44 protein-coding genes (1 of these 44 running past the window's edge) are annotated in these 57,671 nt (G+C 45.0%); 37 read left to right on the top strand and 7 right to left on the bottom strand.

The features are described 5' to 3' along the window. The 3 genes in view from EC604_RS07055 to EC604_RS07045 are tightly spaced (at most 38 nt apart) and all read left to right on the top strand, a layout consistent with a single transcriptional unit that may run on beyond the window. Window positions 1-1,484: the 3' portion of an extracellular solute-binding protein gene (locus EC604_RS07055; RefSeq protein ID WP_123063483.1), read on the top strand. The gene continues 208 nt to the left of window position 1, outside the view; 1,484 of the gene's 1,692 nt are visible here — the last part of the coding sequence; its start codon lies off the left edge, out of view; its stop codon occupies window positions 1,482-1,484. Between the two features lie 38 nt (window positions 1,485-1,522). After that, a complete protein-coding gene (locus tag EC604_RS07050) occupies window positions 1,523-3,289 on the top strand; it encodes a sensor histidine kinase (RefSeq protein ID WP_345789256.1) in 1,767 nt (588 codons plus the stop codon). Next, window positions 3,264-4,901 (top strand): response regulator, encoded by a 1,638-nt coding sequence (locus EC604_RS07045; RefSeq protein WP_123063482.1) that lies wholly within the window; start codon window positions 3,264-3,266, stop codon window positions 4,899-4,901. The genes EC604_RS07050 and EC604_RS07045 overlap by 26 nt, the downstream gene beginning before the upstream one ends. Window positions 4,902-5,064: 163 nt before the next feature. Here EC604_RS07045 and EC604_RS07040 read toward each other — a convergent pair whose 3' ends face one another. Further along, complete coding sequence (locus tag EC604_RS07040) at window positions 5,065-5,829, bottom strand: helix-turn-helix domain-containing protein (RefSeq protein WP_123063481.1); 765 nt, start codon at window positions 5,827-5,829, stop codon at window positions 5,065-5,067. Between the two features lie 274 nt (window positions 5,830-6,103). Here EC604_RS07040 and EC604_RS07035 point away from each other — a divergent pair, with 274 nt between their 5' ends. From EC604_RS07035 to EC604_RS06970, 15 genes are all read left to right on the top strand, one after another. After that, on the top strand, window positions 6,104-7,459 hold the full coding sequence (locus EC604_RS07035) for an extracellular solute-binding protein (protein WP_123063480.1): 1,356 nt from the start codon (window positions 6,104-6,106) through the stop codon (window positions 7,457-7,459). A gap of 102 nt (window positions 7,460-7,561) precedes the next feature. Continuing rightward, window positions 7,562-10,459, top strand: coding sequence for an extracellular solute-binding protein (locus tag EC604_RS07030; protein ID WP_123063479.1), 2,898 nt, complete (start codon window positions 7,562-7,564; stop codon window positions 10,457-10,459). Window positions 10,460-10,517: 58 nt separating this feature from the next. Beyond that, complete coding sequence (locus EC604_RS07025) at window positions 10,518-11,435, top strand: carbohydrate ABC transporter permease (RefSeq protein WP_240036723.1); 918 nt, start codon at window positions 10,518-10,520, stop codon at window positions 11,433-11,435. Continuing rightward, a complete protein-coding gene (locus tag EC604_RS07020; RefSeq protein WP_430538748.1) occupies window positions 11,432-12,313 on the top strand; it encodes a carbohydrate ABC transporter permease in 882 nt (293 codons plus the stop codon). The genes EC604_RS07025 and EC604_RS07020 overlap by 4 nt, the downstream gene beginning before the upstream one ends. A gap of 66 nt (window positions 12,314-12,379) precedes the next feature. Next, window positions 12,380-13,804 carry a hypothetical protein gene (locus EC604_RS07015; RefSeq protein WP_123063786.1) on the top strand — a complete coding sequence of 475 codons (1,425 nt, stop codon included), beginning with the start codon at window positions 12,380-12,382 and terminating at the stop codon, window positions 13,802-13,804. Further along, the gene (locus EC604_RS07010) at window positions 13,788-14,423 is read left to right on the top strand and encodes a YIP1 family protein (protein ID WP_123063476.1); all 636 of its coding nucleotides are present in this window, start codon (window positions 13,788-13,790) and stop codon (window positions 14,421-14,423) included. Before EC604_RS07015 ends, EC604_RS07010 begins: the two co-directional genes overlap by 17 nt. Window positions 14,424-14,439: 16 nt before the next feature. After that, window positions 14,440-17,010, top strand: a complete 2,571-nt coding sequence (locus tag EC604_RS07005) for a DUF5696 domain-containing protein (protein ID WP_123063475.1) — start codon at window positions 14,440-14,442, stop codon at window positions 17,008-17,010. A gap of 53 nt (window positions 17,011-17,063) precedes the next feature. Beyond that, window positions 17,064-17,909 (top strand): carbohydrate ABC transporter permease, encoded by an 846-nt coding sequence (locus EC604_RS07000; RefSeq protein WP_123063474.1) that lies wholly within the window; start codon window positions 17,064-17,066, stop codon window positions 17,907-17,909. 17 nt (window positions 17,910-17,926) lie between these two features. Then, on the top strand, window positions 17,927-18,874 hold the full coding sequence (locus EC604_RS06995; RefSeq protein ID WP_123063473.1) for a carbohydrate ABC transporter permease: 948 nt from the start codon (window positions 17,927-17,929) through the stop codon (window positions 18,872-18,874). A 69-nt stretch (window positions 18,875-18,943) separates the two neighbouring features. Beyond that, the gene (locus tag EC604_RS29845; protein ID WP_161556876.1) at window positions 18,944-19,093 is read left to right on the top strand and encodes a hypothetical protein; all 150 of its coding nucleotides are present in this window, start codon (window positions 18,944-18,946) and stop codon (window positions 19,091-19,093) included. A gap of 91 nt (window positions 19,094-19,184) precedes the next feature. Further along, on the top strand, window positions 19,185-20,897 hold the full coding sequence (locus EC604_RS06990; RefSeq protein ID WP_123063472.1) for an RICIN domain-containing protein: 1,713 nt from the start codon (window positions 19,185-19,187) through the stop codon (window positions 20,895-20,897). A gap of 319 nt (window positions 20,898-21,216) precedes the next feature. Beyond that, window positions 21,217-23,532 carry a helix-turn-helix domain-containing protein gene (locus EC604_RS06985; protein ID WP_123063471.1) on the top strand — a complete coding sequence of 772 codons (2,316 nt, stop codon included), beginning with the start codon at window positions 21,217-21,219 and terminating at the stop codon, window positions 23,530-23,532. Between the two features lie 289 nt (window positions 23,533-23,821). Next, window positions 23,822-24,676 carry an ABC transporter permease gene (locus EC604_RS06980; protein ID WP_123063785.1) on the top strand — a complete coding sequence of 285 codons (855 nt, stop codon included), beginning with the start codon at window positions 23,822-23,824 and terminating at the stop codon, window positions 24,674-24,676. Between the two features lie 27 nt (window positions 24,677-24,703). Then, entirely contained in the window at window positions 24,704-25,630 is a 927-nt protein-coding gene (locus tag EC604_RS06975; RefSeq protein WP_123063470.1) for a carbohydrate ABC transporter permease, read from the top strand. Window positions 25,631-25,665: 35 nt separating this feature from the next. Then, window positions 25,666-27,306 carry an ABC transporter substrate-binding protein gene (locus tag EC604_RS06970; protein WP_123063469.1) on the top strand — a complete coding sequence of 547 codons (1,641 nt, stop codon included), beginning with the start codon at window positions 25,666-25,668 and terminating at the stop codon, window positions 27,304-27,306. 126 nt (window positions 27,307-27,432) lie between these two features. Here the strand turns inward: EC604_RS06970 and EC604_RS06965 are convergent, their stop codons facing one another. Then, the gene (locus tag EC604_RS06965; protein ID WP_123063468.1) at window positions 27,433-28,575 is read right to left on the bottom strand and encodes a glycosyl hydrolase family 8; all 1,143 of its coding nucleotides are present in this window, start codon (window positions 28,573-28,575) and stop codon (window positions 27,433-27,435) included. Between the two features lie 291 nt (window positions 28,576-28,866). Between EC604_RS06965 and EC604_RS06960 the strand changes: the two genes are divergently transcribed. The 7 genes from EC604_RS06960 to EC604_RS06930 all read left to right on the top strand — a co-directional run bounded on the left by EC604_RS06960 (window position 28,867) and on the right by EC604_RS06930 (window position 36,155). Further along, window positions 28,867-30,150, top strand: coding sequence for an SGNH/GDSL hydrolase family protein (locus EC604_RS06960; protein WP_123063467.1), 1,284 nt, complete (start codon window positions 28,867-28,869; stop codon window positions 30,148-30,150). Between the two features lie 55 nt (window positions 30,151-30,205). Then, window positions 30,206-30,973, top strand: a complete 768-nt coding sequence (locus EC604_RS06955; RefSeq protein WP_123063466.1) for an alpha/beta hydrolase — start codon at window positions 30,206-30,208, stop codon at window positions 30,971-30,973. A 37-nt stretch (window positions 30,974-31,010) separates the two neighbouring features. Next, window positions 31,011-31,643: a glycoside hydrolase family 11 protein gene (locus tag EC604_RS06950; RefSeq protein ID WP_123063465.1), complete on the top strand. Its 633-nt coding sequence runs from the start codon at window positions 31,011-31,013 to the stop codon at window positions 31,641-31,643. A 94-nt stretch (window positions 31,644-31,737) separates the two neighbouring features. Further along, a complete protein-coding gene (locus EC604_RS06945) occupies window positions 31,738-32,580 on the top strand; it encodes a formylglycine-generating enzyme family protein (RefSeq protein ID WP_123063464.1) in 843 nt (280 codons plus the stop codon). 251 nt (window positions 32,581-32,831) lie between these two features. After that, window positions 32,832-33,545, top strand: a complete 714-nt coding sequence (gene bglS / locus EC604_RS06940) for a beta-glucanase (RefSeq protein WP_123063463.1) — start codon at window positions 32,832-32,834, stop codon at window positions 33,543-33,545. A gap of 174 nt (window positions 33,546-33,719) precedes the next feature. Beyond that, window positions 33,720-34,298: a hypothetical protein gene (locus EC604_RS06935; protein WP_240036697.1), complete on the top strand. Its 579-nt coding sequence runs from the start codon at window positions 33,720-33,722 to the stop codon at window positions 34,296-34,298. 219 nt (window positions 34,299-34,517) lie between these two features. Then, window positions 34,518-36,155: an extracellular solute-binding protein gene (locus EC604_RS06930; RefSeq protein WP_429350826.1), complete on the top strand. Its 1,638-nt coding sequence runs from the start codon at window positions 34,518-34,520 to the stop codon at window positions 36,153-36,155. Window positions 36,156-36,274: 119 nt separating this feature from the next. On the opposite strand, the gene EC604_RS06925 is transcribed toward EC604_RS06930, so the two are convergent. After that, entirely contained in the window at window positions 36,275-37,915 is a 1,641-nt protein-coding gene (locus EC604_RS06925; protein WP_123063461.1) for a response regulator, read from the bottom strand. Window positions 37,916-37,924: 9 nt separating this feature from the next. After that, window positions 37,925-39,634, bottom strand: a complete 1,710-nt coding sequence (locus tag EC604_RS06920; protein ID WP_123063460.1) for a sensor histidine kinase — start codon at window positions 39,632-39,634, stop codon at window positions 37,925-37,927. Window positions 39,635-39,779: 145 nt separating this feature from the next. Here EC604_RS06920 and EC604_RS06915 point away from each other — a divergent pair, with 145 nt between their 5' ends. The 9 genes from EC604_RS06915 (at window position 39,780) to EC604_RS06875 (ending at window position 50,529) form a co-directional block, all read left to right on the top strand. Then, on the top strand, window positions 39,780-40,730 hold the full coding sequence (locus EC604_RS06915; RefSeq protein WP_373323151.1) for an ABC transporter permease: 951 nt from the start codon (window positions 39,780-39,782) through the stop codon (window positions 40,728-40,730). An 18-nt stretch (window positions 40,731-40,748) separates the two neighbouring features. Then, entirely contained in the window at window positions 40,749-41,627 is an 879-nt protein-coding gene (locus EC604_RS06910; protein WP_123063459.1) for a carbohydrate ABC transporter permease, read from the top strand. A gap of 42 nt (window positions 41,628-41,669) precedes the next feature. After that, window positions 41,670-46,139 carry a carbohydrate binding domain-containing protein gene (locus tag EC604_RS06905; protein ID WP_123063458.1) on the top strand — a complete coding sequence of 1,490 codons (4,470 nt, stop codon included), beginning with the start codon at window positions 41,670-41,672 and terminating at the stop codon, window positions 46,137-46,139. 354 nt (window positions 46,140-46,493) lie between these two features. Continuing rightward, a complete protein-coding gene (locus EC604_RS06900; protein ID WP_123063457.1) occupies window positions 46,494-46,868 on the top strand; it encodes a response regulator transcription factor in 375 nt (124 codons plus the stop codon). Then, complete coding sequence (locus EC604_RS06895; protein WP_123063456.1) at window positions 46,858-47,484, top strand: chemotaxis protein CheC; 627 nt, start codon at window positions 46,858-46,860, stop codon at window positions 47,482-47,484. The genes EC604_RS06900 and EC604_RS06895 overlap by 11 nt, the downstream gene beginning before the upstream one ends. A 2-nt stretch (window positions 47,485-47,486) precedes the next feature. After that, the gene (locus tag EC604_RS06890) at window positions 47,487-48,461 is read left to right on the top strand and encodes a sensor domain-containing diguanylate cyclase (RefSeq protein WP_123063455.1); all 975 of its coding nucleotides are present in this window, start codon (window positions 47,487-47,489) and stop codon (window positions 48,459-48,461) included. A gap of 216 nt (window positions 48,462-48,677) precedes the next feature. Next, the gene (locus tag EC604_RS06885) at window positions 48,678-49,112 is read left to right on the top strand and encodes a DUF3237 family protein (protein ID WP_240036696.1); all 435 of its coding nucleotides are present in this window, start codon (window positions 48,678-48,680) and stop codon (window positions 49,110-49,112) included. A gap of 417 nt (window positions 49,113-49,529) precedes the next feature. Next, window positions 49,530-50,144 (top strand): TetR/AcrR family transcriptional regulator, encoded by a 615-nt coding sequence (locus EC604_RS06880; RefSeq protein ID WP_123063454.1) that lies wholly within the window; start codon window positions 49,530-49,532, stop codon window positions 50,142-50,144. 37 nt (window positions 50,145-50,181) lie between these two features. Then, window positions 50,182-50,529, top strand: a complete 348-nt coding sequence (locus EC604_RS06875; protein WP_123063453.1) for a DUF4260 domain-containing protein — start codon at window positions 50,182-50,184, stop codon at window positions 50,527-50,529. A 163-nt stretch (window positions 50,530-50,692) separates the two neighbouring features. On the opposite strand, the gene EC604_RS06870 is transcribed toward EC604_RS06875, so the two are convergent. The 3 genes from EC604_RS06870 to EC604_RS06860 form a co-directional block, all read right to left on the bottom strand. Continuing rightward, the gene (locus tag EC604_RS06870; protein ID WP_123063452.1) at window positions 50,693-51,460 is read right to left on the bottom strand and encodes a sulfite exporter TauE/SafE family protein; all 768 of its coding nucleotides are present in this window, start codon (window positions 51,458-51,460) and stop codon (window positions 50,693-50,695) included. A 419-nt stretch (window positions 51,461-51,879) separates the two neighbouring features. After that, window positions 51,880-52,449, bottom strand: a complete 570-nt coding sequence (locus EC604_RS06865) for a GerMN domain-containing protein (RefSeq protein WP_123063451.1) — start codon at window positions 52,447-52,449, stop codon at window positions 51,880-51,882. 41 nt (window positions 52,450-52,490) lie between these two features. Continuing rightward, entirely contained in the window at window positions 52,491-53,918 is a 1,428-nt protein-coding gene (locus EC604_RS06860; protein WP_123063450.1) for an N-acetylmuramoyl-L-alanine amidase family protein, read from the bottom strand. 460 nt (window positions 53,919-54,378) lie between these two features. On the opposite strand from EC604_RS06860, the gene codB reads away from it, so the two are divergent. The 3 genes from codB to EC604_RS06845 form a co-directional block, all read left to right on the top strand. Then, the gene (codB, locus tag EC604_RS06855) at window positions 54,379-55,656 is read left to right on the top strand and encodes a cytosine permease (protein WP_123063449.1); all 1,278 of its coding nucleotides are present in this window, start codon (window positions 54,379-54,381) and stop codon (window positions 55,654-55,656) included. Beyond that, window positions 55,625-56,899 carry a cytosine deaminase gene (locus tag EC604_RS06850; protein ID WP_123063448.1) on the top strand — a complete coding sequence of 425 codons (1,275 nt, stop codon included), beginning with the start codon at window positions 55,625-55,627 and terminating at the stop codon, window positions 56,897-56,899. The genes codB and EC604_RS06850 overlap by 32 nt, the downstream gene beginning before the upstream one ends. Before the next feature lie 442 nt (window positions 56,900-57,341). Next, window positions 57,342-57,671, top strand: a 330-nt coding sequence (locus EC604_RS06845) for a polysaccharide deacetylase family protein (RefSeq protein ID WP_151458058.1), incomplete at its 3' end; no start/stop codon positions are given.

The following is a 57,671-nucleotide window of genomic DNA, read 5'->3' as shown; positions in this document are numbered from 1 at the left end:
AACTACCCGGTGAGACACTGGTCGATAACCGCTGGACTCGTTTGTACGAACAGGAGCTTGGCATTCAGATTCGGTATGACTGGATTGCAACAGGAGATGTTTACAATCAAAAGTTAGGGGTTTCCCTTGCTGCCGGGCGTTTCCCGGATGTTGTTAGAGTTAACCCATATCAGCTAAGGCAACTTAGCAATGCCAATTTAATAGAAGATTTGACGGAAGTATACCGTGACTTCGCCACGCCACTTACCAAAAATATTTTGGAAGCCGAAGGGAAAGGCGCATTTGATGCAGCTACGATTAACGGTAAGCTTATGGCAATCCCCGAATCTTCTTCTTCCATTGAAACGGCACAGTACTTGTGGATCAGAACAGATTGGCTGGATAAATTGGGTCTGCCAGCACCTGAAACGCTGGAAGACGTGCTGAAAATATCGGAAGCGTTTACATTTCGTGATCCTGATGGCAATGGAGAACAAGATACCTATGGTCTTGCATTGACGAGTTATCTCTGGGACCCGGTTATGGGCGTTTCGGGATTTATGGCCGGTTACGGTGCTTTTCCGAACATTTGGATTAAAGATTCAGAGGGCGGTTTGGCCTATGGAGGCATACAGCCAGAAGTGCGTAAGGCGCTGAAAGTATTACAGACCATGTACCTTGAGGGTCAGCTGGATCCTGACTTTGCTTACAAAAATGGAAGCAAGGAATATCGTCTGATTCAACAGGGGAAAATTGGCATGCTATACGGTGAGCAGTGGACTCCGTTCGTTGTCCAGTCTACTCGTGAAGAAGATCCGGAAGCAGAATGGCAGGCATTTCCACTTGTGGCCGAGGCAGGTCGAAATAATATTGTGCCGCTTCGTTCCAATACAGGGAATTACTTTGCCGTGAGAAAAGGCTTTGCTCATCCTGAAGTTGTCGTTAAACTAATGAATTTGCATCTGGACAAAAACTGGGGACAGAATGCGGAATATGAAACGTACTATAATGACGACTCACGTGCTGTGTGGATGCTGTCTCCGGTAACTCCTTTTCCGGGAACTAAAAATTTAGATGCATATCGAGATATTCGGGATGCACGTAATACAGGTGACTTCTCTGTACTGGAGAACGAAGCGCTTGCTATTCACAAACGAATTGCTGCGTATGAATCAGAAGGCTTGAAGAGCGGATGGGGATGGAAACAAACCTATGGGCCAAAAGGTGCGTTTAGCATCGCAGATGAATACGAGAGAAATGGACAGCTTCTTTATGATCAATTCACAGGTGGAATTACGGAAACGATGGTAGACCGGCAGATTATTCTTCGGGATCTGCAACTCGAAGTATTTATGAATATTATTTATGGATCACCTATTGAAGAATTCGATCAATTTGTAGAAGATTGGCTGGAGCTGGGCGGAAAAGAGATTACATCGGAGGTGAACGCATGGTATAGAACTGATGCCGCCAGGGATCACCAGGCGTTCGCTTTATCTTATTAAGGCAGGTGTCTTTGATCTGAAATCAGGAGGGGAATTCGTTGTTCAAAATACCGGCACAGTCGTGGTTTAACAGTATATTTGCGCGGCTGATTATGACCTACCTGGTTTTTGTCATACCTTTGATTCTTCTGGGCGTGTATTTGTACCACTGGAGCTATGATACGGCAAGTCAGGAAATTTCTTTCTCGACAGAGAGGCGGTTAAGTCAATACGCAACCGAACTGAACCGGGAGATTGAGTGGATGGAGTTGCAGCAGTTTGACATTGCAGAGGACCGCAAGCTGAATCGGCTGGCGATCCTCTGGAACAATATGGACCAAATTGAAAAACGGGAAATACTAAATTATTTGTCCGAACGGCTAGCCTCTTTCAAAAACAGCAGTGTTTATATCAAGAACGTTTATGTACATATTCCTACAGTCCACAAGAGTATCTCTGCAGTGCAGGGCATTGATGAATTTAATAATACCTCATACGATTATTTCAGTTCATTCACGCACGAAGAAAGCATTCGATTCGCAGTCAAAGACGATACCCTAAATCTGAGTGCTGTCCGTTTAACAGGCAAAATGGGAGACTCGCCGCTGTTTGTTGTTCAGGTGGAACTGGATAATGTTGCGTTTCAGAATGAATTATCTCAACTTAATCTATACCCTGAAAGTGCTTCCCTTCTTATTGAAGACAAAACAGGTTTTGCTATTTTAGACCGGGAAGAGCGCGAGATCATTCTTGCCAATTACCGTGAATATAGTCAAAAGAACTCACTGGAGAGCTTTCGCGTAAATGTAGAGGATACAGCGTACCATGTGAACCAACATCATATGGAACCTCTTGGTTTATCCATTGCCACATATTTGCCTGAGAAAATGGTCACCAAACCCTTGAGCAAATTTTATAAATGGGCATGGATTTTTGCCATCACATCGTTTATTGCCATTTCAGCTTATCTCTACTCTACGTACAAACTGATTCACATTCCTTTATTATTGCTGGTCAAAAGATTTAAAAAGATGGAGGGCGGAGTACTGGATATCCCGATCGTACACCATCGCAAAGACGAGTTCGGATTCCTATATGGCCGCTTCAACCATATGATTGAGAATCTGCAGTTACTGATTGACCGCGATTTCAAAAAAACGATGATGATGCAGCGAGCTGAATTAAAGCAACTCCAGTCTCAGATTAATCCACACTTTTTGTACAACAGTTTCTTCATTCTGAACTCGCTTGCAAGAACAGGAGAAACGGATCGTATCGAACAATTTACGAATATGCTTGGAGAATATTTTCGTTTTATTACTCGTAATGGAACAGATCATGTGCCGCTGAAGGAAGAAGTACATCATTCCCGAATTTATACGGATATCCAGCAACTGCGATTCTCCAGACGAATCAAGGTTGAATTCGGGGAAGTTCCGCTGGAAATGCAACAGATTCAGGTTCCCAGACTCGTAATACAGCCGATTATTGAAAATGCCTATGAGCATAGCCTTGAAAAAAATACGACCGAAGGTCTTTTGCGTATCCAATTTCATATAGAGACATCCTGTGCGGAGATTACGGTGGAAGATAACGGGCATGATCTCCAGACAGAAGATATAGAGAAGCTGCAACATCTCCTGCATAGTGAGGCTATGACAGATGACATAACGGGATTAATGAATATCCACAGGCGATTGGTTCTGACATTTGGCGAAGGAAGCGGATTATTTCTGTCACGAAGTGAGCTGCAAGGTTTGAAAGTTGTTATCCGAATCCAGTGGAAAGAGGGGGACATGAATGTATCGACTTCTGATTGTAGATGACGAGGAAATCATTACGGATAGTTTGTATGAAACATTTGCGAGACACATGCCGGATCGGCTGGATGTATGCAAAGCATATTCTGCTGCAGAAGCACTCTCTTGGATGCGGCGTTCCAGAATTGATATTGTGTTGACGGATATTCGTATGCCGGGCATGAGCGGGCTTGAGCTGACGGAAGAGATTCAAAGCCGCTGGCCGCAGTGCCGTGTTATTTTCCTGACGGGACACAGTGATTTTGAATATGCCTACAAAGCCTTTCAGATGAACAACGTACGGTACCTGCTTAAGACAGAAGGGTACGACAAAGTGATGCATATGGTGGAGCAGGTTATGGAAGAGATCAGGGAAAGTTATGATATGCATAATCTTCTGAAACAACAAAGCGAGATTACATCCCGGCTAACCGCATTGAGGCAGGATGAATACATCCGAAAGCTTCTTCAGGAAGGTTCAACTGCTGCTTCTTCGGTTGAAATTCAGGCCGAACTACTGGAGAGGGAGATTCATTTAAAAGCTGATTCTCCCGTGTTTCTGGTACTTGCACGATTGAATAAGCAAAATGAACCAGCAGAAGTTGAACAAGGGTGTGCTCAATCTTCTATTCGGATTATTGGAACATCGTTGATGAGTGAGTATATGGAATGTGCCAGTGCTACGGATCATTATGGTGATACGGTATGGCTCCTTCAACCTAAAGATGGGCAACGAGATGCAGAACAGCATTTCGCCAGATACATGGAAGGAACGTTAGAGCTTGTACAGGAGTCGTGTCTAGCTTCACTTGGCGTGTCGATTGCATGTACACTTAGTGGGCGGGGGTGTGAATGGTTCCAAATTCCACAGCAATACGAGCGTCTACGCTTGTTACAGTGGATGAAAGTTGGGGATGGGATGTCGATGGTTCTGACAGACAATTACAAGGAGCCTCAAGCGGGTACTCCGAAGGAATCACTGAGGATATCAAGCAGGGTAGAGGCAATGAATGGTTTTCTGGAGACAGGGCGTTTTCAATCCTTTTATGATATCTTCGAAGAACTTGTGGGAGAACTCCTTCAACAGGATATGACGATGGAGCGGGCGATGGAGACATATTATCATCTGGCATTGACCATTTACGCTGCATTTAATCGCTGGGGGCTCAAGCAGAAAACCTCGGATCAGCGAAGTTTTCTGCATTTGGATCATTTTCCAAGCATGAAAGATGCCGTTCAATATCTCTATCTAGCAGCCGATGAGCTGGTCAACTTCAAACGTTCAAACGAAGAGGAACGTGCGAATATGGTCGTACAGAGTTTGTGTAATTATATCAAGAGTAATCTGGAAAAAGATCTTACGTTAGTACGACTGGCAGAACTGCATCACTTTAATCCTTCGTATCTATCCAGATTTTTCAAACAGGAGATGGGCATTAATTTATCCGAATTTATTGATGATAGCCGAATTCGAAAGGCCAAGGAGCTGCTCATGAACCATGAGCTTATGGTGCGGGAAGTTGCACTTCAGGTCGGTTATGAATCTGCACATTCGTTTACTAGGCTGTTTAAAAAACAGACGGGCATGACACCTCAAGAGTATCGCGAAACTTTACTGACTCGTTCGGCTGATCGGTAAGTAATAAGAACGTAATAAAGCACGCAGGAGTAGCAACTCCTGCGTGCTTTTCATTAGATAGATTTTTCTATATATGCAGACACTGTCGGCAAAATTAAGATAATCCAGGATAAAATGGAGGATACGCTCCGTATCCACTCGGTTGCGTATATCAATCGTTGGATTAAGCCGTATGAGCCTTTTGCCTGCGATAGGCATTAGGACTTGACCCGGCGTAAGCTTTAAATTTTTTATAAAACCAATCAATATCCCGATATCCAACCTCCAAAGCAATTTCGTAAATTCGCAGGTCAGTGGACAGGAGAAGCTGTTTGGCTTTTTTCATTCGTTCCTGTAGCATGTAGTCATTAAATGAAACATTTTCCTCCATTTTGAACTTTTGACCTAGATAGGCACAATTGAAATGCATCATATCCGCGATCTTTTTCAACGTGATCTCTTCTTTCAGATGATCTCTTACGTAAGCTTTCACGATCCGAATCACATGATTGGAATCCATCGCTTTGCCGTTAAGCTGAATGGTGGGCTTGAGGCCAGGTTTTTTTTTCATAGGAACAGGCCCAAGTTTATTCAGAAGCCCGTATAAACTGTGTACAAGCGCGGAAGCACTAAAAGGTGAGGGTAAATAATCATTTACCTGATAAGTTAATGCTTTGCGAACCAGTCTGAATTGATCCCTTCCACCAAGCAGTAGGATAGGGATATCGTTTGTTTTTCGAATGTGGTGACACAACCATAATCCAGCCGTATCGAAATGCTCTGTATGCACAACGACAACACTGAAATCCCGGTCAGACAATGCGGCAAGAGCAGCGTTTGAAGAGGAAACTGAATCTGTAATTGTAAATGGGAGTTTGTTGTCTTTAAGAAGCAGTTCAAGCTCTCTACACAAGCGGCGGCTATAATCAACAAGTAAAACACTGTACATAAAGCATGACCTCACCTTCTCCTGATATTCCGATCGAATGTTTAACTGAAATAAGGCTTAATTTCATTATGGGAAGAAAAGAAAGCGCATACAATGTGCATTATTTTGCAGAGAGTGCATTTCTTTACCAATTGCAGGTGAAATACTCTAAATCACTCCTCAAATGAACCTGATCTATAATCTGACCGGGTAAACACCTGTATTTAAGCAGGTTGTTTGCGCTTACATTTGGACGATAAACTTTGGTAGCACACGACAATCAGGGGGGAAGACAATGAAGAAAAACAAGTTTATGCTACTGAGTCTATTGTTTGCGGTCATGTTGATGATCAACGCTTGTAGTTCTGCACCTTCTGCTGAGCCGGCACCTGAAAAACCGGCACCGCAGGAGGAGCAAGCACCAGCCGAAACAGAGCCGAAAAATGAAAATTCTACACCGGAGATGGATTTTGACATGGGTGGTAGAACGATCAAGGTTGTGGCATGGTGGGATATGCAAATTACAGATAACAATCCGGACAATATCAAACGACTCGAGAACCTCGAAGCTTTGAAGAAAAAACACAATTTTAATATCGAATACGTATCCATCGATTTTGGTGAATATCAGGAGAAAGTTGTAGCTTCCTTGATGGCAGGCGAGCCGCTTGGCGACTTTGTCAGACTCGGTAAAAACTACGCGATTCCGGCACTGACCAAACAAGATCTGTTGTGGCCGGTAGATGATTATATTAAGAACGACCAGGTATTCAATCAAAAAACAACCAAGGAATATATGCAATATGAAGGTAAAGGTTACGGATTTACGGAAGATAAGTCTTCGTTTATCAACGGTATTTTCTACAACCGTACTCTGATGCAAGAGCTTGGTATGAAGCCGCTGCAGGAATATGTTGATGCGGACGAATGGAATTGGGATAACTTCCTGGCTGTAGCCAAGCAAGCCAACAAAGACCGGAATAATGACGGCAAGCTGGATACGTGGGGCCTAGCTCAAACAGGGTTGCTTGAACCAATCCTGTATTCCAACGAAGCTTCACTGACGAAAGAGGATAAACAGAACCTCGAAGATCCAAAAACAAAAGAAGCGCTTAATTTCTTGAATAAATTGGCTACAGAGAAAGTGGGCAGACCAACAGAAGGCGGTGACTGGACTGAACCAGCTACCTTCTTCCGTCAAGGAAATACACTCATGTATTCTGGAGCAATGTACGAGATTGAAGGCATCAAAACAGATATGCCTGACTATGATATCGGCTTCCTGCCGTACCCGAAAGGACCTAGCGCTTCTGCATACCACTCCGGTGAATCTCGTTATCAAGCGATCACCATCCCTAAAGCGGTAGAAAATCCGGAGCAACTGATGTATATCTGGGAAAAAATCAATGAGATTGATTCCATCTATGATTATCCGGAACAATCCACGCTCGAAAGACATCTGACCGATGAAGCAGATATTAACAATGCCAGAGAAGTGGCAGCTGGCATGCTTGTTCTCGACCATAACACGTTTCCGTCCCTTCCATATTGGGATTTTGATGGAGAACTGAAAGAAGGCGTATCCGTATCTACGTTGATTCAGAAATACAAGGCTCCTTTCCAAGCCGCAATTGATGAGGTATACAAATAAGCACTGCTAAATACGGGCAGAACGCGCGAGTAAGAAGTGCGGTCTGTCCTAGTCAATCATTCTTTTGCTGATACGCTTACAGGAAAGGGGATACATGCAAACATGCGGTCACGTAAGAAAAAGGTACTGATTCTGGCACTTGTTCTGGCTTTGGTGTTCTCGATCATCGTGATCTATCCATCCAAGAATCAGAGCCCCGGGACAGTACATGCACTTGAGGATTTTGATGCTGTAGCGGGTACCAGGGATTCACGAAGTTATGAACATTATCAGGAAACGTATGCGAGCACTGCCAAACCCGATACTACCGTAAGAATTCAAGGTGAAGCATATACTGAGGCGGATAACGGAGAGTTCAAGGTGGTGCAAGGATATGAAGGGCTGGATGGCAGTGCTGTCATTACACCCGAATCCGGAACCATTCGATGGGATGTTCCCGTTCAAGTGAGTGGTTTATATCAGGTTCGCATTCACTATTATCCTGTCGAAGGCAAAAGCTCCGGAATCGAGCGCAAGCTGGAGATAAACGGGGAAGTTCCCTTTCGGGAAGCAGATGTACTTCTGTTCGACAGGGTATGGGGCAATCGCGAAGATCACGTCCGTCAAGATGATCGGGGCAACGATCTCAGACCAAGACAGGTGGAGAAGCCGGAATGGCAGCTCGCTTCGTTTCGAGACAGTGCCGGATATTTTGAAGAACCGTTTCAGTTTTATTTTGAAAAAGGCAAACAGCAATTAGCTTTGACTTCTCTTAGAGAGAGTATGGCGATTGATTACATCGAACTGTATCAGGAAGAGGCCATTCCTACGTATGCCGAAATTCAGAAGACGTATGATTCGTTAGGTTTAAAGGCAGCCAGTCCCACCATGCTAAAAGTGCAAGGCGAAGAAGCGATCACCAAATCTTCACCTACACTTGCACCCATCTCGGATCGATCCAGTCCATCTCTTGAACCCTACGACGTATCCAAAATTCGGATCAATGCGATCGGAGGCGTGAACTGGAAACTTCCGGGGGAATGGGTCGAATGGGAGATAGATGTACCTGAGGATGGTTTGTACCAGATAGCGTTAAAAGTGAAGCAGGATCAGCTTCGGGGCATCTATGCCACGCGGAGTCTTACCATTAACGGCAAAGTTCCGTTTGAAGAGATGAAGCGAATTCGCTTCAACTACAGTCCGTCCTGGCAGACACAAGTGCTCGGAAATGGGGGAGAAGAACCCTATCAGTTTCATCTGGAGAAGGGAAAACACCGCTTACGGATGACTGTCACACTCGGCGATATAGCCCCGTTACTACGAACCGTGGAATCAAGCGTACTTGAGTTGAATGAGATGTACCGCAAAATTTTGATGATTACCTCCAACAAACCGGATCCACTACGGGATTATCAGCTGGAGAAACGCATTCCAGAGATGACAGAGGTTTTTGAAAAGCAAGCGGAGATCCTCACCTCTGTCGCTGCGTATCTCGAAAAGGCAACCGGGGAACAGAGTGATAAAGTAGCCATTCTGAATGCCATGGTAGTACAGCTCAAGGATATGGCGGCAAGGCCAGAAACCGTTCCGAAACGGTTGGATACGTTCAAAATTAACGTCGGCGGTCTGGGCACGTGGATTCTGACCGTACGTGAGCAGCCGATTACAATGGATTATCTAGTTGTCGCTCCTCCAGGACAAGAAATGCCAAAGGCCGAAGCTTCTGCGTTCCAACAGGTGAAGCATGAACTTGGTGCTTATGTCGCTTCCTACACGGAAGACTATGACAGCATCGGTAACGTGGAGAAAAAGAAGGACTCGATCACCGTATGGATCACCACCGGACGGGATCAGGCTCAAGTTCTTAAGGGCATGATTGACGATACGTTTACACCGGATACCGATGTGTCTGTTCAACTACGGCTTGTGCCGCCGAATATTTTGTTGCCCGCAACGCTCTCCGGAGAAGGTCCTGATGTGGCGATGCAGATGGGTGAAGATATTCCTGTGAACTATGCGATGAGAAATGCGGCAGCGGATCTGAGCAAGTTTCCGGATTTTAAAGAGGTGGCCAGCAGATTCCGGGCAAGCGGAATAACACCTTATGAGTATGACGGTGGAGTATATGCACTCCCGGAGCAACAGCATTTTCCAATGCTGTTTTACCGCAAGGATATTTTGAATGAATTAGGTTTGGAGCCACCAAAAACTTGGCAGGACGTGTATAATGCGATCGCTGTATTGCAGAAGCACAATATGGAGTTCTATCTGCCGATTGAAGATACGCTGAACAATGCCAACATGGTTCCTAACGCAACTTTTGCGATGCTGTTGTATCAAAATGACGGGAATTTCTACACTGAAGACGGGAAAAAGAGTGCACTCGATTCGGAAATTTCGATGGAAGCATTCAAACGCTGGACGCAATTTTATACGAATTACAAGTTCCCACTGAAAGCCGATTTCCCGAACCGTTTCCGTACAGGAGAAATGCCGATCGGTATCGCCGACTACACGACCTATAACATGCTGACGGTATTAGCACCGGAAATCCGTAACCTGTGGGACTTCACGATTGTGCCTGGCACGCAGCTTCCGGATGGTTCTATAAGGCATGAGGTAGCTAGCGCGAGCAGTGCGGTCATGATGCTCGAAAATGCCAGCAACAAAGAAGCGGCATGGAAATTCATGAAGTGGTGGACGGATGAGTCAACCCAGATTGAGTATGGACGAGAAATGGAAGGACTGATGGGAGCGGCTGCTCGTTATCCTACAGCGAACATTGAAGCATTAGAGCAATTACCTTGGCCGGTGAAAGATTACCAGAACCTGGAGAAGCAATGGGAGTGGGTGCAAGGAATCCCACAGATGCCAGGAGGTTATTTTACAGGCCGACATCTGGATAACGCCTTCCGCAAAGTGGTTAACGCGAATGAAAATCCACGTGAGGCTTTATCAGACTATGTACTTTATATTGACGATGAGATTGAACTGAAACGTAAGGAATTTAATCTGAAATAAAAGAAAGGGAGGGTAACGGTTGGAAGTAAAAACATCCAAGACAGCCGCCGCTCCTGTCATGCATACACGCCAGGTCGGCTGGTGGTTCTTATTGAAAAGGAATCTGTATCTCAGCAGGCATTATTACGTCTTAATGGCACCGTTTATGCTGATCTTTTTCATGTTTACGGTCATTCCGGTCGGCATATCGCTCGGTCTTAGCTTTTTCCACTTTAACATGCTGGAACTGCCTCGTTTTGTCGGGTGGCAGAACTATTCGCGGTTGTTCCTGAACGACGACGTATTCCTGATCGCACTTAAAAACACGTTACTGTTTGCTGTAATCACGGGCCCAGTCAGTTACATCGCCTGTTTTTTGTTTGCTTGGATCATCAATGAGCTGTCTCCTAAAGTCAGGGCGGTTATGACACTGGTTTTCTATGCACCATCGATCTCAGGTAATGTATTTTTCATCTGGCTGATCATCTTCTCTGGTGACAGCTACGGTTACATGAACGGTTTTCTTATGCGCCTTGGCGTGATTCTGGAGCCGATTCAGTGGCTTGCCAATGAGAAATATGTACTCGGCATCGTGATTCTGGTACAGCTCTGGCTTAGTCTCGGAACCAGCTTTCTGGCCTTTATAGCAGGTTTGCAGACGATTGATCGCTCACTGGTGGAAGCCGGAACAGTGGACGGCATCAAAAACCGCTGGCAGGAGCTCTGGTACATCACATTGCCATCCATGAGACCTCAGTTGATGTTTGGGGCAGTCATGCAGATTACAGCTTCGTTCGCAGTAGCCGAAATCTCGATTGCACTGGCAGGTTTCCCAAGTGTTAACTATGCAGCGCATACCGTGGTCACCCATTTGATGGACTTTGGTACGATTCGCTTTGAGATGGGATACGCTTCAGCGATCGCAACCGTCCTGTTTGGACTGATGCTTGGAACGAACATTTTCACGCAAAAAATGCTGAGAAAGATAGGTGAATGACGATGACCAGCAAAGTACGTGCGATCTTCGGCATGCCGAAGAGACTTAACCGGTCATTTACCGTCAGTTTCATGTTGTTTGCGTTGCTGGCCGTGTTCGGATCATTCATGGTGCTTCCGCTGATTTATGCCGTCAACAATGCCTTTAAGCCGCTGGATGAACTTTTTATCTTCCCGCCGCGCTTCTGGGTGAACAATCCGACGACAGAAAATTTCGCAGATTTGATTAATCTGATGGGCAATTCATGGGTACCCTTATCTCGATATATTGCCAATACACTTCTTATTACATTAGTGGGCACGGCCGGGCACATCCTGCTTGCATCTGCAGCAGCGTACCCCTTGGCGAAATATCGTTTTCCGGGATCCAAAATATTGTTCACCATTGTCATTTTGTCATTGATGTTCTCGCCGCACGTTACCGCAATTCCGAACTACATGGTGATGTCCTGGCTTGGTTGGATCAACACACACGCTTCCATCATTGTGCCTTCTCTGGCGTTCTCACTCGGGCTGTTCCTGATGAAACAGTTCATGGAACAGATTCCTGATGCGTTGCTGGAAGCAGCGAAGATTGATGGTGCGAATGAATATCGGATTTTTTGGAGCATTGTAATGCCTAACGTGAAGCCTGCATGGCTTACACTTATGATTTTGCAGTTCCCTGCTCTGTGGGGAACAGACGGTGGAAGTTTTATCTACAGTGAAAATCTCAAAACGCTTCATTATGCACTCAGTCAGATCGTACAGGGCGGGATTGTAAGAGCGGGAGTAGGTGCAGCGGTAGCGTTGCTTCTCATGATTGTACCGATCACGCTGTTTGTTATCTCTCAGAGCAGTGTTATGCAGACGATGGCTACTTCGGGCATGAAAGAATAGAAAGGAGGCAGCAAAGTGCAACATAGCACGCGAAAAAGCACATGGAAACAACGCAAATGGGTCATCATGGGCATGGTCTGCCTCCTGCTGTTCAGTTCAGCAGCACTGCCTGTGAGCGCAGACGGTGAGCCAGATGCCTACCATTATTCCTATTACGGAGATACCGTTCCAGCTCCGGCTGCTTACGAAGCCACAACGATTATTACAGGCAAGAAACTGAATATAACACCTTTCAAGGAACCAAGTGATATGCATGTCACCACAGATGAGCATGTCTATGTGCTTGATTCGGGCAATGGAAGAATTGTAGAGATGGATCGCAACTTCAAGCTAGTACGGACGATTGAGTCGTTCAAAAACGATGGCAAAGAAGATAAATTTAAAAATCCGCAAGGATTGTTTGTAACGGAAAAAGGAGATTTATTGATAGCTGATTCGGATAATCAGCGGGTTGTGCATTTAAATAACAAGGGAGAGCTCGTGAAGATTGTATCTGAACCGAAGTCGGACTTGTTAAATGAGAACTTTCAATTTAAACCTATTCGGATTGTGATGGATCAAGGGGAGCGCATTTACGTGATGGCTGCAGGTGTATTTGACGGATTCATGGAATTCAGCGCCGATGGCGAGTTCTCCTCCTTTATTGGTGCGAATCGGGTTCAGGTTGATCCGGTCGAATATCTTTGGAAACGATTCGCAACTCGCGAGCAACGCAGTCAGATGGTCATGTTTACTCCAACCGAGTTCACCAATCTGGATATGGACAAAGAAGGATTCATCTACGCAACCAGCGGTGATCGTGGCAAAGATCCGATCAAGAAATTAAATGCTCAAGGAACAGACATTTTACGGAGAGAAGGATATTCAGCACCTCAAGGTGATCTAAGGTATACCACAGAAGCTGGACCATCCCGACTGATTGATGTCGATGTAGGTGACAGCGATATGTACTCTGTACTCGATTCAAACAGGGGCCGTATTTTCACCTACAATGGCGACGGTTATCTGCTCCATATTTTTGGTGGCATCGGGAACCGGTTGGGCATGTTTAATACGCCTGTTGCGCTGGAGCGAGCGGGAGACCGGATGCTTGTACTGGATAAAGCGCTTGGTGAAATTACAGTATTCCAAACCACAGAGTATGGACGCACACTGCATGATGCCGTGCGCAGTTATTACAACGGAGAAGAAGATCGGTCCTCGGAACTGTTTGCGAAGGCTGCCGAGATGAATGCCAATCTGGAATATGCCTATGCAGGTATTGGTAAAGCGCTGCTTCGCCAGAAAGAATATGCCGAGTCGGCACAATACTTCAAACAGAGCATGGAGCGTCAAGGGTATTCCAAAGCTTTTCTTCTCTATCGTAAAGAACTGATGCGTGAGCACTTTTCATGGGTGATGTCCGGTATATTCCTGGCTGTAGCTGCGTTCGTCACCGTCGCCATCGTTCGCAGACAGAAAAGGAGGACAACGAATGCAGGCATCAAGTAAACAATTGTACCAGTACCCGCTGCATCTCATTTTTCATCCCTTTGACGGGTATTGGGAATTGAAATATGAGCGGAATCAAAAAACGACACTGCTAATCTCTTTGATGATTATGGTGTTACTGGTATTTACCAAAATTTTGCAAGCCCAATACAGTGGCTTTCTGATTAATTTTAACAATCCCAAGTATCTGAACAGCCTGCTTGAGACGGTGTACGTTGTTATTCCCGTGTTGTTCTGGTGTGTAGCCAACTGGTCGCTAACTACATTGATGGACGGCGAAGGCAAGTTCTCTGAAATTTTCATGTCTACGTGTTTTGCCCTGGTTCCGATGTTTCTGGTGCATTTCCCGTGGATCTGGCTAAGTCTGGCTATTTCTGCACAGGAAACGGCATTTTATTACTTTTCTAACGCGATTGCGGTTTGCTGGACCGTGTACCTGCTGTTTGTAGGCAACATGACCGTGCATCAGTACACACCAGCCAAAACGATTCTAACGATGCTGCTCACGCTTGTAGCTATGGCATTTATGGCATTTCTATGCTTGTTGTTCTTTAGCCTTGTGCAGCAGATTGTCTCTTTTGTCTACACGATCTATCAGGAATTAGTGCTTCGGGGTTAGGAAGGAGGAAATCACAATGAAATATGCCGCAGCCAAAAAAATAACCGGAATACTGCTAGTGAGCAGTTTACTTCTAAGCGGTTGTCAGTTCTCGCCCTCAACGGCGGCTCGCGAGACGGCAGCAGATGTTAGTCAAGTGGAGACTCCTTCCCTGCCTCCCGGAGAAAAACTGAAATCTGCTTTTAGTGATACACGCATTCCCGGCATGATCGGTGTCGCCCGAAACAATGCTTTGCAGCTGTTAATCAACGAGGAGACTGCCGAAATTGCTGTAATCCATAGCAAAAGCGGACAAATCTGGCGGAGCAATCCGGAAGAACGCGAGAAGGATGGCATTGCAGCCGGGATTAACAAGGACCTTCTGTCCTCTCAATCCAGACTCAGCTTTTTTAACAGCTCAGGCCAGAGCAGTATGGTGAATTCCTACACGGACAGTGTTAGGCATAAACAAGTGAGCTATGAAGCATTGCCAAATGGGGTGCGCGTGAACTATCAATTCGGCAACACGGAGCGATCCATTGAAGATCTTCCAGTGAAGATCAGCAAGGAACGTTTCGAACAATACGTGCTGGCGAAGCTGGATAAATCCGGTGAACGGGCTTTGAAAGTTGGATATGCGGAAGATAAAGATGAAGGTGTTTACAATCGGATTGACAAGGCTATGCAAGGTTTGCAACTGACCCGTGCACTGAAAGCTTTTGAAGACGCCGGATACACAGAAGAAGACCTTGCCAAAGATCATGCCGAGTATGGCATTGAGCAGGAACGAAGCGGTCCACGTCTTTTCATGCTCACGATGGAGTATGAACTGGACGGAGAGCAACTGAAAGTACGAGTGCCAGCTTCCGGTATTCATTTTCCAGAAGAGTATCCAATTAACACCCTGTCTGTGCTGGAGTATTTCGGAGCTGGTGGGTCCAAGGAGGATGGATCGATTCTCGTACCAGACGGTTCAGGAGCACTCATCTACTTTAACAATGGTAAATTGCAGTACCCATCCTACCAGCAGGATATTTACGGTCCGGATTTAACGATGAAGCTGCGAGAAGCCAGTTCCAATGAAAGTAAAGCGAGATTGCCTGTTTTTGGCGTGATTCGTCCCGAAGGCGCTTTCCTGGGCATCATCGAAGAAGGGGACGCGGTGGCGGTGGTGAATGCGGATATCAGTGGTAAGCTGAACAGCTACAATAACGTATATCCCAGCTTTTATGTCGTGAACAAAAGTGATATTACACTTCAGTCCAGCGACATGGTGCGCACATTGCCGAAGTTTCAGAATAAACCAACATCCTCTGACTTCGTGGTTCGGTACGCTTTTGTAGGTGCGGAGCAGGCTTCATATTCTGGTCTGGCCTCACTGTACCGGGAGTACCTGGTGCAAACTGGAGGACTTCCTGAAATAAAATCGTCTGAGGAGCAGTCTAAGATCCCGTTTTATCTCAAGCTTTTTGGAGGAATGACAACGAGACAGCATATGCTCGGCATACCGTATAATTCCACGGAGGCTCTGACGACTTTCGATGAGGGAAAAGAGATTCTTTCGAAGCTGATGGAAAAAAACGTGTCGAACATTCAAGTACGTTATGCCGGATGGTTCAATGACGGATTGCACCACCGATTGCCGGATTCCATTAAGGTGGATGGAGTAATCGGGGGGAAAAAAGGAATGAAAGAGTTCGGTTCGTTTACAAGTGAAGCGGGAATCGGGTTTTATCCGGACGTAGCGATACTGAACGTACAATCGAAGAAAGGATTCAGTCCATCGAGTGAGGCTTCCCGGTCTTTAACACAGGAACCAGCAGTCCTCTATCCAATGGATCTCGCTTTGGAGCGACGAGCAAAAGATTTATCTGCTTCCTATGTCCTCTCACCGAATGGGATTGACGATGTAACAACAGATATGCTCAAGGAGATAAAACCGCTTGAGGTAGAAGGCATTTCTCTGAAAGATATGGCTGAGCAGTTGAACAGCGATATGAATCCGAAGAAATTGCTTGATCGTACGCAGGCACTGGATACGGTTCGAAAAGCTTTTGATCAGATTAAGCAACAAACAGGCTCCATCGTGGCTGAAGGCGGGAACGCATACGCACTGCCTTATGTTACAGGCCTTACAGATGCTCCAATGAACAGTAGTCGGTTCAAACTGGAGGACGAAGAAGTTCCATTCTTCCAGCTGGTCGTGCACGGCAGTATTCCTTATACCGGTTCTCCATACAATCTGTCCACGTATACCGATGCAAGACAGTATGTGCTGAAGCTGATTGAATATGGAGCTAGCCCTTATTTTGCCTGGTTTAATGCTCCGAACCATGTGGTGAAAGAAACGGATTACAACCACCTCTATGCTGCGAATTACGAACAGTGGATGGATCTGGCAGCGGAGATCTACACCGAAGTTAGCCAAGTGAATCAGTCGTTCACTGGACGTCCAATGATTGCTCATGAATCTCTGAGTGAAGGTGTATTCCGAACAACCTATGAAGGCGGAGGATATGTGATTGTCAATTACAATGACTCTCCTGTTGAAGTGGAGAATCATACCGTAGAAGCCCTAAGCTATGTGACTGGTGGTGAGCAGCTCTGAAGACACTCCTGAAATTCAAATGGGGAAGTCGTACGTATGCTCAACAAAAAGCGATGTGGGGTGTCATCTACGTACTTCCGTGGCTGATCGGATTTGTATTGTTTTTCTTCGTTCCGTTGCTGGCGTCTCTGCGATACAGCATGAGCACCATTCAAGCCAACGCAGAAGGAATTGCTATTCAATTTACGGGATTCGCCAATTATATTCAGGCACTTACGGTAAATACAAGCTTTAACCGGGCACTGATTGAGTCCATTACAGATGTACTTGTGAATGTACCGCTTATTGTCATTTTCAGTTTGTTCCTTGCAGTCATTCTGAATCAGAAATTCAGAGGCCGCGCTGTGGCCAGATCGATCTTTTTCTTGCCTGTCATTCTGGCATCCGGTGTCATAATGTCACTCGAAAGCACAAGTTTGATTGAAGCTGTGAACCAGAACAGCACCGGCGGAAGTTCTTTTGGCACATTGGAGCTGGAAGGTCTGATGCTCAATGCGGGCGTGAGTGAATGGATTGTTACGTATTTAAGCGGGGCTGTAGACCGAATCTACCAGATCGTCAGTCAATCTGGTGTACAGATTTTGATCTTCCTGGCCGGTATTCAGACCATCTCCCCGCAGCTCTATGAGGCGTCCAAGATGGAAGGGGCGACAGGATACGAGGCTTTCTGGAAAATCACGTTTCCAATGGTCAGTCCGCTTATTTTTGTTAACGCGATCTATACGATAATTGACTCCTTTGCGAATAATGCAATGACGAAACTGATCCGTGATACGGGATTTGTGAAATTTGATTTTGGTCTAAGCTCCGCGATGGCATGGGTGTATTTCGTAGCCATTGCCATTATTCTAGTGATCGTATCGATTATTTTCTCAAAACGAGTCTTCTATCAAGATTAGAAAGGAGGGCATTCCGCGTGACAACATCACGATTATTATCCCTTGAGCAATGGAAGAGCTGGCTGTGGTCTATCATCCGATTTGTTCTGATCACCGGACTTTCCTTTGTCATTTTATTTCCGATATTCCAAAAAATATCTACATCGATCAAGGCCAAGGGTGATCTCTATTCGGCAGTAGTTGTATGGATTCCTCAGAACTTCTCGATCGACAATTTTAAGCAGGCCATTCGTGTCATGGATTACTGGGCAACGCTGTTTAATACGTTTGCGTTGTCCGCCACAACAACACTGTTGACTACAGCCTCATGCGCGCTTGCAGGTTATGGATTCGCCAGACTGAAGTTCAAAGGAAGTAACTGGCTGTTTGCAGGGGTCATTCTGACGATTCTGGTGCCGCCAACAACCATTCTTATTCCGGTGTATCTGAACCTGAAAAGTTTTGATCTAATGGGGCTGATGACGCTGTTTTCCGGGAAACCGGTGAACCTGCTCAATACGTACTGGCCGTTTATTCTGACAGCGGTTACCGCAAATTCACTAAAGGCAGGCTTGTATATCTTTATATTCCGCCAATTCTTCAGAGGCATTCCGAAAGAAGTAGAGGAAGCGGCATACGTGGACGGAGCAGGGATCAGTCGCACATTCACTCGTATCATGCTGCCGAATGCCATTCCATCCATGGTCACCGTTATGCTGTTTTCCTTCGTATGGCAATGGAATGACAGCTTCTATACAACAACGTATCTGACTTCGAGCAAAGTCATGTCAACACAGCTATCGTCATTGCCGTACAATCTCGCTCAACAGGTTACAGACGGTGCAGCCTCTCAGGCCGATCCGTTCTATCTGAGCATGATTCAGGATACAGGTATTCTGCTTGCGATCCTCCCGTTAATTATCATTTATTTGTTTGTGCAACGTTATTTCGTGGAAAGTGTAGAGCGTACAGGTATCGTAGGATAGACGCTTAGAGCGAAGAGGTGGACAGCAATAAGATGTTTAAGCATTCCTGAACGAAAGGAGGCAGATCTCATGAGCGATTTTAAGAAGTATACCAAAGAAGCTTACATCGATGAGGTGAATTACAGAGTATGGCTTACAGCTGATTGTATGTGTTACAACCAGCGTAATCATTGGATATGGAATGGTTTAAGGGAGCGCGCGCCGACCGAGTCTGGATAAGGTTAAATCTTGATCTTGCTAAAAATCAGGTTTGACGGTAGCTTCCTATCGCAATAATGTAAGCCAATTTAATCAAACAGGAGGAATAGCAGTGAAAAAATTCATGATGTCTTGCAAGCTTTTACTCGTTCTGGCATTACTGATTACGATTGCTCCATGGGGCGGCAGCAAAGCGGATGCTTGGGTAGGTATGCCTATGGGGAAACTAAAAGTGAGTGGCAAAAACTTGGTCAACAGCAACAATCAACCTGTACTCCTTAATGGCTGGCATCAACCTTCCGGCGCATACTGGACGTATCAGGACAGTAATTATTACCTCAACCTTCATGGTAACAATCGTCATGCTGCAACATTGGCTTACCTGAAAGACATCACAGACACATTTGCGGATACCAGTCCGAAATATGGCAGCAATCATGGCTGGAAAATGAATCAGGTACGTCTGTTCATCGATCGTCAGGACATGGGAGATGTTGCGGCAGGTACATACAACTTTGCCGGTGTGCAAACTGTGACGCAGAACGTCATCATTCCTTATATCCAGTATGCAAAAACAAAAGGCGTATATGTCGTTCTGGGACTCGACTTCACCTTGAAGGATGATCAGGCTACGACAGCTGCCAACTTGCAAAAGTTCAATCAAATCTGGGGCTACCTTGCCTCCCGTCCAGAGATTAAAAGTGCAGACAACGTTCATTTCGAATTGATTAATGAGCCGGTGAAATCGTATGCCAACGGACACTGGGGTGGATACAACGGGGAAAATGATTTCGTGGATCATTGGAATGACCTGCGCAACTTCCAAAATTCCATGATCTCCACCATTCGTAATCAGGGCGCAGACAACGTCATCTGGGCTGCGGGTCTGGGTTACAATCAGTTCTACAGCCTGACAGCAAGTCATCCGCTGACTGACCCTCTGAACAACTACGGTTATGCGGTTCACTGGTATCCAGGTTACGGAGCGTATGACAACTTCAACATTTTGCAAGATCAATGGAACACCAATGTGAAGGCGGCCGCGGATAAATATCCAATTAACATCACAGAAGTGACATGGTTCAAAAACAAACCAGGTGATTCAGCTTATTGGAATCTGTTCAACGGTAGTAATGAAGGTTTCGGAACGAACACCAAAACCATTTTCAATGCCGCGGGCAATGTCAGCATCGCGGCTCATATGAATGGTTTTATCCTCGAACCGGGAGCACGCAGTTCATTCGCTGATCCAACCGCAGGACTGAAGTGGGATGGAGATGCGTCACGCAGTGCGATGGGACGATTCCTGTTCAACTGGTACAATGAACGCTCCCAGAATTACGGCAACGGTAACCCGACCAATCCAACGAATCCGTCTACAGGTCTTGTCTCCGGTGCAACATACAAAATTGTAGCCCGTCATTCCAATAAAGTGATCGATGTTCCTGGTGGACAAAATCAGAACAACCTCCAATTACAACAATGGAGTGATCTCGGCGGTAATCCTCAGAAGTGGGTGCTGACTTCCATTGGTGGGGGCAACTACACGTTGACAAGTGTGAATTCACCTGACAAAGTGATCGACATTCGCAACGGTACACAGACCAATGGTGAAGCCGTTCAACTCATGGCTAATCTGAATACAACGGCACAGCATTTCAAAGTGAACGATCTGGGCAATGGCTACTACAGCATCATCAATGTAAACAGTAATAAAGCCATTGAAGTTGAGAACGCTTCCACATCCGATGGAGCCAAACTGCAACAGAACACCTACACGAGTGCAACGAACCAACAGTGGAAATTTGTAGCGGTTAGTAATTAGCTAACCTCAGCATTTCCATCACGAAATTAGTGGCAACAAATAACCTTTTCAGGTCATCTGATGACTTGAGAAGGTTATTTTTATTGTATTTAGGTATGGTTGCAACCAAATTGGATAAGCGAAAAGGTTGTTATTCATTGCCTTTGTCTCGTGAAGCGGCACATTACACTGTAGAAATCAAGTATTGTATAGCTGCAGGTGTAAATGTACCATAGGGAAGAAGTTGTACCTTCACTGTTCAGAAATGCCCGTTGTATCATGAAATGATGATTATAAACCGATAAATGTAAGCGCTTGATTAGAAAAAGGGGGGAGTACAATGAAACTCCTATGGTCCAAATTTTCACCGATGTTCCGCCGTTTTTTGATTTCGTATGTAATCATTCTAATGATTCCACAGATCGCCGGATACGCTTCCTACCGCGCATCCATTGAAGCGGCGAGGGCCAGCTCAATCGAAAATAGTCTGAAGTCTCTGAATTTGGGAAAAGAAATCATTGAACGAAATCTGCTACAGGTCGAAGCGTTTACGAGGCAACTAGCCATCAATCAGGATCTGTACCGTTTGATTGCCGATCCCAAACCACTGGATACCTACAATGTTTATGGCATAGGTAAAATGCAGCGAAGTTTATCGATGTACAGCAGTACAAACGAATACTTATCTCATTTTTTTATTTACATTCCAAACTATAACGTCATTATTACACCCAATACGGTCTATTACAGACCAGAACATTATTACGCAGCCAACGCGATGGAGGGTATGACCTTCGAACAGTGGAGCGAACATATTTTGAAAAAGCCACACTTTAATGAGATTATTCCACTTCAAAACTACAAACGTGAAATAAGCAGCAACTTGCGTACCACGGCACCGGCAATTACCTTTCTGCAATCCTTGCCACTGAATAGTTTCAATAAACCACAGGCTACCATTGGTGTATTAATTGATGAAGATGAGATGGCAAGCCTCACACAGCATATCGTTGATCAATATGGCGGGTGGACTTTGGTTAGTGATGCGAGCGGCGAAATTATTTTTTCTCGCGGCATTGATGAGAGAGAAGCCCAGCGCTTAGCTCAAAATGTCGGTGACGATTCGAATGAGGTACAACCAATTGAGGATGGGCGACTGCTCATATCCATTCATTCAGATCGAAACGGCTGGAGTTATATGGCAGGTATTCCCGAGAAAGCACTTATGACCAATGCGGATCAGATCAAAAAAGTGACATTGGTCTTCACGCTTGCAACATTGATGCTTGGCTTAGGTTTTGGACTGATCCTGGCCTATCGAAACAGTGCACCCATCTATAAACTGTTGTCTGCCTTCCGAGGACAAGTCAGTGAGCCTTCGGGTAAAAGGCGTAATGAGTATGATTTTCTGGCAAGCCATATTCATCATTTGATCGCCAATAATCAATCGCTCGAGAACGCGCTGAATGAACAAATTCCTCTCTTGCGAGACGGATTCATCAAACGTTTGCTTACAGGTGAGTTCTATACTACTCGTGAATTGGAAGCCATTTCTTCTCAGACACAACTCTCCATTGAGAACAGCCAGGGAATTACTGGTCTGCTCAAGGTGAACGGTTATGCGAGTCTGGATAGCGAAGAGACGATTCAGGAGCTTGGTGTGGCGAAATTGATTATCAGACAGACGATGACAGAATGGAACGCCGATGTGCTGATGACGGACTGGGGCACAGATCAGATTGCTTTTATATGTCCCGTAACCGACATGCCGCTAGATACAGCGATCCTTCATTGTGAGTCTGAACTCAGCAGATTAACCGAACTCATTTATACGGAATACCGGATATCAACAACAATCGGTACCGGAGCTGCGTACGAAGTTTGGAATGACGTAGGCCGTTCATTTGATGAAGCCAAACAGGCCATGGAATATGCGATTCATATGGGAGTGGATGAGCTCGTCCGATTCGAAGATACATTGAAGGAAAATGAAATGTACTATTATCCCATTGAGTCAGAACAGCGCTTGCTGAATACGATCAAGGCAGGAGAAATGGAAGAGGCTCTTCGTATTTTGGATCAGCTGTTTGTACGCAATTTCGAAGAGCGCGAACTTTCCTATGAGATGGCACAGCAATTTGTTATGGAGTTAAAGGGAACTTACCTCAAGCTGGATGAGCCTAAAATCAAACACGATGATTCCTTTGCAGAAGAATACAAAAACGGTGTCGCCAGTATTCAGATTACCGATTCCATTGCCGCATTACGGGGTAAATTCAAGCGCTTAACCGAAGACATCTGCAAAGAAGTGCTGCGAAAAAGATCATCCACACATGCGGATACCGTACAAGAAATTACGTGTTACATTGAAAATCATTATGGCGACGCAAATTTGACGATCTGCCGAATCTCCGAACATATGGGGAAATCCGAAAAATTCATCTCCCAACTATTTAAAGAGCATACCGGCGAGAATCTTTCCGATTATGTGGAGCGGGTGAGGATCAATGCAGCGTCTGGACTGCTTCGGGAAAGTGATCAAACCATCGATGAAATTGCACTTTCTACGGGATATAACAGTGCGCATTCTTTCCGCAGAGCATTCAAGCGTGTACGCGGCATTTCACCAAGTGTATTTCGGAAGATGGATAATTAGGGCGGTGAATGTACGCTGCCGATATAGTATTTATGCGTATAATGTACGCTGATTTCCGAGATGTACCTTTACGATTCTTTCAGGTCAAACTTATGATATGGGCACAAAGAAAGCGCTACCAATACAAGGTGACGCTCACTTCAACCATAGGATTTATTGACTGGGGGGGATGATTCTGAGAACAACAATGACAAGTGAAAGCAAGTCAAGTGTGAAGGAGCGCAAGAGATCAACGTTACAGCATGCGCTAGCCAGAAGTTTCAGGAGGCATTGGCAGTTATATCTGCTTATTTTGCCTCCGGTGGTGTACTTTATCGTTTTCAAATATGTACCGATGGTGAATACGGTCCTCGCATTTAAGGATTATAACGTCATCAAAGGAATATGGGGGAGCCCGTGGGCTGGCACCAAGTATTTCGACCTGCTTTTCCAGAATCCCGCTTTTATGATGTTAATCAAAAATACGCTTCTCATCTCATTTTACAGTCTCATCGTCGGGTTTCCGATCCCGATCTTGCTGGCACTGGCTTTGAATGAAATCAAAAACATGAAGTTTAAGAAAACCGTGCAGATGGTAACCTACGCACCTTATTTCATATCGACGGTGGTTATGGTATCGATTATCATGTTATTCCTCTCACCGAGGCTTGGTATTGTCAATACCATAGCAGGCGCACTTGGCTTTGAATCGGTGAATTTCCTTGGCAATCCAGATATGTTCCGGTCGATCTACGTCTTTTCTGATGTATGGCAGAGTATGGGATATTCAGCAGTCATCTATTTGGCTGCGCTTGCCGGCATTGACCCTTCATTGTATGAGGCCGCCAAAGTGGATGGAGCCAATCGGCTGCAGAAGATCATTAACGTGGATTTGCCCGGCTTGTTGCCGGCAGCCGTCATTATTTTGATTCTAAGTGTCGGAAATATCATGGCGGTGGGATTTGAGAAAATATATCTGCTGCAAAATCCTCTAAACTTATCGGCTTCCGAGATTATCTCAACGTATGTGTACAAAATGGGACTACTCAATGCGAACTATAGCTTCGCTACAGCAGTTGGTTTGTTCAACTCTGTCATTAATCTCATCTTATTGTTAACTGTCAATGCAGCCGCAAAACGGCTGTCCAATACAAGCCTATGGTAACCACACGGAGGGGAGGAGACTTGAAGGATGTCTAATTTACAATCACAGGCAGGTCGTTCACGAGCGAAAAAAAACCCTGTCATTAGAGAATCGCTTGGGGATCGTCTGTTTATTACGGCGATCTACATCATTCTGTCACTCGTGCTGGTTGCTGTGCTGTATCCATTGATCTACATCGTAAGTTCGTCACTCAGCAGTCCGTCAGCCGTTTCTTCAGGCAAGGTATGGCTCTGGCCGGTTGATCTGTCATTCGAAGGATACAAGGCCGTAATGCGAAATGAACAAGTGCTGATGGGATACGCAAACTCATTGTTTTATACAATTTGCGGTACGTTTATCAGCGTAGCGTTAACGATAATGATCGCCTACCCACTTTCCAAAAAGACTTTTGTCGGACGCAGCACGCTGATGATTTTCATTACGTTCACAATGCTCTTTGCTGGTGGTTTGATTCCAACGTATCTGGTTGTTAAATCCCTGGGACTCATTGATACACGCTGGGCACTTCTGATTCCAAACGCGATCTGGGTATGGCAGGTCATTATTGCACGTACTTTCTTTCAAAATTCCATTCCGGATGAACTTTCAGAGGCGGCTGATATTGATGGCTGCAGCGATATTCGGTTTATCTTCAGTGTAATTCTGCCGCTTGCCAAGCCAATTGTGGCTGTGCTGTCGTTGATGTACGCAGTTGGTCAATGGAATGCCTATTTCGACGCACTGATTTATTTGAAATCACAGTCGCTCTACCCGCTACAGCTGATTTTACGAAGTATTCTAATTCTCGGCAGCTCAGGAAATATGGACGCTTCTGAAATGATCAAACAGCAGCAAATGGCTGAACTGATGAAGTACTCCTTGATTGTCATGGCTAGCTTACCGGTTCTGATCATCTATCCATTTGTACAGCGTTATTTCGTGCAAGGCATGTTGATTGGTTCAGTTAAAGGATAAGTTCAATTACAACTTTCATGAGGGAGAGGATTTTATTGAGGAAAACAAGTGCATTGATACTCGCTTGTGTGTTGCTTCTTACGTTGGTACTTGCAGGTTGCTCGTCTTCGGAAAAAGGCAGTGGTGAAGTAGATGCGAATGGAAAAGTCCCGATGAATGTATTTGTGCACCAAGGATCGGATATGAACCTGGCTACGAATAAATTCACTAAGAAGATGGAGGAAAAGTTCAACATCAAGTTTAATTGGACGACAGTTCCTTTTGACGGAGCAGCTGAAAAAAGACAGATATCCCTTGCTTCCGGGGATTATCCAGATCTGTACCTGCTTATCCCTTGGGTCGATCGTTTCTCACAGACAGACTTGTTGAAGTTTGGGCAACAGGGCGTAATCCTGCCGCTGAACGACCTGATTGATCAGCATGCGCCTAACATCAAGAAGGTGCTGGATAGCAATGAGTATTACAAAGCAATGAATACCGCGCCTGACGGTAAAATCTATGGACTGACCGGGCTGAATGAATGTTTTCACTGTTCGTATCCAAACAAGATGTGGGTGAATACCAAATGGATGGAGCAGCTGAATATCAAAGAACCAACAACGACAGAAGAGTTCCGGGAGATGCTGAAAGCGTTTAAAACGAAAGACCCGAACGGAAACGGCAAGGCAGATGAAGTGCCGCTGAGTGGTTCAACGGAAAACTTTGGTGTACACATTATTCCATATCTGATGAATGGTTTCATCTATGACGATGACCGGAACTACCTCATCCTGAATCAGGGCAAAGTTGAAACGGTAGCGAATAAACCGGAGTGGAAAGAAGGTCTTACGTACATCAAATCCTTATACGATGAAGGGCTGATTGATCCGGGTGCTTTTACACAAAATGTCGGTGCCTTCAAGAAAATTGGAGACAACGCCGAAGCGCAGCTTCTGGGCGCAGGAGCGGCTATGCATCCATCCTTGTTCGTGACTACAGCTGAAGGGTCACCTTACGGCAATGATTATAATCCAATTCCGCCATTAAAAGGGCCGAATGCTGAATATGCATCGTACAACTATCCGGTTGATCCGGGAGCAACATTTGTATTGACCAACAAAGCCAGTGAGCAAACGCAGATCACAGCAATAAAAATGCTGGATTACTTCTACACCCAAGAAGGAGCTATGGCTTCCTATCTAGGAGAAGAGGGCACAAGCTGGCGTAAACCGGAGGAAGGTGAAGTAGCCCTGAACGATCAGGTGCAACCACTCTACAAAGCTATTCCGCTTCCATCCGGGGAAGAGCCTCGCAACGACAGCTGGTCTGCACTCAGCCAGTACAATCATCACCGGGCATATCGTGATGCAGAAGTACAGGGAACAGACATCTATGCGAACGACGGATATGAACGTCGCCTGTATGAAGCTACATTGTTGATGGAAGGCAAGGAACCTAAAGAGGTATTCCCGCATTGGGCATTGTGGGTTGATCCGTCCCTTGCGGATGAAACGAGCATGATGCAAACTAATATCAAGGATTATATCGACCAGAACGCACTACAATTCATCACAGGAGCAAAGAGTTTGGATAAAGACTGGGATGAATATGTAAAAGGACTGGAAGGTCTGAATATGAATCGTTATCTGGAAATTATGCAGTCCGCCTATGATGCTTCATCCGTATCATCCAAGTAAAAAAACAATGGTAAGACGGACCTTGCTCGCGGTATGCGACCGGGCCCGTCTTTTTTGTCGTCTTTGCGTCTATATCCTGATAGAACCAAAGGCAGAGTCGGTGTAGCAAAATTAGAAAATATTATCTTAATACATCCTGTATCTCCCGCTTAAGGCAAGCATCGTGAAGAAATAAAGACAGTTATCATAATAACGACGTTTTCCCTGGCGGAGAGGTGTGTTCCAGAATAGCTTGACAAAAGCATCTGCATGAGGGCCATCTGCTGCCAGTGAAGCCATCGCATTGGTTGCCAGCAAACCTACAGGGTGCAGTGCAGGTTCGTCAAAAGGCTCACCTTCAATCGTGTAGCGGCGATAATCCGCTACGTCGATATTACTGAAAAAGGCCTGTATGCGGTTCGATTGTTCCACTTGCCACGTGTCTTTACCGAACCATGCCCAGTCTAATGCAACATTGGCTGCCACGCGGTAGGCATCGCTGTAGAAGTGCCTGAAATCCCCATGCGGCTGAATCGGAGCAGGGGTACCATCGTAATTGGCATATTCCGGAGAAAGTCCGGTTACCGGGTGACAGGCTGTATGCAGATAAGCGCGGCTTGCTTCGGCAGCTTCTTTCCAAAAAGTTTGATCTTCTTTGTTCGCATATGTAGCAAACAGCTCGTAAAAATGAGGCAGGTGATAGGAAGGATCACTAAAAGGAGTCTCGGGAATGAACTTGATCAACTTGTTGCTTGGCTCCCACATGGGATCACCTTTGCCTTCTTCGCCCTTATGCACACAGGCATGAAGGATCTTTCGGGCTTGAGATTTATAGTCATAAGGAGCGGGTCCATCTCCCCAGCGATTGGATGCAAAGAACAAAGCCATAGCAAAAAACTCTTCGCCATCAGGAGCAGGCCCTGGAGACAGACGAGTCCCATCAGGCTTGCAGTGCCACGCAAAATAATCCTTGTAACGTCCTTCTGTATGCTGCATATACGTGACTGCGTAATTCCACAGCCGGTCAAATTCCTCTTTCTTGTCCATCTGTACAGCCATCATCATGCCATAGGACATACCTTCGGAACGAATGTCGTCGTTGCCTGTGTCCAGCATGTAACCTTTGTCTTCGCCAACGGGATAGTAGATTCGTGTATATTCGTCTCCATAAAATAGATCATTCCAGGTCTGTTCCAGCCTTGCGTTGATTTCTTCTTTGCTATACCCCGATTGGTGAAAAAGATTGACATATGTACCTGTCCTATAAGCGCCTTTTCCTGTGATATTCATGAGATCCTCCTTCAAAAATGCTTATATATGCAAGTATATCATTCGTAATACTACTCAAATTAAAGCGTTTACATGGAAAATTATAGGTGTGTTATACCATCTATTTCCATTTAGCGATGCGGATGATATATTTAGTCAAGTCCTATAGTTTATCAGGTTGTTGTTAAATTATGTAAGCGCTACACTCGGAGAGAAGGAACCGCCTGATATCGACATCAATCAAGTCCAGGTTTCTTCACATGGCAATACTCAGAGTGTAAATTTTCGCTGGAAGGTTGGTGAGGATGTAACATGCTTGGCGATTCAGGAGATGTAGATGAGAATCAAGGAACCAATGCACCACGTGACCCCGTAGGAGTTACTGTTTCATCATTTGAGGCTGAATTTGATTATAACTCTCCGACTTATCTTGACATGATCGACAGATCACTCCTGAATTTAGGGAACAACGTCAGATTAAAGAGAGCTATCGAAAAAGCTAGACGTGGTGAACCTGTTGTCATTGCTTTTATTGGGGGATCGATTACTCATGGCGCTGGTGCAGCACCGATTCATCTCCAAAGTTATGCCTACCACTCCTATGAACACTTCAAAAAAATGTTCGCTCCTATGGACAGCGATGCAGTGCAGCTGATCAAGGCGGGTGTAGGCGGGACGCCTTCGCAACTTGGCGTCATTCGTTATGAGCGGGATGTGCTCCGAGATGGCAGCGTGCAACCGGACATTGTCATTATCGAGTTTGCGGTAAACGATGCTGACGATGAGACGCGTGGAAACTGTTACGAAAGCTTAGTGTTGAAAGCGCTTGCTTCAGGTAACGAACCAGCAGTCATCCTGCTTTTTAGTGTATTTAAAAATGATTGGAATCTTCAGGACCGTCTCGCTCCTGTGGGCTTTCATTATGATCTGCCTATGGTGAGCATGAAGGATGCTCTTGTAGAGCAATTTCAGAAGACGAAAGACGAAGGTGGCGTTATAACTAAAGAGCAGTACTTCCATGATATCTATCATCCCACTAATGTGGGACATCGAATCATGGCGGACGCACTGGGGAATTTGTTTCGTGTTACAGATCGTACAAATCTCGATCAGAAAGAAGATGAATTAACGGATTTACCGATTATTGGAAATGATTATGTGAATGTCAAACTGTTGGATCGGAAAAACGGGGAGCAGATTGCCCAGATTGAATCAGGGAGCTTCTGTCTCATCGACACAGAGCTACAGATGACTGAGATGGACGATCATGATTATGGTACACCGCTTTTCCCGAATAACTGGATGTACGTTCCTGGCGAAACAGCAGGCGACAAAGGTTTCGAGCTGCATTTGCGGTGCAGCCGGCTCATCCTGATCTTTAAAGACTCGGACAGTGATAAGTTCGGAACCGCCCACATAAAAGTGGATGGGGAACTTGTCAAAGAGGCGGACCCGCACCAAGTGAACTGGACTCATTGCCATGCCATGCTTCTATTTAGCAACAAGGAAGTGGGGAAACATGTTATCGAGATTGACATGGCACCTGGCCAGAAGGACAAGCAGTTCACGATTTTGGGTTTTGGTTACGTTGATTAGCGGGAATTTGATTTGAGGCTAGAGGATTATGCTAACCGTGAAGGGAGTAAGGTTAATGATAGCTTCAGCATCTGCTGGTTTTGACCAGTATCGTGGTAACATAACACGCGGCGTAGTTGAAACGATAGAGTATGATTCCAAGACGGTTGGCAACGTGCGTAAAGCGATGGTATATACGCCGCCGGGTTTTTCTTCGGAGCTTACCTATCCTGTACTCTATCTGCTGCACGGAATTGGAGGGGATGAGAAGGAGTGGCATACCTATGGCTCTCCGGCAATCATCCTGGACAACCTCTATGCCGATCATCTCATCCAGCCAATGATTGTTGTTTGTCCTAATGGACGCGCAATGTCTAACGACGTTGCAGAAGGTGACCTCTTTGATCCTGAGAAAATTCGGGCATTTGAACAATTTGAATTCGATCTCATTCAGGATCTTATCCCGTATATGGAGTCCCGTTACCCGGTAGCTCAAACGAGGGACAAAAGAGCCATTGCCGGCTTGTCCATGGGTGGAGGACAGTCATTAAACATTGGACTGCGTAATCTGGAGCATTTTGCATGGGTCGGTGCTTTTTCAGCAGCGCCAAACACCAAAGAACCTGAGGTGCTTATCCCTGATCCGGCTCGGGCTTCATCACTTTTGTCATTGCTTTGGGTATCTTGTGGAGATCAGGATAACCTGATTCAGATTAGTGTTGATGTCCATGAACATTTGAAGCAGCAAGGCGTACCTCATATTTGGTATGAAGAGAGCGGCGGTCATGACTGGCCCGTGTGGAAGAATGATCTGTATCTTTTTTCACAACGTCTCTTCAAGTAAGTAAACAAAAAACTAAAATATCAGGAGGGTTTTCCTTATGTTCAAATTCGGTAAAAAATTGTTAACTGTTGTTCTTGCAGCTTCCATGAGTTTTGGTGTATTCGCCGCTACGACAGGTGCTACAGATTACTGGCAGAACTGGACAGATGGCGGGGGTTACGTTAATGCTGTGAACGGTTCTGGTGGGAATTACAGCGTAACTTGGCAAAACACAGGTAATTTTGTCGTTGGTAAAGGTTGGACTTACGGAACACCTAATCGTGTAGTTAACTACAACGCTGGCGTATTTTCACCTTCCGGCAATGGCTATCTGACGTTCTATGGCTGGACCCGTAATGCACTTATTGAGTACTATGTGGTAGATAACTGGGGCACATACCGTCCGACAGGAACTTACAAAGGTACGGTAAACAGTGATGGTGGTACGTATGACATCTATACAACGATGAGATACAATCAGCCATCCATTGATGGGTATTCAACATTCCCGCAATACTGGAGTGTTAGACAATCCAAACGTCCAATTGGTGTGAACTCACAGATTACATTCCAAAATCACGTAAATGCGTGGGCGAGCAAAGGAATGTATTTGGGCAATAGCTGGTCCTATCAAGTGATGGCGACTGAAGGATACCAAAGTAGCGGTAGCTCGAATGTGACTGTTTGGTAAGCGTCATTATCATTTATTTTCAAGCCTAGATTCGAGCAAGGCAGGTCTATGGATCTGTCTTGCTATCAATTCCCGTTTTAAAGGAGACTTCCAGATGAGAAAGTGGATGGTATTTCTGCTCATCGCAGCGGTTGTTGGATTAAGTGCTTGTTCGACAGGTGGCAGTACAACCGTGAGCGATGATCTTGTATTGGTAGAGGGTGGGGCATTCAAGAGCAGTAAAACCAGTTATAGCGGCAAAGACATCACAGTGTCTGACTTTTATATCGGCAAATATGAAGTAACCCAGAAACAATGGGCTGACGTTATGGGAGACAATCCCTCTGGTTTTAAAGGTGAAGACCGACCCGTTGAAAGAGTGAGCTGGTACGATGCAATCGAATACTGTAATGCACGTAGCATGAAGGAAAACCTCAAACCGTATTACACCATTGATAAAGAAACGATGGATACGAAAAATAAGAATGAAAACGATAACGTCAAATGGACTGTAACCATCAATGAAGATGCGAATGGATATCGTCTGCCAACGGCAGAAGAATGGGAATATGCCGCAAGTGGCGGACAAAAGAGTGAGAATTTTACTTATAGCGGAAGCAACAATCCAGACGAAGTGGCGTGGTACTGGATGAATGCCGGTGAAAAACCGTTAACAGGAGACTGGAACTGGCCTGCCATTGAAAACAATCGGAATCAAACGAAGCCAGTCGGTCAGCAGAAGCCCAATGAACTAGGCATTTATGATATGTCTGGTAATGTTAGAGAATGGTGCTGGGACTGGCACAGCCATCCGGAAACCCCGGACAACACTTGGAGAGTCAGCAAGGGAGGCGGCTGGGTTAGCAGTGTAAATACAGAAGAGATTTCATATCCAGGAAAATTCGATGCGAATGGCCTGGGTCCCGATCAGGGATTGCGAGTCGTACGTAGTAAATAAGGAGGCCCGTTCATTTAAAATGGGCCTTTGTGCATTTCTCCCGAAAAAGGGAGAGAAATCTTAAAAAATGAATATGTTTTCTTTAAACTTTGCTATAGTTCACCCTTTATGAAGGATATAAAATGGAAATACCAACCAATGTAAGCGCTTTTAAAAATGATTAAAACGATCAACTGACTGATAATCCAAGAGCGAAAGGGAGTTTTAAGACATTCGTTTACCCGGTTGGAATCAGAGATGGAGGTGTATTGATGAAGAGGAAGACGTGGTTCACATTAATCGTATCGGGAGTGGTTTCATTATTTATTTCGGTAAGCGCTTTCGCAGGGTGGGTGTTTTGGGAACCACTGACGTATCACAATGCAAGTACCTGGCAGAAGGCGGATGGGTATTCCAACGGTTCCATGTTCAATTGTACGTGGCGGGCAAATAATGCTAATTTTACGAATGATGGCAAGCTGCGGTTGAGTCTGACAAGTCCTTCAAACAACAAGTTTGATTGTGGAGAATATCGGTCAACGAATACTTACGGGTATGGTCTTTACGAAGTAAGCATGAAGCCTGCTAAGAATACAGGGATTGTATCCTCTTTCTTCACCTATACCGGTCCTGCTCATGGCACACAATGGGATGAGATTGATATCGAGTTCCTGGGCAAAGACACAACGAAAGTACAATTTAATTATTATACGAACGGCGTTGGCAATCATGAGAAAATCGTTAATCTGGGTTTCGATGCATCCCAGGGATTCCACACCTATGCATTTGATTGGCAGCCAGGTCATATCAAGTGGTACGTCGACGGTGTGCTGAAACATACAGCTACAACCAATATTCCGAAAACACCAGGTAAAATTATGATGAATATCTGGAATGGAACGGGTGTGGACGGGTGGCTCGGTTCCTATAATGGTGCTAATCCATTGCATGCCGAATATGATTGGGTGAAATATACGAGTAATTAACAGAAGCTCACGGGCACGTACGACTAGCGCAATAAACTGCATGAAACAGAGGAGCGGATTACTTCCGCATTCCTCTGTTTTTTATGATTATTTTCAACCTTTACAGAACAAACGAAACGTAAGATGATGAAGGAAAAGGGTAAAAACGATTCCACTTGGAGAGGATGGAAAACCATGAGTATGAGTAGCAACAACGATACCAATAACAACCAATCACCTGAGCAGTTTATCGAACTGTTAGGTCAACCATATGATGCCAAGCACGTACAAACCTTGCTGGAACCTTTCGGTGTGAAAAAAATAGGGAAGCCAGACGGTCCTTTTCAGGACGACATCATCTGGTCAGTTAAAGCTTCTGTGCGTATTGATGTGTATCGCTCCCCCAAAATCAATACGTTAACCGGACGTGATAATCTCCCTGCGGATGTGTGGATCATTGGAGCGGTTCATTTTCTTGCACCGGGTTCGGACGATCGAATTAAAAAACCGTTTGCCGGACAAATGCCCAAAGGTATAACGATGAATGCAACACCTGACGCATGGATTGAAGCATATGGTCAACCGGATATCTACGAACAAGGTGACTGGCTTGGCGGCAGCGGTCCTTATCTGGCTTGGCGCAAATCTGACATCAATATTTCAGTCGAATATGAAACGGATGAGGACAGCAGTGTGATCACATGTGTTAAGTTTTGCTTAATTGGCTGCATGGGTGCCTGGAGAAGTGATTACCCGGAAGTGTTTGCCCCCTGATAAGTAAGAGAGACAAAAGTAAGACGTTGTAATAATGCAACATCGGTATTCACTTTTTAATATCCTAAATTAATACAATAAATGTTGCAATATTAGTATGGGCATCCATATGGTTCATTCATTATGATGGACTCTGTAGACAACATCACTACATACAGGGGGACACACAAGTTGAGAACAATCAAGAAAAGAAAGATTGGCGGTTTGGCTTTGGCAGGAATGTTGGCGCTTACAGCAGTTCTGAGCGGATGTAACAGTGGAGCAAGTAAAGAGGCTGCACCAAGCACACCGAGTGCTGCACTGGAATTGAAGGACGGGAAGTATGATCCACCCGTAAAACTAACTTATTTACGTCCTTGGGGACCCGAAATCAAATTCAAGTCTGGTGAAGATCAGGACAATAACGTGCACACGAAATGGGCAAAAGACAAGCTCGGTATTGAATTGAAAAATCAATGGGTGTCACCATCCACCAACAACGCGTTTGAAACGAAGCTTCGCCTGTCGCTGGCTTCCAATGCAGAAATGCCGGACATCATCTCATATCGCGGCGATTTCAATCTGGCACGTGAGTTGATTGAAACGGGCAAGTTCGTCGATGCTGGCGAATTGTTTGACAAATACGCAAGCGATACCTGGAAAGCTGCCGTGAATGAAGACCCTTCCGTATGGTATCCGTACATGCAGGATGGTAAACGGATTGGTATTCCGATTCTGGATTACTCCTACAATAGTGATCCGGTGATGTGGATTCGCGAGGATTGGATGAAGAAGTTTAATTTAAAAGCACCTGAAACGCTGGCTGATCTTGAAGTGATTATGGAAACGTTTACGAATAAAGACCCGGATGGCAATGGTAAAAAAGACACCTACGGTCTGACCATCGGATTCAAAAACTGGCTCAGCACATGGATGTCTGATGCTGGGTGGGTCTTCGGAGCCTACGGCACGATGCCAAATCAGTGGAATCTGAACGCAGAAGGCCAACTGGAGTACGGTTCTGTAAATCCAGGAGCAAAACAAGCTTTGGCAACACTGGCTGACTGGATGAAAAAAGGGTATATTCCAGAAGAAGCCGGGGTATATGATGAAACCAAAGCAGCAGAAGAGTTTACAGCAGGTAAAGCAGGGATTGTCGTAGGGCCTCACTGGATGCCGTCATGGCCGCTCGAAGATGTGAAGAAAAACAATCCGGAAGCGGAGTACAAAGCTTACCCGATTCCATCTGGACCTGATGGCAAGGCAGGCAGACGCGGTACCGCGAACGACAACGGTGTAGTTCTTATTAACAAAGATATGAAAAACCCGGAAGTCTTTTTCACTTATCAAAACTATCTGTTTGATCACTATGCAAATCCAAAAGCAGGTGATGAATTCGAATACGGCTTCGCTGAAGGTTATGACTGGGCAATGAAAGACGGCAAACCAACAACGGATGCAGCTGTGACAGGCGGTTATGCTCCTGAGAAATACACATTAACGTTTGATGGTGCACGTATCCCGAGTCTGAACATGACTACGCTTGCGAAGTTTGCTAACGGTGAGGAAGCAACAACACCTTTCGAGAAAAAACTTAAGTCTGGCGTACCGGTACCAATGGTGGAAGCGGCCAAGATTGTTCAGGATCAAAAAGATATCGCTTTAAAACAGATGTTCACTGGTGCACCAACGATGTCAATGCAAATGAACAACGACATCTTAACCAAAATGGAGAAGGACCTGTTCTCGCAAATCATCTATGGTAAAGCTCCGATCGATGCTTTTGATACGTTTGTAGAGAAGTGGAAATCTTCCGGTGGAGATCAAAATACGAAGGAAGTTAATGAGTGGTACCAATCTGTAACTAGTGGAAAGTAAGTACGAGCTAAAGCAACTAAATCTTGTCCGTTATTTCATTCACACCAAGCTGCTCAAGCAGGTGAAAAAGTACAAAGAAAAGGCCTTGCCGGAAACCATTCCAGCGAGGCCTTTTTGCTTCACACCGGCAGATTCTCTCTATATTCCTGCGGTGTCAGATCGTAAAACTTCTTAAATACCCGTATAAAATACGCCGTGTTGTTGTAACCCACAAGCTCCGCAATTTCGAATACCTTGGCGCTGGACGAACGCAAATAGTAAGCTGCTTTTTCCATCCGTAACCGATAGACATAGGCTGTCAGCGCTTCTCCAGTCTCTGCCTTATACACTTTGGATAGATACACCGGGTGCAGGTGGACATGCTCGGCAATAGCCGGTAAGGAGACATCGGAAGCCAGATGCAGATCCACAAAGCTTTTGACGCTGCGAACGATGGTACTGTGATTGTCCTTCAACTCCTGTTCTGCGTCTTCACTGATGGAATGAAGTGTACGGATCGACCAGTCTTTCAACTGCTGGGCGGTAGCATAGCTTGGAGCCTGGAAGTATTTATACGTTTCGGCAGGCAGGACAGAAGAGATCTGTTTTCCGTTCTTGTGGATGATATAAGCAAAGGCCCCAGCCAAAGCATGATAAACCTCAATCGTTGTTTCTGCGATATCATGATGCTGCGCCGATTCGAGCAATTCCTCGAAAATGACCTCAATCTTCTGTTCCACATCGTCAAAGCGACCGGCTTCCAGAAGACTGATTAGGGTTGGAGGCTTATACAGAGAGCGGATGGCAGGGAGGGGATGTACATCCTTATCATCTGAAGCCGTAATAAACAAACCTTGAGCATGTCCCATACGCTTCCGCATGGATCTGACAGCACTCTCATAAATCTCTCCAATCTCATTAGGAAACTTGCCCCAGTGAGACACAGCGATTGAAATAGCCCCTTTTAAATATAACTGTACGTTTGTTTGGATTTGGGCAGCGTAGTGTTCCAGTAGCGCTTGAGGTTTCTCCTCTTTGCTCACACTATGCATGCCGCCTTTTTTGACACTAACCAGCACAACCAGATAATCATGAACATCCCGCGTATGCCACATATGAAAATGGTGCTGCGTCACCTCGCTGATAATGTTGCTAATGGCATACTGCATCAGCGAAAGATCATGGTCAGCCATCTCGGATAGATGCTCTTCCATCCGAATGACCAGCATGCCCAGTTCCTCGCCAACCGAATAGGGCAGATCTAGTAATTCCAGCTTGTCTGCGAGTGCGGAGGGAGAATAGGTTTTTCCTGTCAGCAATTCATGAAGCATCGTAGATTGCAATAAAGGCAAGTTATCTTGGAATGCATGCAGGGCACGTTGATAGGAGGCCGCCGCTTCCCATTTTTGCTTGATCCGGTCAACAAGCCGCTGTACGGTTTCGATCAGATCTTCATCACTTACAGGCTTCAGCAAATAATCAAAGCTTTCTTGAGCCATGGCTTGTTTGGCGTATTCGAAGTCAGCAAAGCCCGAGAGTAAAATCGTCTGCACATGCGACCATTTTTCGTGAATTGCCGTGATTAACTCAATACCGGACATCTCCGGCATGCGAATATCAGTGATTACGATATCAATATCATGATTCTCCATAATTTCCAGTGCTACGGCACCTGACAAGGCTTCGTGTACAGTGCCGATTCCGCAGCTTTCCCACGGAATGGTTTCCGCCAGCGTTTCTACAACCGAACGTTCATCATCAACTAACAAAATTTGTAACATGTACTTCACCTACTCATTGATATTGTTGTACCATGTAATGCTTACCTTAACGCCTCCGCCAGGCGTATGTTCATAGCTTAAACCCGCATCTTCACCATACAAAAAAGACAAACGCTGATGAACATTCCAAGTTCCGCATCCCATGTTGCCATCGAGCGGTTTGTTAAGATTATCGACCAACTCTTGCATCTGATTCTCAGTCATACCCAGCCCGCTGTCCTCGACGGTAATCGTACACATTTCATCCGTATGATGGCCTGTTATGTTGATATGACCGTCTTCGGTACGGGGTTCAATGCCATGAATGATAGCGTTCTCAACGATAGGTTGCAAGCTTAAACGGGGTAACGTTTTATGCAGCATATCGTCCGGTACATCGATGGTAAAATGCATGCGTTCCAGCCGGAGCGCCTGGATTTCCAAGTAATTTTTCACCATGGTCAGCTCTTCTTTAATGGTGGCCTGATCATTCTCGGATCTGGTGATGTATCGATAATACTCACCTAAATTCAGCGCCATTGCCACAACGGCTTTCTCATTTTTCATCCTTGCCATATTTTTGATGTAGAAGAGGCAATTGTATAGGAAATGCGGGTTAATCTGTGATTGCAACTGCTTCAATGTGGCTTCACGTCTTCGGAGTTGTTCTTCGTATACATTCTCAATCAACTCCTGAATTCGCTGCGCCATGATGTTAAATCGTGCAAACAATAAACTGAATTCATTACGTGACGAATGATGCAGACGAACGGAGAAATCTCCAGTCGACAAACGGTTCGTTCCCTTTACGAGCTGAAGCAATGGGAGCTGCACACTACGATACAGCACATACAAAACCACAACACTCATAGCAATCAAAACGGCTATGGAAGCGTAGAAGAGATTCCGACTATTTGTGATCGGGCCTAAAATTTGCTGCATAGGCACGTAGTCTACATAGTACCATCCCAGACTGTCTGAATGTATGTACGAGACATAGTATTCTGTACGGTCAAGCGTCGTGGTGAATCCGCCCTTTCCCTGCAAAGTCATCTCTTTCAGCTTGGACTGAATCGCAGTCAATGTGCCATTTCCACTCGTGTTGCTAATTAAGCCAAACTCGGGATGGAACATAAAAGGGTCACCTTTGTTATTCAATTTGTTCTGATCCAGCATGCTGGTCAGATGATACACGGGAAAGCTGATCTTGGTAATCAGTCTCGACTTCCCAGGAGTGTCGATCGCTGTCGTTGGATCGGTCGTGTACCACACAAATTGATTATGCTTATATGCCCATGATTTCGAAAGCGGCTTGGAAAATTCATCCTCTTCGTACGGGATATAAGCATAATAATCCGTGGAAATGACTTTTTGCAACCTTGGAAAATAAAGGGTGATAGTGGAATGCCATTTGCTGGCTGCATTATACAGATTCATTTTTTCAAGAATAGCACTTCCGACTTTGACACGTTCATAAGGCACATCTTTGTAATCCGGCCGCTGATATTCCTGTATGCTCGAATCTTGCCCAATGGACATCCCATAGAGGGATAGTTGGTAAATGTTGGATTCTACAGAGTCGGCAAAAGTGGACAAATGATTCATCGTATTGTTCTGAATTTCGTGTTCGATCACCCGTACACTTTCCCGGTTTGAATAGGTGTACAGAAACAAAACCAGGACAAGCAATGCTACAAACAACAGTGTAATTTTGGTAAAGACATTCAGACGAGCGAACAATGCGGGGCCTCCTCAACTCATTAAAATATTGTTATCGTTGTTGCAATATTAGGATATAGATTGCTAATAACCGTTGCTATAATTTTAATATACAAGTTCATATCCACTTGTAAAATACAAATTTTAGAACATGGGGGATGTAGGGGTGAAGGAACATACGTTAGAAACGCCTCGCAAGGGGCGTGCCATCAAGGCAAGACAGCGCTGGAACATGCAACGGAATTGGTCCTTGCATTTGATGCTCGTACCAGCGGTTTTGCTGGCAATTGTATTTCAGTACATACCAATGGGCGGGATTGTGATTGCTTTCCAGGATTTTAAACCATACCTCGGATTTACCGAATCCAAATGGGTAGGTTGGGATAATTTCAAGTATTTATTTTTATACCCGGACGTAGGCCAGGTCATCTGGAATACACTGGTCATTGCATTTTTCAAAATAATCGCAGGTTTAATTGCTCCATTCCTGTTCGCGATTTTGTTGAACGAAGTTCGTTTAAATGCCTTTAAAAGGGTCAGTCAAACACTGGTTTATCTTCCGCATTTTCTGTCATGGGTAATCCTGGGCGGAATATTGCTTGATATTCTATCGCCGCAGGGGGGCATGGTGAACAAACTGGTGGTTGCACTGGGCGGAGATCCGATCTTTTTCCTGGGGGATGGAACTTGGTTTCGGATAACACTGATTGTTAGTGATGTTTGGAAAGAATTTGGCTTTGGCACGATTGTATTTCTGGCTTCTCTGTCCGGTATTAACCCGGCACTGTACGAAGCTGCGGAAGTGGACGGTGCGAACCGGTTCAAACAAACACTGCACATTACAATTCCGGCCCTCATGCCGATTACAATCGTACTCATGACACTCTCCATCGGAAACATTTTGAATGCAGGGTTCGATCAGGTGTTCAACCTGTACAATCCGCTCGTTTATGACAAAGGTGATATCATCGATACCTTCGTATACCGTCTTGGTATCTTGAACGGCAAAATGAGCTTCGCAACGGCTGTAGGATTGTTCAAATCGGTCGTGGCAACCATTCTGATCGTTATCTCATATCGCATGGCTTACAAATTGGCGAATTACCGCGTGTTCTAGTAGAGAGGAGAAAAGGGCTTGTATTACAAAACAAAAGGCTATCGAATATTCAGCGTTGCGAACTATATTTTTCTGGGCGTATTATCACTGCTCTGCATTCTGCCTATCATTCATATTTTGGCCGTTTCGTTCAGCAGCATGGCACCGGCCTCAGCCAATCTTGTCGGTTTCTGGCCAATTGGCTTTACGACAGATGCATATGTCAAAACGTTCGGCAATTCAAATTTCATTAATTCCTTGCTGGTTTCGGTTAAACGAACAGTCATTGCTACCGTGATCGGAATGGTGATTATGTTACTTACCGCCTTCCCGCTGTCGAAGGAAGATCTCAATTTCAAAGGCCGCTCGATCTACACCTGGTTCTTTGTATTTACGATTTTGTTCAGCGGAGGTTTGATCCCGAGTTATATTCTGATTCAAAAGCTGGGTCTGATGGATACGATCTGGGCGCTGGTATTGCCAGGTGCACTGTCCGTGTGGAATGTCATTCTGATGATGAACTTCTTCCGCGGTCTGCCTAAAGAGCTGGAGGAAGCGGCTTATCTGGATGGAGCAGGTCACATTAAAACGCTGGCGCTGGTATATATACCGCTGTCCATGCCAGCGATAGCAACCTTGTCCTTGTTTACCATGGTAGGTCAGTGGAACTCTTGGTTCGACGGCATGATCTATATGTCCGATGTCAAAAATTACCCACTGGCTTCCTTGCTACAAACCATTATCGTGCAGCAAGACCTCAGTAAAATCAACGTGGACCCATCCATGCTGGAGAATGTTTCCCAGCGTACGGTTCGCGCAGCACAGATTTTCATCGGGGCATTGCCGATTTTGGTCATATATCCATTCTTACAACGCTTTTTCGTTAAAGGTATCGTCATTGGGGCAGTAAAAGAGTAGTACTGCCCTGCAAGTGACCACACATTCTAGGGAGGAATATGAGTGAAAAAAGGGTTGGCTTGTCTCGTAGCAGGAAGCATGATCGTTTCACTGGCAGCTCCGGCTGTAGTCGGTGCAGAACAGATGAAGCAGCAAACGGTAACGGAGCAGGAGCAGGCGTCAAGCCTGCTTCGGGCGCCGTACAAAGATTTGCAAGGGCATTGGGCTGAAAAAGCAGTGATGCGTTTGCAGGATATGGCGCTGACTAAAGGTTATGCGGACGGCACATTCAGACCGAGTGAACGTATTAGCCGTGCCGAATTTGTTGTGATGCTCGACCGGGTGTTCGGATTCGCAGGAGGCCCCGGAGCGGCATCATACACAGATGTTAGTGAAAAAGACTGGTATTATGATGCAATCACACGAGCAAGTGGATCTGGCATTATTCAGGGAACTGATGCAACACATCTGTCGCCCCAGCTTCCGATTACCCGGCAGGATGCTGTCGTGATGGCAGATCGTGCGTTTCAGTTATCGACAGGCAGTGAGTCGCTCGGTACTGCGTTTAAAGACGACAAAGATGTAGCTGACTATGCCAGAAATGCGATGAACTACTTCGTAAACAATAAATTTGTAAACGGATACAACGGAAATCTTGCACCTGAATCCAACATTACGAGAGCAGAAGCTGCTACCATCATGTCTACGTTGATAGCTGATATTAAAAGCAAACCAGGTACCTATGAATCCAAAGTAGAAGGTAATCTGATTATCCGCTCAACCGATGTGACACTGAAAAATACCACAGTTAATGGAAACTTGTTACTTACAGAAGCCATTGGAGAAGGTACAGTGAGGCTCGACGGAGTGACGGTCACTGGAAGTGTGATCGTGAAGGGCGGAGGAAACCACTCGATCGATATTCATAACTCTAAATTGAATCGAGTTGTGGTAGACAAAAACACAAGTCCGGTACATGTTGAGATCACAGGAGCAACACAGGTTGAAGAGCTATTTGTCGAAAACAAGGCTACAGTTGAGTTATCTGCCGAAGGTACGATTAATTCATTAAAAGTAAACCGTAAAGCCCGCAATACGGCTATTGATAGTAAAGGTCGTATCAAGCTTCTTGAAGTCGATGCCTCCAACGTATTGCTTAATGGGAAAGCGGTTGCACCAGGACAATACAAGGATAACATTACGTCTGGGACAGGACAGTCGGAGCAACCAAACGCTGCTACACCAGGTACTTCTAACGGGGGTACTGGTTCTAGCTCAGGCGGGGGAGGCTCTTCCAATTCAGGCGGAACGACACCGTCCGTTCCGGGCATTCCTTCAGGTGAAAAACCGATTCCGGCAACGACGATTCCGGATGAGCATTGGGAAATGGTCTGGAATGATGAATTCAATGCGCCTTCCGTGGATGCATCCAAATGGACCGTTCAGGATACGGAGCTTGTGTACAACAATGAGTTGCAATATTACAGCCCGAATAACACACGTATTGTGAAGGATGGCAACCGCAATGTATTGCAGATTGAAGCAAAGCGGGAACAGAAGGGCAGCAAAAATTATACTTCCGGTAAACTGATTACGAAAGAGAAGGGCGATTGGACGTACGGAAAAGTGGTTGTGAGAGCCAAACTTCCCATCCAGCAGGGCATGTGGCCGGCAATCTGGATGATGCCTACGGATGAAGCGCATTATGGAGGATGGCCCGCTTCTGGTGAGATTGACATCATGGAGTTGATCGGCGGCAAAAACAAAGATCATGAAATCTACAGTACGATCCATTACGATTCCAAGAAAGCGGATGGTTCTCACGGACATGATCAGGGCAAATTTACATTGCCACAAGGTGAATCTTTTGCCGATGATTATCATGATTTCCAGGTAGAATGGTTGCCAGGCATGATTCGATTCTATGTAGATGGCAAGTTGCATCATCAGATTAACAACTGGCAGACAACGGCTGCGGGACAACCGGAAAGCTACACGTTCCCTGCACCGTTTGATCGCCCGTTCTATCTCATTCTCAATCTTGCAGTTGGCGGAGACTGGCCGGGATCACCGGAGAATGATTTTGTTTCCGAGAAGATGAATGTGGATTTTGTGCGAGTGTATTCGTATAAAAATATGGATCAATGGCCTGACGTGACTTCCAGTCCGATTGAGCCTGAGAAACAGCGCGCACCGCAAGCGGATGGTAACCAGATTTATAATGAGAAGTTTATCCAAGGTGTAGATACAACTGGTGTTCCTGCTGATTGGAATTTTATTACCAATGCAGGCGGAGAGGGCAAGGTTGAAGTCGTAGAGGATGAAGCGAAAGGCAAAGCAGCCAAAGTAACGATCTCCAAAGCAGGAACGGAAACCTATTCGGTTCAGCTCACCCAAATGCCGATGTATATCAAGAAAGACAAAAAATATAAAGTCGAGTTTGATGCAAAAGCTTCTGCAAACCGGGTTATCCGCTCCAAAGTAACTCAGTTTGAAAAAAGCTGGACGAATTACTCTGAAGAAAAAGCATTTTCAGTCACAACGGATTGGCAGCCTTATGAATACGAATTCAACATGCGTAATGGTTCCGACAACAATGCACGCTTCGAATTTAATCTGGGATTAAACGAAGGCGAAGTTTCGGTAACCAACGTGAGACTGACTGAGATTGGGGAGGCAGATCCACTCCCAGTGGAACGAAAAGCACTCCCGGATGGCAATTACGTATTCAATGGTACATTTGATCAAGGGAAACAACGGCTCGGCTTCTGGAACACTGAAATTCAGTCGGGTGCTGAAGCACAGGTATCCGTCAATAACTTCTTGAAATTCCCGATCATGGAGAGACAACTTGTTGTCGATGTGAAGAAAACAAATGGTCAGCCGGCACAGGTTGCTGTCACTCAGCCTGGTATGAAGCTGGAAGGTAACACGACCTACGGCTTCTCATTTGATGCCAAGGCAGATACGACAGGTGTTATGGATATCGGTTTATCTACCGAGGAAGGCCATAACGTACAAATGAATCAAGGGCAGCAGATTCAGATCGGGTCTGAGATGAAAACATACACTGGTGAAATTGTGATCGGAGAGGGTGCAGCTACAGCAACATCTGAATTAAAGCTTTTATTTGGCGGATCTACTGGCAAGCTTTATGTTGACAATGTGCGGTTGACGAAACGTGGAAAACCGGTAGCGATTCAGAATTATACTCATATTCCTGCCGCAGATGCTTACGTGATGCAGGGATTACAGCTTGAGAATTCCGATGAAGGCGGCGAGCATGTTAGCTATATGGATGAAGGAGATTTGCTTCAATTCAAAATAACAGCAGCGAACGACGGTGCATATGCCTTTTCAACACGAATGGCAAGTGCAAAAGACGATGCAAAGGTACGTTTTACAGTCAAAGATGAAGAAGGCCATACCGTTGCAAGTTCTAATCTGACGTTAGGCGATACGGGCGGCTGGCAAACGTACAAAACGGTGTATTTCCCGTCGGTATCTTTGAAAGCAGGGACAACGTATTACGTGAATTTTGAAGGAAACGAATATAACACACGCTGGCTGGACATTTCACGGAGCAAAGTAAAAAACGGTGAACTGAGCTCAGTAACATCGGATTGGATGGTGCCGGCTAGTGTCACTACGGTGACTTATAGCGATGACCAAGGGATTAGCTTGACTGTGCCTAGTACAACCCAGAATTGGTGGGACGCTATATTGCAGCAAGGACAGCTAACGCTTGAAGCAGGGAAAACGTATCGTCTAAGTTTTGATGCTTCGGCTTCAGTACCGAAACCGATGCAGGTGGTTGTATCGAAAACGGGCAGTGATGATGTGAAGTATTTGGAGCAGGCGGCTGAATTGACCACAACGAAACAGCCATATGCCTATACCTTTACTATGGGAGATACTGAGGATGAGGCAGATTTGTTAAACTTCGGTTTGGGTCATTCACTGGAGCCAGCAGCCGAACATGTTGTATCCATTCAAAATGTAATGCTGTTTGAGGTCAATCCCGGCGCAGAAGAGGGTGGGCAACCTGTACATGTCAATCTGATCAAAAATGGTGACTTTACGCAAGGAACGAACGGCTGGTTCCCATATGCGGCCAGCAATAAACCGGAAGACTTGGTTCTCAGCGCGGAAAACCAGCAGTTACAGGCACGGATTGGTCAAGTCGGAGAGAATGCATGGGACCGGCAATTGATCCAGGAAGGCTTTGCGATGCAGCAAGGTTATACTTATAAGTTGTCATTCAAAGCAAAAGCCGATAAAACACGCAAGCTGGGTGTAGGTATTGGCTGGGTGGATATCCCTGCGAACTACAAATGGACTGGATTCTATGGCAATCAAATGAATCTGATGACGGAAGAACAACAATTTACGTTTACGTTCCAAGCGAATGAAGCGAGTTATACGAACAGCCGAATTGTGTTTGACATGGGTAAGATTGATGGTACTGAGCAAGGCGATACCACGATTACACTGTCGGATGTGAAGCTGGTTAATATGGGGAAAACGCAATAAAACGTTATTATACGATGTAAAGGAACGATCATTAATGGAGTTGTTTCCAAATGTAAAACGATTATTCACAGATAGTCCAAGAAGAGACGAAGCAGAGATTCTCTGCTCGTCCTTTTTGCTTTGTAAATCGTTGGAATTTCCCTTCCATTGACAGATGAATACGTTATAACTTATTTTTAAATATTGTTGACAACCTATTTTTCTAGTAACTATAATTTATATTGTTTTGCCTATTTCATCTGTCAGTCACTTTTAAGGGGTTCCACCTGTGCGCGAAGCTCCTTCTCAAGAAACTGTCTACAGCGCCTGATCTTTTGCGCCCTTAAAACTTTATCAAGGAGACTGAGTAGAATCATGAAAGTATTAATTGTGGAAGATTCGATTTTTGTACAGAAAATGATGAGCAAGTTGATTAGCGATCATATTCCGGATTGCGAAATTCGAACGGCCACCAACGGAGAAGACGGTTTTCAACTTTATCAAGAGTACGAACCTGATTTGATAACGACAGATCTTTTGATGCCAGGACTGGGCGGTCAGGATATGCTTCGTTTGATTCGAGAGAAAGATCAGAACGTCAAAATTATAATTTTGTCTGCCGATATTCAGAAGGCTACCCGTGAGGAAGTGGAGGAGTTAGGAATCTCAGGATTTCTGAATAAACCGCTAACCGCAGAAAGAGCGAATACATTGCTACAAATGATTCAGGTGGCACGTTATGCTGAATGAGCTGCAGAAAGATCTGCTTACTGAACTTGTCAACGTTTACGTTGGACAGGCAGCTAACATGTTATCAGAAATTGTAGACAAGCATATTGTACTCAATATCCCCGAAGTTGAGCTGATTTCCATTACGGAAGTAGACCCAGAGGATCGAAGGTACAATATTTTATTTTCCGAAGGTCATCTCTTTCGGTCATCATTGCAGTTCGGGTATCAGTTTCAAGGCAAAGCTTTCCTGATGTTCCCTGCCGAGCAGGCAAAAGTGCTAGCTAACATGTGTCTCGGAGAATTGACAGAGAGCGTGGATAAGAGCGATTGTCGATTAATGGACACGGATCTCGATGTGTTGCAGGAAGTCAGCAATGTGTTGCTCAATGCGATTATTGGAGAATTCGGAAATTTCCTTGAAATAAAACTGGAGTACGTACTGCCTGATATCGAACTGATTCATGTTACGAAAACAGACCCGCAAATCCTGCTTCAGAATGAAGTGTATATATTAGTGCTACATACCTCCTTTTTGCTTGCAGATACAGATGTAAAAGGAATTATCGTTATTGCATTGAGCATGGACTCCATCTCCAGTCTGCTGGATAAGATAGATGCTCTGCTGGGAGGATAACCATGGATAATCTCATTGTACAAGCGCTGAACAAAACCAAGATGGGGATTATGATTGTCGACAGACAATTGAGAATTCTCGTGTGGAATGGCTGGTTGGAACGTTTAACAGGCATGTCCGCTGAAGACGTGCTCGGTAAAAATCTGCTTGAGATTTGCCCCAGATTCAAGGCTAATATGTATATGAATATTATACAAAACGCGCTCTATCACGGGCAGAGCAGGTTCTGCTCCAGCGCTCTACATAAATCTTTTATCCTTCCGAAGGATGGAGGAGATGAGAGTTTTTACAGACAAAATCTACATGTTGAACCGCTTTATGAAAATGACCACAGTTACGCACTACTGCAGATTAGCGATACAACCAATACAAGCACTCGCGTGTACAAACTTAAGAACCTGATTAAAGAGCTGGAGACCGAGTATACCAAGATCAAAGTTTCGGAGAAGATCAGTAAACATCTTTCCTTGCATGATTCCTTGACAGGTCTTCCTAATCGTTTAGCATTTAAGGATCGTCTTGCATGGGCTGTCAGCAACGCGGTAAGAAGTGAGTCACGGTTTGCGGTAATGTATATCGATACGGATGGATTCAAACAGATTAACGATACCTACGGTCATGAAATAGGTGATCAGGTCTTAATGGAAGTGGCTCATCGATTGAAGGGGAGTATTCGCAGTACGGACTGCGTAGCAAGACTCGGAGGTGACGAATTCAGCATTATCCTGAACCAGCTTAAGGATGACGATGATGCAAAGATCGTTGCCAAAAATCTGACGAATGCATTTGAAGCTCCGATTCATGTGAATGCCATTGAGATCCATCTATCCGCCAGTATTGGCATCAGTTTGTTTCCCAAGCATGGACAAGATCCGACTGAACTTCTAAAACTTGCGGATATGGCCATGTACAGAATTAAGAAAAATGGAAAGCGGGGCTACGCCTTCTTTCATCCCGAGCTGGATCATGTCTGGTAATACATTGTTCGTCTATAAGCGTCTACTTCCAATCCTTATAAAATATTTTCTCAACCTTTCAAAGTTGCTATTATGGCAACTTTTTTTGTTAGGCTTCTTAGGGAAGTCTTTCACTTGTCAGCTTGTTAGCAGGAGTCCTTATGTAACTGACGAAGTGAAGTAAGGATCAACAAATGAATAAAATCACGAAGTAACAGACAGAGAGGATGATCATGATTGATAGCGAAGCTAGAGATGGAAGAGTTGTTTACTGTACACGTTAAGATTGAAAATTCAATCGAGCTAAAAAACGCGGATGGCGACTCGGTAGTGATGATTATGTTTACAGGACATGTTACAGGAACCTGTTTCGAAGGCTTCGTTCGTGAGGGTGGCGTGGATACACAAATTATTGGAAAAGAGGGGGGACGTCACAGCCTGTCGGCCAGGTATATGTTACAGGGACAGGATTATACGGGGCAAGCTTGCGAGATGTACATCGAAAATAATGGGTATATTGGGGAAGTGAAGGGCGACATGCTGTTTCGCACCTCGCCTCGGATTATAACCAACAGTCAGGCTCTATCCGATCTGAACGTGGATGCGCTTATTGGTGAGGGTTATCCGTCGGAGGGCGGCGTAGACATCAAGATTTTCAAGGTGAAATCATAAGTTACTGAAGGGAATGAAGAGGTTTTAATACATCTTTCAAAATTTCATGAGACACTTTACATACTGAAAAGCGTTGTTATTACAAACAACGCTTTCTTTATTTAACCGCATTTACTCACTTAAGTAGCCCATTTAACAAGGGTTGTCTTTCTCATCGTTTCAATATTCTCCGAATCAGCATAATCACAAGAATCAGAAAGACTATGGCAAATAACATACCTGGAAATCCCACACTGCTCATCATTTTTAAAACCTCCTAAAATAAACCATTAATATCACATGTATAATGTAGCATATTCATTTGAAAGAAACATACAATTTGAAATGTTAAAAAAAGTATTGACTGTTCAACCAAACAGTTCTAAGATAAGGATATAAATTGACTGTTCAACCAAACAGTATTGGAGTTGAATTCAAATGTCTAAGCAACAATCAGTAAACCAAGATGAGCGCAGAAACGCCATTTTACAAGCGGCCTTTACGTTGTTCGGTCAGGTAGGCTATACAAAAGCAACCATGAAAGAAATTGCAGCCAAAGCTGGCGTGGCACAAGGACTGATTGGCTACCATTTTACTACGAAAGAAACACTTCTGGTAGAGGTTGTGCGGGAATGGATGATTAACCGGGGGATGAAGGGAGCACTGCAACAATTGGATATGACAGCAGAACCCGCGGATTTGCTCCAGCAAGCGTTACAACACGTCGTTGAATTTCGTAAAACAAACCCGGAGTGGTTTACACTGTTAATCAGCCTTTGGACAGAGAGTGTGAGTAATGAAAAGCTGGCTAACGAGTTAGTGAAACTGTACCAGGAGATGAAATTGGGTATTCGATTAATCATCGATCGGTTGGATCTGCCGCTGGACGAAAACAAAAAAGAAACCTTTGCAGTCTTAATTCAAGCTGTGTTCGACGGATTAACGTTACAATCCCCTGTATTGCTATCAGCCCAGCCGCTCTCACACGAACAGGTATCTCAGGGCATCGGGTGGATGCTGAGCGGAATAAAATCTCCCAATGGAGAACATTAAAATCAAAATAAACTACATTTAAAGGAGCTAAACTAAAATGACTAGATTATGGATTCGATTAGAAGGCTTCCTGGTGCTTGCAGCTGCGACAACGATTTACTTTTACAATGATTACTCCTGGTGGCTCTTCCTGCTGTTGCTTCTCGTCCCGGATGTGTTCATGATTGGTTATGCTGCTAACAATAAGCTGGGCGCACTGATTTACAATGTGGGACATACGTACATTATTCCTATGGTATTTTTGGCAGCGGGTTACGTGTTGAAGATGGACGTTCTGATGTTGATCAGCTTCATCTGGATCGCTCATATTGGTATGGATCGTATGTTTGGCTTTGGTTTGAAATATGAAACGGAGTTTAAGGATACCCATCTCCAGCGTGTATAGTCTCATAAGGATAACTATGATAGCTTAGTTTTCTAACTTTTAAAATAGACACCAGAAAAAGGCTGTTCTCACATCATCAAGATGTTGGGTGCAGCCTTTTTGAATGGGACAACGAACAGTTTCGCCACATGTAGCACGCCTTACACTGAACGCTCCAAGAAAATCAAAGCCATAATATGGTCGCTCCAATCATCGGTGTCACGACCATACTTACTTTCAGCCAGAGCGCTGGTACACGTTTCGTAAATTTCGCTCCAACGTATGAGCCGGACATTGTACCGATTACAACCAGCAATAACAACTGCAAGTCCAGATAACCAATTCTCATATATCCGGCTCCACCAGCCAAGGCTATGGGAATGATGACCAACATCGTTGTTCCGGCAGCATATCTCATAGGCATATTTAACAACAGCATGAGCCCTAATTGGATAAAGGGTGTGGAGCCAATACCGAATAGTCCGGATAACATACCTGTAACTACCCCAATTAATAACGCATATACCCAGTAACGCAGACCTTCTCCAAGTATAACAGCCTGTATCTCAGAACCAGCAGGGCGTCGCGAAACAAGAATTAAGCGAAGCCACAGCGCGAGTCCTGATGCAAAAAGCATGAACGAAGTCAGCATGCCAAGCCGATCCTCTGGAATATAGGATGACCATCCTGAGCTGATCCAGGCACCTGCTGCCCCGGCCAGACCAACGATCACACCTGTTTTGAGCATTGCATTTCCCTCCCGGTAATGACTGATTGAACCCGAGAGCGAAGAGAAAAACATCGCTGCAAGCGCCGTTCCGAGGGCAACATGAATAGGGTATCCGAATGCAACCGTCAGGATCGAGATAATGAAACCGGAACCGCCTGCGCCCACGAACCCAAGAAGAAGACCTAGCAAAAACATAACAAGCACAATATTTATCATTAACATGAGACTACTCCAAACTCGTATTCCTACGAAAACCATATCAGACGTTTTCTTCACGAATAGTAATATGAATTCGATTATATCATGCATGATCATGTCTCTCTACTTGCGAGAAGTGCTTAAGAGCATAGGAGCAACAAAAGCGGATAATACGCGTCTAACCCTTCATGAACAAGCCAATCGAAGAGGGAGTGAAATGAAGTGCGTTTAACGCTTTTGTATGATGTTGTATACCGATACGAAATGGAAAATGAAGTTTTGCATCGTACTCATTCTCAATACGTCGAAAAACCTTGCTGTCTAATTAGAATTAGATCGCAAGGTTTTTCGCGTTTTAAAGCGCGGCTAATGCTTCGTTATTCATACGCTTGTTTTATTCATATCTTTGTTCTCGCAGACGCCATTTACTAAGCTTGATCCAATTATTCCGAACCACGAACAATCGGATTCTCTAATTCCACATGACCCATTAGGCTCTCGCTTTCTTTCCCATCTACAAGCAACTGAATGCTTTGGATTTCTTGAAACTGAAAGATGGTTTGTTTCAACGTATCTAGGAAAAGAAGTTCGCCGCCAGAACCGAGTCTCGCTTCGTCTGGAATGTGAATGTTTAACGTAATTTTGCCATCGGCTTCTTGAAACTCAAGTGATTCCAGTCCGATGTCACTCCATAACGAGATATACTCCGGGTCATCCGAGCGCTGCATTGCATCAAACGCTTGTGTATATTTCTCGTTACTGTCCGAAAATTCAATTTCTGCTTTTTTGATTTTGACTTGAGTGAGTTCCGAGTCCACATAAGCCACTTCAATTTCTTGTGTCTCTTTTTTCTCGGCATCTGGTGCGGAGGGGGAAGAGCCGTTAGATTGAGACGGGTTAGGTGCGGGCTCCGCATTTCCAGGATCCGTAGCCGGTTTATTGCCGCAACCAGCAAGTATGAGCAATACAGCTGTAAGGTAGAGCAGGAGCATAATATTTGCCTTTTTATTCATCAAAGCACATCCTTATCTTCACATTCAGTTCCCTATTACATCTACTGTTCATTGGATTGGTGTAAAAACTCCTTGATTCCATCCACAATGGCCTGAGCTGCTTTATTCTGAACACTCTCGGAAAGCATTGCTTGTTCTTCGACCAAATTGCTTAGAAATCCAACCTCAAGCAACACAGCGGGCATCGTTGTATTTCGAAGCACTTCCAAATTACCGTTCTTGACCTTGCGATCCTTAAAGCCTAACGCTTCTATGAGATGTCTGTGTACGATATCCGCCAGTTCTTTACTGCTGCTTCGTTTGTAATAGTACGTTTCGGTGCCTGTAGTCTGTGGCGAGGCTTTCACACTGTTTCCATGGATGGATACAAACACATCCGCGTTTAACGTGTTAGCCAGCTGCACTCGCTCTGGGCGGGTGGGGTAAACGTCCGTGTCACGTGTCATCACGACTTCAATATCCGGCTCCTGCAGCAGAAGGGCTTGAACTTTGAGAGCAAGTGGCAACGTGAAATCTTTTTCTTGTGTGTTGGAGATACCGATGGTGCCCGGATCTTTGCCGCCATGCCCGGGATCAATGACAACGATGCTTTTGCCGCCTTCGTTTCCAGCGGGATTGATTGGAATTCCGCTCGTAGCTGTAAGCGCTAAGTCAACAATCAGTTTGCCACTGACATATTGAGAACTGACCTGCACGTCGCTCAAATTATTCAACTCAATAACAACTCTAACTTGAGCCGGATCATTTTTGAAAAGGGCATATCGAACTTCTGTCACATTCGCAATACCGCTGACATCAAGCTTCCCCGTTGTCCCTTGCTGCAAAGTTGAGCCAATATCTCCAAACGTTGTATTTGGCAGATCAACCACAATGCGATCGGGATTGGATAGCCGGGTGATCTGTGGCGTAACTTGTGTATCAACAGATACAACAAGCTGCTGATTAGCAAAGCTGATATCATTAACTTTGCTCCACACGATGTTATTCCCTACGCCAGGAACAGCGGGTTCAGGGGATGGCTCAGCAACAGGAGGAACTTCAGTACTTGTCAGGCCAACAATTTTTTCTTTGTTATTCCAGCTTACGGACAGCCCCATTTCTTCACTGACAAAACGAAGGGGAACGACGACCGTATTTTTGATTAATTTCGGTGCCGTGTTCAGTGTTACTTTTTCATTCTGAACCCTAGCTTCTTTCTTACCTACGTTGAGAGAAAGGACCTTGGCATTTTGTTCAATGCTCACATTCTGACTCTTCTGATCCCATTTCACGTTGAATTTCAAATTCTCAGCAACAACACGAATGGGAATCATGACATTGTTGTTTACATTGACAACTTCGACATCTGACGGCAACACAAGCTCCTGACCATCCAATATAATCTTAGTTTGCGGAGCAGCTTGTCCCACATTGGGCAGGATAATCAGAAAAAATAAACTGAACAAGAGTACACTTACGAATTTTCTCATTTCACACCTCAATTTAATTATGCTTGTGACAATATTCTACATTTATGCGAATTGTTCCTGCCAAGTGATTAATTCTTTTTAATAAACTACATCATATTTTGACGCAGCAAGGGAAGACGTGGAGACCAAGCCATGACAGGAGTTATGAGTTAAATACCGGTTTCTCGCGATTCGATTATTAATGAATTTGGATGAAAATGACATTGACAGTTATACTATTTTCCAAAATAATAGAATGTAATTGAATACTGGTACCTTTAATTCAGTCCAGAGAGGCTGGCAAGGGCAGCGGATTTTGTAATCACGCGAGAATCAGAGCATTTCCTACACAGGGATGTTCTGTGTCTTCGCGCGGGTTATGATGCATAAAGAGGCTACTTGTCAGCGTAAAAGCGTGACGAGTAGCCTCTTTTTCTGCTTTTTTTATGGTATCAGAACACTTTTATCTGGAGGGTTTCTGATGAGCAAACAAGATCAAGAGTTTTCATGGCAAGAGGTGCCTAAGGCACAGCGCAATCATTTCTGGAAGACGTTATCCGTCATGCTTGGATTCACGTTTTTCTCGGCTAGCATGCTGGCTGGTGGAACACTCGGTGTCAGCCTGACTTTTATGGAATTCATGGCAATTGTACTGGCCGGAAATCTGGTGCTTGGCATCTACACCGGGGCGCTGGCACATATCGCTGCCAAGACAGGATTGTCCACTCATTTGCTTGCGAAGTATTCGTTTGGTGAAAAAGGTTCTTATCTGCCTTCGTTTCTGCTGGGCTTTACACAGGTTGGATGGTTTGGCGTTGGCGTGGCGATGTTTGCCATTCCGGTTGCTAAAGCAATGGACTGGAATGTGTACCTGTTGATCTTTGTATTTGGACTGGCGATGACTGCATCCGCAATCTTCGGTATGAAGTCTCTTGTTATTCTTGGTTATATTGCGGTACCTGCCATAGCGATTCTCGGAGGGTATTCCATGTTTGAGGGGGCAGGCTCACTGGGTGGTCTGCAGGGTTTGCTGGATTACACACCAACACAGACGCTTACCGCGGCCGCGGCCCTGACCATCTGTATCGGTTCTTTCATAAGCGGCGGGACGCTCACGCCAGACTTTGCACGTTTCTCCCGGACGTCGCGGCAGGCGGTTACGGCGACGGTGATTGCATTTTTCCTCGGTAACTCACTCATGTTCTTGTTCGGGGCTGTCGGCGCGATGGCGTACAATTTGGCTGACATATCAGAAGTGATGTTCCTTCAAGGATTGCTCATTCCTGCAATTATCGTGCTGGGCCTCAACATCTGGACAACTAATGACAATGCTTTATATGCTTCGGGTCTAGGTTTTGCCAACATTACGAAAATATCGAAAAAATTCTTCGTTATCATTAACGGAATCATCGGAACGGTGTTCGCGATGTGGATGTACAACAACTTCGTAGGTTTCCTGAACGTGCTGGGCGCAGCGATTCCTTCCATTGGAGCGATCATCATTGCGGACTACTTCATTGTAAAACGCAGATCATATGCGCCGTTTGCCGACATGAATTTCAAAAAAGTAAACTGGGTAGCTATGGCTGCATGGGCTATCGGCGTAGCATTTGCACAGCTGGCTCCCGGGGTAACACCGCTTAATGCGCTGATTGGTACAGCCGTGGCGTATACCGTCATCATGGCGATCGTGTCCATGACATCATCCAAAGAAAAGGGGAAAACACATGATTATACAGAACGCAAAATTGCGGGGTAAAGAGGGCCTGTGGAATATTATCATCAGAGACGGGAAGTTCGAGCAGATTACACAAGATCTACAGTTAGCTGAGGGTACAAGCGAAGAGATACTGGATGTAGGCGGAGCACTTGTGCTGCCACCATTCATTGAACCACATATTCACCTGGACACAACCCTGACAGCAGGGGAGCCGGAGTGGAATCTGAGCGGTACGTTGTTCGAAGGCATCCAGCGCTGGTCGGAACGTAAAGCATTTCTGACCCATGAGGACGTGAAAACACGTTCCAAAACAGCTTTGAAGTGGCAGATGGCGCAAGGCATTCAGCATGTGAGAACACATGTAGACGTGACCGATCCAAGTCTGATCGCCGTTAAAGCGATGCTTGAAGTGAAGGAAGAACTGGCACCGTACATCGACATTCAACTGGTAGCTTTCCCGCAGGAAGGCATTCACTCTTATCCTAACGGTGCAGCATTGCTGGAAGAATCACTTAAAATGGGCGTAGACGTTGTGGGCGGCATTCCGCATTTTGAGTTTACGCGTGAGTACGGCGTTGATTCTATGAAAGTGGCTTTTGACCTGGCTGAAAAATACGACCGTCTCATCGATATTCACTGTGATGAAATTGATGATGAGCAATCCCGTTTCATTGAAGTTGTTGCCAAGGAAGCGTATGAACGCGGACTAGGCTCACGCACGACGGCAAGTCATACAACAGCGATGGGATCTTACAACGATGCTTACACATACAAGCTGTTCCGTCTGCTGAAGATGGCCAATCTGAACTTTGTGTCCAATCCGCTGGTGAACATCCACCTGCAGGGACGCTTTGACACGTATCCGAAGAGAAGAGGACTCACACGAGTGAAGGAACTGCAAGAAGCGGGTCTGAACGTCTGCTTCGGACATGATGATATCTTCGATCCATGGTATCCGCTAGGTACGGGCAATATGATGCAAGTACTACACATGGGCATACATGCTTCACAGTTGCTGGGATACGACCAGATTGTGAATTCCATCGACCTGATTACGAAAAATAGTGCCAAAACACTGCACATTGAGGATCGTTACGGTGTTGAAGAAGGCAAGCCAGCAAACTTCATCATTTTGGAAGCGGAGAATGAATACGAGGCGGTTCGCAAACAGGCAGCGGTTCTGTACTCCTTCAGAGAAGGACGTAAAATTGCGGAAACAAAACCGCGTGATACATCCATTATGTTGGATGGAAGCGTTGAAAAGGTTACCTTTAACAAATAGTTGCAGGGCATTCCTCTTATTCATTGCGACTGACAATAATAACAATGTTTGACTCATGATCTGACTCGTACGCATTCGAAGAAATAACGTCTCCTTGATACAGGGCTAATCATCTATGTGGTTAGTAGCTCTGCATCAAGGAGTTTCTTTTTTTGGATATAGCTTGAATAAGCCGATAGAGAGAAAAAGATAGATTTTTCAGATGACTAAATAGGATATATTGTAATAATTTGAATTTACTTCTATTAAATCATCGTATATACTAGATTCAACCCGAACAAGCGCTACTGTGCTGACAATAGCATTTTTTTATTCATTTATGTAAGCGCTTTTATAAAAGGGGTTACGAATAAAAGAGAGGAGGCTTATGTGTCTGTAATAACATGAATTTAGATTAATCCAAAATAATTATTATGTTAACTACTTTACTGGAGGTGTATTCATGTTTAAATCCAAACTCATTAAAGCTGCCATGTCTGTTGCCCTTTTAGGTTCGTTATTCGCTATTCCGCCACTTCCTTCTGCCACTGCAGCTGATGCCAGTTGTCCAAACGGTTATGTAGCTTTAACTTTTGATGACGGCCCTTCCAACAATACCAACAATATACTTAATGCATTGAAACAGTCGGGTCTACGCGCTACCATGTTTAATACCGGGCAGAATTCGCAAAACAATCAGGCTTTGGTTCGAGCGCAGGTATCCGCCGGGATGTGGATTGCCAATCATTCCTATACTCACCCGGATATGACCAAGCTGAACAGTTCACAGATG

Source organism: Paenibacillus amylolyticus (assembly GCF_003719335.1).
GTDB classification, from domain to species: Bacteria; Bacillota; Bacilli; order Paenibacillales; family Paenibacillaceae; genus Paenibacillus; species Paenibacillus amylolyticus_D.
Note: the sequence above shows the minus strand (reverse complement) of the source record. Positions and strands in the feature narration are given on the sequence as shown.

Excerpts from the sequence above, each read along its gene's own strand:
- EC604_RS07045 (WP_123063482.1), top strand. The coding sequence starts at position 3,264 with ATGTATCGACTTCTGATTGTAGATGACGAGGAAATCATTACGGATAGT.
- EC604_RS07040 (WP_123063481.1), bottom strand. The coding sequence starts at position 5,829 with ATGTACAGTGTTTTACTTGTTGATTATAGCCGCCGCTTGTGTAGAGAG.
- EC604_RS07035 (WP_123063480.1), top strand. The coding sequence starts at position 6,104 with ATGAAGAAAAACAAGTTTATGCTACTGAGTCTATTGTTTGCGGTCATG.
- EC604_RS07030 (WP_123063479.1), top strand. The coding sequence starts at position 7,562 with ATGCGGTCACGTAAGAAAAAGGTACTGATTCTGGCACTTGTTCTGGCT.
- EC604_RS07025 (WP_240036723.1), top strand. The coding sequence starts at position 10,518 with ATGCATACACGCCAGGTCGGCTGGTGGTTCTTATTGAAAAGGAATCTG.
- EC604_RS07020 (WP_430538748.1), top strand. The coding sequence starts at position 11,432 with ATGACGATGACCAGCAAAGTACGTGCGATCTTCGGCATGCCGAAGAGA.
- EC604_RS07015 (WP_123063786.1), top strand. The coding sequence starts at position 12,380 with ATGGGCATGGTCTGCCTCCTGCTGTTCAGTTCAGCAGCACTGCCTGTG.
- EC604_RS07010 (WP_123063476.1), top strand. The coding sequence starts at position 13,788 with ATGCAGGCATCAAGTAAACAATTGTACCAGTACCCGCTGCATCTCATT.
- EC604_RS07005 (WP_123063475.1), top strand. The coding sequence starts at position 14,440 with ATGAAATATGCCGCAGCCAAAAAAATAACCGGAATACTGCTAGTGAGC.
- EC604_RS07000 (WP_123063474.1), top strand. The coding sequence starts at position 17,064 with ATGTGGGGTGTCATCTACGTACTTCCGTGGCTGATCGGATTTGTATTG.
- EC604_RS29845 (WP_161556876.1), top strand. The coding sequence starts at position 18,944 with ATGAGCGATTTTAAGAAGTATACCAAAGAAGCTTACATCGATGAGGTG.
- EC604_RS06985 (WP_123063471.1), top strand. The coding sequence starts at position 21,217 with ATGAAACTCCTATGGTCCAAATTTTCACCGATGTTCCGCCGTTTTTTG.
- EC604_RS06975 (WP_123063470.1), top strand. The coding sequence starts at position 24,704 with ATGTCTAATTTACAATCACAGGCAGGTCGTTCACGAGCGAAAAAAAAC.
- EC604_RS06965 (WP_123063468.1), bottom strand. The coding sequence starts at position 28,575 with ATGAATATCACAGGAAAAGGCGCTTATAGGACAGGTACATATGTCAAT.
- EC604_RS06960 (WP_123063467.1), top strand. The coding sequence starts at position 28,867 with ATGCTTGGCGATTCAGGAGATGTAGATGAGAATCAAGGAACCAATGCA.
- EC604_RS06955 (WP_123063466.1), top strand. The coding sequence starts at position 30,206 with ATGATAGCTTCAGCATCTGCTGGTTTTGACCAGTATCGTGGTAACATA.
- EC604_RS06950 (WP_123063465.1), top strand. The coding sequence starts at position 31,011 with ATGTTCAAATTCGGTAAAAAATTGTTAACTGTTGTTCTTGCAGCTTCC.
- EC604_RS06945 (WP_123063464.1), top strand. The coding sequence starts at position 31,738 with ATGAGAAAGTGGATGGTATTTCTGCTCATCGCAGCGGTTGTTGGATTA.
- bglS (WP_123063463.1), top strand. The coding sequence starts at position 32,832 with ATGAAGAGGAAGACGTGGTTCACATTAATCGTATCGGGAGTGGTTTCA.
- EC604_RS06935 (WP_240036697.1), top strand. The coding sequence starts at position 33,720 with ATGAGTATGAGTAGCAACAACGATACCAATAACAACCAATCACCTGAG.
- EC604_RS06930 (WP_429350826.1), top strand. The coding sequence starts at position 34,518 with ATGTTGGCGCTTACAGCAGTTCTGAGCGGATGTAACAGTGGAGCAAGT.
- EC604_RS06925 (WP_123063461.1), bottom strand. The coding sequence starts at position 37,915 with ATGTTACAAATTTTGTTAGTTGATGATGAACGTTCGGTTGTAGAAACG.
- EC604_RS06900 (WP_123063457.1), top strand. The coding sequence starts at position 46,494 with ATGAAAGTATTAATTGTGGAAGATTCGATTTTTGTACAGAAAATGATG.
- EC604_RS06895 (WP_123063456.1), top strand. The coding sequence starts at position 46,858 with ATGCTGAATGAGCTGCAGAAAGATCTGCTTACTGAACTTGTCAACGTT.
- EC604_RS06890 (WP_123063455.1), top strand. The coding sequence starts at position 47,487 with ATGGATAATCTCATTGTACAAGCGCTGAACAAAACCAAGATGGGGATT.
- EC604_RS06880 (WP_123063454.1), top strand. The coding sequence starts at position 49,530 with ATGTCTAAGCAACAATCAGTAAACCAAGATGAGCGCAGAAACGCCATT.
- EC604_RS06875 (WP_123063453.1), top strand. The coding sequence starts at position 50,182 with ATGACTAGATTATGGATTCGATTAGAAGGCTTCCTGGTGCTTGCAGCT.
- EC604_RS06870 (WP_123063452.1), bottom strand. The coding sequence starts at position 51,460 with ATGTTAATGATAAATATTGTGCTTGTTATGTTTTTGCTAGGTCTTCTT.
- EC604_RS06865 (WP_123063451.1), bottom strand. The coding sequence starts at position 52,449 with ATGAATAAAAAGGCAAATATTATGCTCCTGCTCTACCTTACAGCTGTA.
- EC604_RS06860 (WP_123063450.1), bottom strand. The coding sequence starts at position 53,918 with ATGAGAAAATTCGTAAGTGTACTCTTGTTCAGTTTATTTTTTCTGATT.
- codB (WP_123063449.1), top strand. The coding sequence starts at position 54,379 with ATGAGCAAACAAGATCAAGAGTTTTCATGGCAAGAGGTGCCTAAGGCA.
- EC604_RS06850 (WP_123063448.1), top strand. The coding sequence starts at position 55,625 with ATGATTATACAGAACGCAAAATTGCGGGGTAAAGAGGGCCTGTGGAAT.